The organism is Gemmatimonadales bacterium (assembly GCA_030697825.1).
In the GTDB taxonomy this organism is placed as follows: Bacteria; Gemmatimonadota; Gemmatimonadetes; order Gemmatimonadales; family JACORV01; genus JACORV01.
Genome location: JAUYOW010000316.1, coordinates 1 through 46,475, shown reverse-complemented (window position 1 = coordinate 46,475; position 46,475 = coordinate 1). Strand labels below are relative to the sequence as shown.

41 protein-coding genes, 2 tRNA genes and 1 pseudogene are annotated in these 46,475 nt (G+C 69.3%); 13 read left to right on the top strand and 31 right to left on the bottom strand.

All coding sequences use genetic code 11. The features are described from left to right. The coding region (locus Q8Q85_15650) for a hypothetical protein (protein ID MDP3775693.1) at positions 1-196 on the bottom strand (196 nt) is incomplete at its 3' end. Between the two features lie 7 nt (positions 197-203). Beyond that, complete coding sequence (locus tag Q8Q85_15645) at positions 204-1,241, bottom strand: rod shape-determining protein (protein ID MDP3775692.1); 1,038 nt, start codon at positions 1,239-1,241, stop codon at positions 204-206. Positions 1,242-1,433: 192 nt separating this feature from the next. Here Q8Q85_15645 and Q8Q85_15640 point away from each other — a divergent pair, with 192 nt between their 5' ends. The 3 genes from Q8Q85_15640 (at position 1,434) to Q8Q85_15630 (ending at position 3,496) form a co-directional block, all read left to right on the top strand. Beyond that, positions 1,434-2,030 carry a hypothetical protein gene (locus Q8Q85_15640; GenBank protein MDP3775691.1) on the top strand — a complete coding sequence of 199 codons (597 nt, stop codon included), beginning with the start codon at positions 1,434-1,436 and terminating at the stop codon, positions 2,028-2,030. Positions 2,031-2,127: 97 nt separating this feature from the next. Continuing rightward, entirely contained in the window at positions 2,128-2,331 is a 204-nt protein-coding gene (locus Q8Q85_15635) for a 4Fe-4S binding protein (protein MDP3775690.1), read from the top strand. Then, positions 2,324-3,496, top strand: coding sequence for an NAD(P)/FAD-dependent oxidoreductase (locus tag Q8Q85_15630; GenBank protein ID MDP3775689.1), 1,173 nt, complete (start codon positions 2,324-2,326; stop codon positions 3,494-3,496). The genes Q8Q85_15635 and Q8Q85_15630 overlap by 8 nt, the downstream gene beginning before the upstream one ends. Here the strand turns inward: Q8Q85_15630 and Q8Q85_15625 are convergent. Further along, positions 3,493-3,963: a MarR family transcriptional regulator gene (locus Q8Q85_15625; protein MDP3775688.1), complete on the bottom strand. Its 471-nt coding sequence runs from the start codon at positions 3,961-3,963 to the stop codon at positions 3,493-3,495. The two genes, Q8Q85_15630 and Q8Q85_15625, sit on opposite strands and share 4 nt — an antisense overlap. Before the next feature lie 64 nt (positions 3,964-4,027). On the opposite strand from Q8Q85_15625, the gene Q8Q85_15620 reads away from it, so the two are divergent. Next, entirely contained in the window at positions 4,028-4,429 is a 402-nt protein-coding gene (locus Q8Q85_15620; protein ID MDP3775687.1) for a VOC family protein, read from the top strand. A 12-nt stretch (positions 4,430-4,441) separates the two neighbouring features. Here the strand turns inward: Q8Q85_15620 and ettA are convergent, their stop codons facing one another. Both ettA and Q8Q85_15610 read right to left on the bottom strand, forming a co-directional pair. After that, a complete protein-coding gene (ettA, locus tag Q8Q85_15615; GenBank protein MDP3775686.1) occupies positions 4,442-6,121 on the bottom strand; it encodes an energy-dependent translational throttle protein EttA in 1,680 nt (559 codons plus the stop codon). A 109-nt stretch (positions 6,122-6,230) separates the two neighbouring features. Continuing rightward, positions 6,231-7,859, bottom strand: coding sequence for an amidase (locus Q8Q85_15610; GenBank protein MDP3775685.1), 1,629 nt, complete (start codon positions 7,857-7,859; stop codon positions 6,231-6,233). A 113-nt stretch (positions 7,860-7,972) separates the two neighbouring features. Between Q8Q85_15610 and Q8Q85_15605 the strand changes: the two genes are divergently transcribed. After that, the gene (locus Q8Q85_15605) at positions 7,973-9,331 is read left to right on the top strand and encodes a tryptophanase (GenBank protein ID MDP3775684.1); all 1,359 of its coding nucleotides are present in this window, start codon (positions 7,973-7,975) and stop codon (positions 9,329-9,331) included. Positions 9,332-9,378: 47 nt separating this feature from the next. Here the strand turns inward: Q8Q85_15605 and Q8Q85_15600 are convergent, their stop codons facing one another. The 5 genes from Q8Q85_15600 to rpsO form a co-directional block, all read right to left on the bottom strand. Then, entirely contained in the window at positions 9,379-10,182 is an 804-nt protein-coding gene (locus Q8Q85_15600) for a polysaccharide deacetylase family protein (GenBank protein MDP3775683.1), read from the bottom strand. 31 nt (positions 10,183-10,213) lie between these two features. Continuing rightward, complete coding sequence (gene ald / locus Q8Q85_15595) at positions 10,214-11,326, bottom strand: alanine dehydrogenase (protein ID MDP3775682.1); 1,113 nt, start codon at positions 11,324-11,326, stop codon at positions 10,214-10,216. Between the two features lie 176 nt (positions 11,327-11,502). Beyond that, on the bottom strand, positions 11,503-12,756 hold the full coding sequence (locus Q8Q85_15590) for a pitrilysin family protein (GenBank protein ID MDP3775681.1): 1,254 nt from the start codon (positions 12,754-12,756) through the stop codon (positions 11,503-11,505). Then, complete coding sequence (locus Q8Q85_15585) at positions 12,756-14,837, bottom strand: polyribonucleotide nucleotidyltransferase (protein ID MDP3775680.1); 2,082 nt, start codon at positions 14,835-14,837, stop codon at positions 12,756-12,758. Before Q8Q85_15585 ends, Q8Q85_15590 begins: the two co-directional genes overlap by 1 nt. An 82-nt stretch (positions 14,838-14,919) precedes the next feature. Then, complete coding sequence (gene rpsO, locus Q8Q85_15580) at positions 14,920-15,180, bottom strand: 30S ribosomal protein S15 (GenBank protein MDP3775679.1); 261 nt, start codon at positions 15,178-15,180, stop codon at positions 14,920-14,922. A gap of 105 nt (positions 15,181-15,285) precedes the next feature. Here rpsO and Q8Q85_15575 point away from each other — a divergent pair, with 105 nt between their 5' ends. Next, on the top strand, positions 15,286-16,194 hold the full coding sequence (locus Q8Q85_15575) for a serine/threonine-protein kinase (GenBank protein MDP3775678.1): 909 nt from the start codon (positions 15,286-15,288) through the stop codon (positions 16,192-16,194). Between the two features lie 13 nt (positions 16,195-16,207). On the opposite strand, the gene rseP is transcribed toward Q8Q85_15575, so the two are convergent. The 11 genes and pseudogenes from rseP to Q8Q85_15520 all read right to left on the bottom strand — a co-directional run bounded on the left by rseP (position 16,208) and on the right by Q8Q85_15520 (position 24,786). Further along, positions 16,208-17,587, bottom strand: coding sequence for an RIP metalloprotease RseP (gene rseP, locus Q8Q85_15570; GenBank protein ID MDP3775677.1), 1,380 nt, complete (start codon positions 17,585-17,587; stop codon positions 16,208-16,210). Continuing rightward, entirely contained in the window at positions 17,581-18,702 is a 1,122-nt protein-coding gene (gene dxr, locus Q8Q85_15565; protein ID MDP3775676.1) for a 1-deoxy-D-xylulose-5-phosphate reductoisomerase, read from the bottom strand. The genes rseP and dxr overlap by 7 nt, the downstream gene beginning before the upstream one ends. Next, complete coding sequence (locus Q8Q85_15560) at positions 18,699-19,580, bottom strand: phosphatidate cytidylyltransferase (GenBank protein ID MDP3775675.1); 882 nt, start codon at positions 19,578-19,580, stop codon at positions 18,699-18,701. The genes dxr and Q8Q85_15560 overlap by 4 nt, the downstream gene beginning before the upstream one ends. A 2-nt stretch (positions 19,581-19,582) precedes the next feature. Next, a complete protein-coding gene (locus Q8Q85_15555) occupies positions 19,583-20,329 on the bottom strand; it encodes an isoprenyl transferase (protein ID MDP3775674.1) in 747 nt (248 codons plus the stop codon). Further along, on the bottom strand, positions 20,326-20,886 hold the full coding sequence (gene frr / locus Q8Q85_15550) for a ribosome recycling factor (protein MDP3775673.1): 561 nt from the start codon (positions 20,884-20,886) through the stop codon (positions 20,326-20,328). Before frr ends, Q8Q85_15555 begins: the two co-directional genes overlap by 4 nt. Then, the gene (gene pyrH / locus Q8Q85_15545; protein ID MDP3775672.1) at positions 20,883-21,593 is read right to left on the bottom strand and encodes a UMP kinase; all 711 of its coding nucleotides are present in this window, start codon (positions 21,591-21,593) and stop codon (positions 20,883-20,885) included. Before pyrH ends, frr begins: the two co-directional genes overlap by 4 nt. After that, the gene (gene tsf / locus Q8Q85_15540) at positions 21,590-22,201 is read right to left on the bottom strand and encodes a translation elongation factor Ts (GenBank protein ID MDP3775671.1); all 612 of its coding nucleotides are present in this window, start codon (positions 22,199-22,201) and stop codon (positions 21,590-21,592) included. The genes pyrH and tsf overlap by 4 nt, the downstream gene beginning before the upstream one ends. A 333-nt stretch (positions 22,202-22,534) precedes the next feature. Continuing rightward, a pseudogene (rpsB, locus tag Q8Q85_15535) lies at positions 22,535-23,245 on the bottom strand (30S ribosomal protein S2). A gap of 111 nt (positions 23,246-23,356) precedes the next feature. Next, positions 23,357-23,740, bottom strand: coding sequence for a 30S ribosomal protein S9 (gene rpsI, locus Q8Q85_15530; protein MDP3775670.1), 384 nt, complete (start codon positions 23,738-23,740; stop codon positions 23,357-23,359). A 14-nt stretch (positions 23,741-23,754) separates the two neighbouring features. Then, positions 23,755-24,204 (bottom strand): 50S ribosomal protein L13, encoded by a 450-nt coding sequence (rplM, locus tag Q8Q85_15525; protein ID MDP3775669.1) that lies wholly within the window; start codon positions 24,202-24,204, stop codon positions 23,755-23,757. Positions 24,205-24,279: 75 nt separating this feature from the next. Next, complete coding sequence (locus Q8Q85_15520; GenBank protein MDP3775668.1) at positions 24,280-24,786, bottom strand: biotin/lipoyl-containing protein; 507 nt, start codon at positions 24,784-24,786, stop codon at positions 24,280-24,282. 297 nt (positions 24,787-25,083) lie between these two features. Here Q8Q85_15520 and Q8Q85_15515 point away from each other — a divergent pair, with 297 nt between their 5' ends. The 3 genes from Q8Q85_15515 to Q8Q85_15505 are packed head-to-tail and all read left to right on the top strand — an operon-like array spanning position 25,084 to position 28,207. Then, on the top strand, positions 25,084-25,350 hold the full coding sequence (locus tag Q8Q85_15515) for a hypothetical protein (protein MDP3775667.1): 267 nt from the start codon (positions 25,084-25,086) through the stop codon (positions 25,348-25,350). After that, a complete protein-coding gene (gene vorB, locus Q8Q85_15510) occupies positions 25,347-26,762 on the top strand; it encodes a 3-methyl-2-oxobutanoate dehydrogenase subunit VorB (protein MDP3775666.1) in 1,416 nt (471 codons plus the stop codon). Before Q8Q85_15515 ends, vorB begins: the two co-directional genes overlap by 4 nt. Further along, positions 26,759-28,207: a 2-oxoacid:acceptor oxidoreductase family protein gene (locus Q8Q85_15505; protein ID MDP3775665.1), complete on the top strand. Its 1,449-nt coding sequence runs from the start codon at positions 26,759-26,761 to the stop codon at positions 28,205-28,207. Before vorB ends, Q8Q85_15505 begins: the two co-directional genes overlap by 4 nt. A 12-nt stretch (positions 28,208-28,219) precedes the next feature. Here Q8Q85_15505 and Q8Q85_15500 read toward each other — a convergent pair whose 3' ends face one another. The 5 genes from Q8Q85_15500 to Q8Q85_15480 all read right to left on the bottom strand — a co-directional run bounded on the left by Q8Q85_15500 (position 28,220) and on the right by Q8Q85_15480 (position 35,382). Further along, the gene (locus Q8Q85_15500; protein ID MDP3775664.1) at positions 28,220-29,518 is read right to left on the bottom strand and encodes an acetyl-CoA hydrolase/transferase C-terminal domain-containing protein; all 1,299 of its coding nucleotides are present in this window, start codon (positions 29,516-29,518) and stop codon (positions 28,220-28,222) included. A gap of 5 nt (positions 29,519-29,523) precedes the next feature. Beyond that, entirely contained in the window at positions 29,524-30,642 is a 1,119-nt protein-coding gene (locus tag Q8Q85_15495; protein MDP3775663.1) for an alanine dehydrogenase, read from the bottom strand. Between the two features lie 181 nt (positions 30,643-30,823). After that, positions 30,824-32,137, bottom strand: coding sequence for a methyltransferase domain-containing protein (locus tag Q8Q85_15490; protein ID MDP3775662.1), 1,314 nt, complete (start codon positions 32,135-32,137; stop codon positions 30,824-30,826). Next, the gene (locus tag Q8Q85_15485) at positions 32,134-33,648 is read right to left on the bottom strand and encodes an acetyl-CoA carboxylase biotin carboxylase subunit (protein MDP3775661.1); all 1,515 of its coding nucleotides are present in this window, start codon (positions 33,646-33,648) and stop codon (positions 32,134-32,136) included. Before Q8Q85_15485 ends, Q8Q85_15490 begins: the two co-directional genes overlap by 4 nt. Positions 33,649-33,741: 93 nt before the next feature. After that, positions 33,742-35,382 carry an acyl-CoA carboxylase subunit beta gene (locus tag Q8Q85_15480; protein MDP3775660.1) on the bottom strand — a complete coding sequence of 547 codons (1,641 nt, stop codon included), beginning with the start codon at positions 35,380-35,382 and terminating at the stop codon, positions 33,742-33,744. Positions 35,383-35,515: 133 nt separating this feature from the next. Between Q8Q85_15480 and Q8Q85_15475 the strand changes: the two genes are divergently transcribed. After that, the gene (locus tag Q8Q85_15475) at positions 35,516-38,113 is read left to right on the top strand and encodes a TonB-dependent receptor (protein ID MDP3775659.1); all 2,598 of its coding nucleotides are present in this window, start codon (positions 35,516-35,518) and stop codon (positions 38,111-38,113) included. A gap of 63 nt (positions 38,114-38,176) precedes the next feature. Here the strand turns inward: Q8Q85_15475 and Q8Q85_15470 are convergent, their stop codons facing one another. The 3 genes from Q8Q85_15470 to aroA all read right to left on the bottom strand — a co-directional run bounded on the left by Q8Q85_15470 (position 38,177) and on the right by aroA (position 41,992). After that, positions 38,177-39,958: a 30S ribosomal protein S1 gene (locus Q8Q85_15470; protein MDP3775658.1), complete on the bottom strand. Its 1,782-nt coding sequence runs from the start codon at positions 39,956-39,958 to the stop codon at positions 38,177-38,179. 89 nt (positions 39,959-40,047) lie between these two features. Beyond that, a complete protein-coding gene (gene cmk, locus Q8Q85_15465) occupies positions 40,048-40,731 on the bottom strand; it encodes a (d)CMP kinase (protein ID MDP3775657.1) in 684 nt (227 codons plus the stop codon). After that, positions 40,724-41,992: a 3-phosphoshikimate 1-carboxyvinyltransferase gene (gene aroA / locus Q8Q85_15460; GenBank protein ID MDP3775656.1), complete on the bottom strand. Its 1,269-nt coding sequence runs from the start codon at positions 41,990-41,992 to the stop codon at positions 40,724-40,726. Before aroA ends, cmk begins: the two co-directional genes overlap by 8 nt. A gap of 107 nt (positions 41,993-42,099) precedes the next feature. Here aroA and Q8Q85_15455 point away from each other — a divergent pair, with 107 nt between their 5' ends. Both Q8Q85_15455 and Q8Q85_15450 read left to right on the top strand, forming a co-directional pair. Then, the gene (locus tag Q8Q85_15455) at positions 42,100-44,289 is read left to right on the top strand and encodes an ATPase, T2SS/T4P/T4SS family (protein ID MDP3775655.1); all 2,190 of its coding nucleotides are present in this window, start codon (positions 42,100-42,102) and stop codon (positions 44,287-44,289) included. Then, positions 44,289-44,654: a response regulator gene (locus Q8Q85_15450; GenBank protein ID MDP3775654.1), complete on the top strand. Its 366-nt coding sequence runs from the start codon at positions 44,289-44,291 to the stop codon at positions 44,652-44,654. The genes Q8Q85_15455 and Q8Q85_15450 overlap by 1 nt, the downstream gene beginning before the upstream one ends. A gap of 37 nt (positions 44,655-44,691) precedes the next feature. On the opposite strand, the gene Q8Q85_15445 is transcribed toward Q8Q85_15450, so the two are convergent. Next, positions 44,692-44,775: transfer RNA gene (locus tag Q8Q85_15445), tRNA-Leu, on the bottom strand. Between the two features lie 4 nt (positions 44,776-44,779). Then, positions 44,780-44,852, bottom strand: a tRNA-Gly gene (locus Q8Q85_15440). Between the two features lie 152 nt (positions 44,853-45,004). Between Q8Q85_15440 and Q8Q85_15435 the strand changes: the two genes are divergently transcribed. Then, a complete protein-coding gene (locus tag Q8Q85_15435) occupies positions 45,005-46,381 on the top strand; it encodes an outer membrane protein transport protein (protein ID MDP3775653.1) in 1,377 nt (458 codons plus the stop codon). The last annotated feature ends 94 nt before the right edge of the window (positions 46,382-46,475 follow it).

Sequence of the window (46,475 nt, the reverse complement as noted above, 5' to 3'; positions counted from 1 at the left end):
GCCGCCGCCCTTCGGCGGACTCCACGGCGCGATGCTGGAGCGTGAGCAGCGGGAGCAGGACGGTGCGGCGGAGCGCGCCCGCGACCGGCGCGCGCAGGCCCTCGGGGAGTGCCAGGGCCGTCAGCGAGAGCAGCAGGCAGGCCACGAAGACGGCCGCGTCGGCCCTGGTGCCGTAACGTTCCGCGCGGAAGGCCATGCTCCGCCTACGTCGTCAGGACCGTGCGGTACTTCTCGGGATCGTCGAGGATGCGCCCCGTGCCGCGGACCACGCAGGTGAGCGGGTCCTCGTCCACGTGGATGGGGAGGCTGGTCTCGTGCGACAGCAGGATGTCGAGCCCGCGGATCAGTGAGCCTCCGCCGGTCATCACGATCCCGCGGTCCACGATGTCGCTCGCCAGCTCGGGCGGCGTGATCTCGAGCGCGCGGCGCACCGCGTCCACGATCTGCTGTACCGGCTCCTGGATCGCCTCCCGGATCTCGCTCGAGTGGACGCGCACCGTCTTCGGGATGCCGGAGACGAGGTCGCGTCCCTTGACCTCCATCTCGCGCTCCTCGCCCACGGGCGCGGCGCTCCCGATCTCGATCTTTATCCGCTCCGCCGTCGGCTCGCCTATCAGCAGGTTGTAGTTCTTGCGCATGAACTGCACGATGGCCGTGTCCATCTCGTCGCCGCCGGTGCGGATCGACGCGTCGCACACGATGCCCGAGAGCGCGATGACCGCGATCTCCGTGGTGCCGCCGCCGATGTCTATCACCATGTTGCCGGTGGGTGTCTCGATGGGCAAGCCCACGCCGATCGCCGCCGCCATCGGCTCGGCCACCATGTACACTTCCTTGGCGCCGGCAGACTGCGCGCTGTCGCGCACCGCCCGCTTCTCCACCTCGGTGATCCCGCTGGGCACGCAGACGATCACCTTGGGCTTCACCGGGAAGTAGTGCTTGTTGATGATGGACGAGAGGAAGTATCGCAGCATCTTCTCGGTCACGTCGAAGTCCGCGATCACGCCGTCCCTCATCGGGCGCACCGCGGAGACGCCGTCCGGGGTGCGGCCCAGCATGCGCTTGGCCTCGAGACCGATGCCCTTGATCTTGCCGGTGGACTTCTCTATCGCGACGACGGAGGGCTCGTTGAGCACGATCCCCTCGCCCCGCACGTAGATCAACGTGTTGCAGGTGCCGAGATCAACGGCGATTTCGTTGGCGGGAAGAAACGACCCGAGCTTGAATGAGGGCCAGCGCATTCCGGCGTGCGTCTTTTCCGGTTCGGGGAGCGACCAGTGGGAGCCGCGAAGACCCCCGTAAGTTATTGATGGCACAGTAACATAGAACACCCGGAGAGGCGAAGCAAGACTCCAGATCAGCTCCTGTGGCCACCTGCGGCCTGCCGGAGACACGCGATTGTGCATCCGCACCGCCGGGCACACCTTGATTCGATGCGACAAGTCCTCCGCGCCGCGGCCTGCACCGCCACCTTGGCCCTCACGCTCTCCGGTTGCGCCACGGTCCGACAGGTCAGCGCGCTCCGGCAGGTGGACTTCGCGATCGACCGCGTGGCGGGCGTGCGCATGGCGGGCGTCAACCTCGACCGCGTCCGCGGGTACAACGACCTTGGCCCCCTCGACGCCGGCCGCCTCGCGGCAGCCGTCGCGCGCGGGCAGTTTCCGCTCGAGTTCGCGCTGCACTTGGCCGCCCTCAACCCGCCCGAGAACCGCGTGACCGCCAGGATGCTCCGCATGCGGTGGACCCTCGACCTCAACGGGCGCGAGACGGTGTCCGGCCTAATCGACACGACCTACACGTTCCCGCCCGGGGAGCCGCAAGACGTGGCGATCCCGGTCCGGCTCGACCTCTACCAGTTCTTCCGCTCCAGCGCGCGCGACGCGATCGAGCTGGCGCTGGGCTTGCTTGGGTTGGGCGGGCGTCCGACCGAGATCGTCGTGCGCGCGGTGCCGGTGATCGACACCCCCCTCGGCGCGATCCGCTATCCCAGCGCGATCACGATCGTCCGCCGCACTGTGGGCGGACCGTAACCCGCGAAGCCCTCGCCTCGCCACTGCGCTCGCTCTCCCTCCTCTCCCTCGCACCTCGCGGTTGACACTCCACATCCCGTCCGGCTATGCTGGCCGGATGCCGCTTACCACCGCCGCCCGACGCATCGCCGTCGTGGACCTCGACCTCTGCGACGAGTGCGGGCTCTGCATGCCGCTCTGCCCGCCCGAAGCGATGCACATGACGCGCAAGGGCCTCATCGTGAGCCGAACGCTGTGCACCGGGTGTGTGAAGTGCATCGCCCCCTGCCCCGTCGGCGCCCTGACGATGGTCGATGCGTAAGACCGACGTGCTGGTGGTGGGCGGCGGGCCAGCCGGCCTCGTGGCGGCGTGGGAGGCGGCCGCGAACGGCAAGGATCTCGACGTCCTGCTGATCGAGCGCGACCGGGCCATCGGCGCACCGGTGCGCTGCGCCGAGGGCGTGGGGAGCGCCGGGCTCAAGGAGTTCATGAGCCCGGACGGCGCGGACTGGGTCTCGAGGCGGATCACCAAGGTCATCTTCTGGGCTCCGGACGACACCGAAGTGCAGGTCGGCGGTGGCGACGTCGGTTACGTCCTCGACCGCACTCGCTTCGAGCCTGCGCTGGCGGACCAGGCCAAGCGCGCGGGCGCGGAGATCCAGATCCGCACCGAGGCCATGGCGATGGAGCGGCTGAATGGTGGCTGGAAGGTGCGCCTCGAGGGGCCGCGCGGCGCGGAGGACGTGCTGGCGAAGGTCGTCATCGGCGCGGACGGAGTGGAGTCGATGATCGGCCGGTGGGCGGGGCTCGACACCCGGGTCGCCTCGCGGGACATGGAGTCGTGCGCGCAGTACGTCGTCTCCAACATCGACTTCGACCCGGACGCGATCTACCTGCACTTCGCCCAGCGGTGGGCGCCGGGCGGCTACGCCTGGATCTTCTCCAAGGGGGTGGGCGTCGCGAACGTCGGGCTCGGGATGATCGCTCTCAAGGGCGACGGCCGGATGGCGCGGCAGTATCTCGATGCCTACGTCGCGAAATACTTCCCGAACGGCAACGTCACGAGCCTCACGGTGGGTGGCGTGATCGCCGGCGTCACGGTGAAGCGCTGCGCCACCGACGGCGTGCTGCTCGCCGGAGACGCGGCCCACATGATCAACCCGCTCTCGGGGGGCGGTATCGTCAACGCCATGAAGGGTGGGCGGCTGGCGGGCCGGCTCGCCGCCGCGGCCATCGTGGAGGGCGACACTTCCGCGAAGCGGCTCCAGCGGTATCACGACGACTGGATGCAGCTGCTCGGCGAAGACCACATCAAGTACTACCGCATCAAGGAAGCGCTGGGAAAGCTGGACGACGGCTTCTTCAACGGCCTGGCGCGCACCGCGAACAGGATCCCGGTCGAGAAGCGCACCCTCGGCAGGATTTTCGCGCACGCGCTGGTGAACCATCCGTCGCTGCTACCCGTCGCGGCGCGGTTCTTCGTCTAGGCGCGCGTCGCGGCCCCGGCGGGCCGCGCCAGCCGCTCGATGAGCCGGGATGCGCGGGCGATCAACCGCCTTTCGGCCTGGGTCAGCCCCGCCAGATCGCCGGCGAGGCGCGTAACCCGGCGACGGCGGCCTTCCTCCAGCAATGCCCGCCCGCGGGCCGTGGCACGCACCCTCCGCACCCGTCCATCTTCCAGGTCGGGCACCAGCTCGACGAATCCCTCGCGCTCCAGCTCCCGCACCAGCCGAGTGATGGTGGGCGGGCGCACCTGCTCGGCGGTCGCCAGGGCGCCGAGGGTGAGCGGCCCGCCGAAGACCACTACCGACAGCGCCGACAGCCGCGGCGCGCTGAGCCCGGTGACCGCGTCCTCGGCCCGGAGACGGCGCAGCAGGTGGATCGCCGCCGAGTGGAGGCGGTCGGCGGTGTCGCGGTCCTCCGCGGACCCTTGACGGGACGGTCGGCGCGTCATATGATTTACTTAGCTAAGCTAACTATGTACCGACGGGGCCGCAAGCCGGCCCGAGGAGACCGCTATGACCAGCCCGACCGCCGCGCCCGCACCAGCCCTTGGCCGCATCGGCCAGATCGCCCTGAGCGTCCAGGACCTCGACCGCGCGACGGCGTTCTACCGTGACACGCTGGGCCTCAAACACCTGTTCACCGCCCCGCCGGGGATGGCCTTCTTCGACTGCGGCGGCGTACGTCTGCTCCTCGGCAAGGAAGAGCTCGGCCACACCCCGTTCGTGTTGTACTACGAGGTCGCCGATCTGCAAACCGCCCACGCCGCCATCGCCGCGCGCGGCGCCACCGTGATCGGCGCCCCGCACCGCGTCGCGCGGCTGCCGGACCACGACCTGTGGCTCGGCGAATACCGGGACAGCGAGGGGCACGCCTTCGCGCTCATGCACGAGGTGCGCCCGCCCGCCGCCGCCTGAAGGGCCGCCAGGCTACCGGACCAGCTTCCGGTACTTGATCCGGTGCGGCTGGTCCGCCGCGGCGCCCTTCCGCTTCTTGAAGTCCGCCGCGTACTCCTGGTAGTTACCCTCGTACCACACCGCCTCTCCGTCGCCCTCGAAGGCGAGGATGTGCGTGGCGATGCGATCCAGGAACCACCGGTCGTGGCTGATCACCACCACGCAACCGGGGAACGTCACCAGCGCGTCTTCCAGCGCTCGCAGCGTGTCCACGTCGAGGTCGTTCGTGGGTTCGTCGAGGAGCAGGAGGTTGCCGCCGCTCCTGAGCAGCTTGGCGAGGTGGAGGCGGTTGCGCTCGCCGCCCGACAGCGTGGCCACCTTCTTCTGCTGGTCCGCACCCTTGAACGCGAAGCTCGCGCAATACGCCCGCGTGTTCACCGTCCGCTTGCCGAACTCGAGCTCGTCGTGCCCGCCCGAGATCTCCTGGTAGACCGTCTTCGTGCCGTCGAGCGCTTCCCTGCTCTGGTCCACGTAGGCGATCTTGACCGTCTGGCCGACCTTCAGCGTGCCGCCGTCGGGCTTCTCATCGCCCACCATCATGCGGAAGAGGGTCGTCTTGCCCGCTCCGTTGGGGCCGATGACGCCGACGATGCCGCCCCGGGGAAGACGGAAGTTGACGTTCTCGAAGAGCAGCCTGTCGCCGAATCCCTTCTTCAGCTTCTCCGCGATCACGACCTCCTCACCCAGACGCTCCGGTGTCGGGATCAGGATCTCGGCGGTGCCCTCCTGGCGCTTTTCCTCCTCGGCGGCCAGTGACTCGAAGGCCGAGATGCGTGCCTTGGCCTTGGCGTGCCGGGCGCGCGGCGCCATGCGGATCCACTCCAGCTCGCGCTGGAGGGTGCGCTGGCGCGCCGAGGCCTGCTTCTCTTCGTTGGCCAGCCGCCCCTGTTTCTGCTCGAGCCACGAGGAGTAGTTGCCCTTCCAGGGAATGCCCTCGCCTCGGTCCAGCTCGAGGATCCAGCCCGCCACGTTGTCGAGGAAGTAGCGGTCGTGGGTGACCGCGATGACGCAGCCGGGGAACTCAGCCAGGTGCCGCTCGAGCCACGCCACCGATTCCGCGTCGAGATGGTTGGTCGGCTCGTCGAGGAGCAGAAGGTCGGGCTGCGCGAGGAGCACGCGGCAGAGCGCGACCCGACGCTTCTCGCCGCCGGAGAGTGTCTTGACGTCGGCGTCGCCGGGCGGGCAACGCAGCGCATCCATCGCGACGTCGATCTTGTGGTCGAGGTCCCACGCCCCGATGTGGTCGATCCGCTCCTGGAGCGTCCCCTGCTTCTCGAGCAAGGCGTTCATCTCGTCGTCCGTCATCGGCTCGGCGAACCTGCCGCTGATGAGGTTGAACTCGTCGAGCAGGGCGCGGATGTGGGCGAGCCCTTCCTCGACGTTGCCCCGCACGTCCTTCGCGGCGTCGAGGACCGGTTCCTGTGGGAGGTGGCCGATCTTGATCCCGTCGGCGGGACGGGCCTCGCCAAGGAAGTCGTGGTCCACGCCGGCCATGATCCTGAGGAGCGAGCTCTTGCCCGCGCCGTTGCTCCCGAGGATGCCGATCTTCGCGTCGGGGAAGAACGAGAGGTAGATGTCCTTCAGGATCTGCCGGCTCGGCGGCACCACCTTGCCTACGCCGACCATCGAGTAGATGTACTGGTGGTTGGGCATCGCCAAAATATAGAGGGCACGGGGGCACAGAGGGCACGGGGGCACAGGTCCAGGGCGGTGCGCCTTTGCGCTTGTACCCCTGTGCCCCTGTGCCTTCTGTGCCTTCTGTCTACGCCTCTACCGTCGGCAGGAACCTCGGCGGCCGCCGGAGCTTCGTGGCCTGCTCGTAAGCGAACGCCAGCTTTATCAGCGTGGCCTCGCTCCACGCCCGACCGAACAACGACAGCCCGACCGGCAGGCCGAAGGCGTAGCCCATCGGCACGGTAACGTGCGGGTATCCGGCTACGGCAGCCGGCGTCGTACAGTTTCCGCCGAAGGAGTCACCGTTGACCGGATCGATGGGCCAGACCGGAGCCTGGGTCGGGCAGATGATGGCATCGAGCCGGAACCGTGTCATGGTGGCGTCGATCCCCAGCGTGCGCGAGAAGCGGCGGCACCGGGCGAGCGCGGTGCGGTACTCGAGTGTCGTCAGTGGGCCCTTGCGCTGCGCCTGCTCGAACAGCTCCTGCTGGAAGAAGGGCATCTCGCGGTCGCGGTTGCGCTCGTTGAAGGCGATGACGTCCGCGAGCGTCTGGTACGGCGCGTTAGGGCCGAGCCCGCCGAGGTAGCGGTTGAGGTCCGCCTTGAGCTCGTACAGCAGCACCGTCAGCTCGGCGGAGCCGAGATTGTCCTCGGTCGTCACGTTGGCCGGGTCCACGATCACGGCGCCGCGGTCGCGCAGCACCGCGAGCGCGTCGTCGAACAGCCGGTCGGTGGGCCGGTTGTAGCCGGTGTACCGCTTGCGCGCGACGCCGATCCGCGCGCCGCGCAGGCCGTCGGGGTCGAGCGCACGGGTGTAGTCGGCGGCCCGCCGCCCGTTCCCGCCCGTGGCCGGGTCGCGCGGGTCCTCTCCGGTGATCGCGCCGAGCAGGACGGCCGCGTCCGCGACGGTCCGCGTCATCGGACCGGGAGTGTCCTGGGTGTGGGAGATCGGGATGATCCCACTGCGGCTCCACAGTCCCACCGTCGGCTTGACGCCGACCAGCGAGCACGCCGAGCCCGGCGATGTGATCGAGCCGTCGGTCTCGGTGCCGATGGCAGCGGCGCAGAGGTTGGCCGCGGTAGCGGCGCCGGAGCCGCTGCTCGATCCCGACGGGGACCGGTCGAGCACGTATGGGTTCCGGCACTGACCCCCGCGGCCGCTCCAACCGCTGGTGGAGTGGTTGGCGCGGATGTTAGCCCACTCCGAGAGGTTGGTCTTGCCAAGGATGACCGCGCCAGCAGTCCGTAGCCGCTCCGCAATGAAGGCGTCCCGCGGTGCCACCGACTCGGCCAGCGCCAGCGACCCGGCGCTGGTGTGCATCCGGTCGGCGGTGTCGATGTTGTCCTTGATGAGGACCGGGATCCCGTGAAGCGGACCCCGCGGTCCGCGCGAGCGCCGCTCGGCGTCGAGCTGGTCGGCGATCGACATGACATCGGGATTCACCTCGAGCACGCTCCGGAGCGTCGGACCGCGTCCGTCTACGGCGTCGATGCGCGCCAGGTACTGCTCCGCGATCTGCCGCGCGGTGTACCTGCCGGACCTCATCCACTCCTGGAGCTGTGCGATGGTCACTTCCTCCAGCTCGGACGAACCCTGCGGACGGGCGTCGGCGACCACGCTATCGGGACGCTTCACGCCGGCGCCGACAAACGACAGCGCGCTACCCATCACACCGGTCTTCACGAACGCCCGCCGACTCACCTCACGTCCCGTCATCTCGCCTCCAGGTGGGAAGTTCTGCCGTACCGCAGAGCATACGCGACCGATTCGCTCGGGCAACCCGGGCGCCGGCTGGTGACGGCCGGTGCTCCCCGATACCTTGAGCCGGCATGAAGACCATCATCGAGCCGTTCCGCATCAAGGTAGTCGAGCCGTTGCGCGTCACCACGCGCGAGGAGCGCGAGACCATCCTCCAGGACGCCCGTTTCAACGTCTTCAACATCCGAGCACGCGACGTACTCATCGACCTGCTCACCGACAGCGGCACCGGTGCGATGAGCAGTCTCCAGTGGGCCGGCATGATGCAGGGCGACGAGTCCTACGCCGGCGCCGAGAGCTTCTTCCGCTTCCGCGACGCTCTTCGCGCGCTGACGGGTTTCGAGCACATCCTTCCGACGCACCAGGGCCGCGCCAGTGAGCGGATCCTCTTCGAGCTGGTGGGTGGGCCGGGCAAGGTGGTGCCGAACAACAGCCACTTCGACACTACCCGGGCGAACGTCGAGCACTCCGGCGCCGAGGCGGTGGACCTGGTGATCGAGGAGGGCAAGCAACCCACCGCCCGGCATCCGTTCAAGGGGAACATGGACACCGAGGCGCTCGTGGCACTCATCGAGCGGGTCGGTCCGGACCGGGTGCCCCTCGTCATGGTGACGGTGACGAACAACTCGGGCGGGGGCCAGCCGGTCAGCCTGGAGAACCTTCGCGCCGTGCGCGCGGTGTGCGACCGCTACGGGATCCCGTTCTTCCTCGACGCCTGCCGGTTCGCGGAGAACGCCTGGTTCATCAAGCTACGCGAGCCCGGGCAGCAGCACCGGTCGGTGCGCGAGATCGTGCGCGAGATGTTCGACCTGGCCGACGGCGCCACGATCAGCGCCAAGAAGGACGGACTGGTCAACATCGGCGGCGTGCTGCTGATCCGCGACCCTGCGCTGGCACAGCGCGCCGACGCCCTGCTCATCCTGACCGAAGGCTTCGTGACCTATGGCGGCCTGGCCGGCCGAGACCTCGAGGCGATGGCGCAGGGGTTCGAGGAGGTCGTCCACGAGGATTACCTCGCGTACCGCATCCGCTCCACGGAGTATCTGGGCGAGAAGCTGCTGGCCATCGGATACCGGATCGTCGAGCCGCCGGGCGGGCATGCCATCTACGTGGACGCCGCGCATTGCTGCCCGCACATCCCGCCGGAACGCTATCCGGGGCAGGCGCTGGTCTGCGCGCTCTACCGCCACGGAGGGATCCGATCGGTCGAGATCGGCAGTGTGATGTTCGGCGGCGGCGGCAAGGCGCCGGCGATGGAACTGGTGCGCCTCGCGATCCCGCGCCGCGTCTACACCCAGAGTCACATCGACTACGTGGCCGAGGCGTGCGCCGAAGTGTTCGACCAGCGCGAGGCTTTGGTCGGACTGCGAATAACCAACAACCCGCCGTACCTCCGCCACTTCACGGCGGAGTTCGAGGAGCTGCGCTAGCCGCGCTCGATGCCGAAGGGGTCGCCGGGCGCGCAGGGCGCGCCGGCCTAGCGGTAGCGTCTTCCCAACGCGCGCTGGATCACGGCAGTGCCCACCGCGCACCGGTTGGTGAAACGCGCGAGCCCGCGGCCGGCGCGTCCCGCCGCGCCGTCGCGCAGCACCAGCGGCACGCCGAACCGGTCCCACGCGTACACCGGCCAGCGCTCGAGCATCAGCGGATCGCCGTCCGCTCCGTTCGGGCCCCGGAATCCGAGAGTGTACCCTGCCTCGACCGCCAGCCGCCTCACCCGGGCGTCCGCCGCGCCGAACGGGTAGCTGAGCCCGGCGGGCGGCCGCCCCAGCCGGCTCGCGATCGTCTCGCGCGACCGGCCCAGCTCGTCAGCCACCGCCTGGTCCGAGAGCCAGGTGAGCCGCGCATGCGTCGCCGTGTGAGAGTGGACTTCGATGCCGCGCTCCTGCCATCCGCCCAGGTCATCCCAGGAGAGGTGCCGGAACCGCCGCCACCCGTACTGCACGTCCCAGGTGTTCTCGCCGCCCACGAAATCGCTGATGACGAAGACGAGCGCCGTGAAGCCGTGATCGGCCAGGACGGGAAAAGCGTGCTGCGCGAGAGACTCGTAGCCGTCGTCGAAGGTGATCACGACGGAGGGCCGGGAGCCGGGAGCCGGACCTTCCGAGTCGCCCCGCAGCAGCTCGGCGCTGCCGAGGGACCTGAAGCCTAGCTGAGCCAGGGTCTCCACCTGCCGGCGAAAAACTCGCGGCTCGAGCTGGGTAAACCCCAATTCGAACCGCGTGTCGATCTTGTGGTAGCTGAGGATCGGCGGCATCGCGTCGTGGACCGGGCCGCGCACCCTCAGGTCCGGCTCCCGGCTCCCGGCTCCCTCACACGAACTTCCCCACATCCGCCAGCGGCAACCCGAACGCCTCAGCCACCCCCGGATACGTCACCTCGCCCGAGGCCATGTTCACGCCCAGGAGCAGCGCGTGATCGTCCCGGCACGCCTTCTTCCATCCCAGCTCGGCCAGACGCTTGGTGTATGGGAAGGTCGCGTTGGTGAGCGCGAGCGTGGAGGTGCGCGGGACCCCGCCCGGCATGTTGGCCACGGCGTAGTGGAGGACGTGGTCCACGACGTAGGTCGGATTCTCGTGCGTCGTCGGCTTCACCGTCTCGATGCAGCCGCCCTGGTCCACCGCGACATCCACGATCACCGAACCGGGCTTCATGCGCTTCAGGTCCTCGCGACGCACCAGCTTGGGCGCCTTCCCGCCCACGATCAGCACCGCGCCGATAACCAGGTCGGCCCGCGTAATCGCGTCGAGGATACTGTGACGGTTGGAGTAGACCAGCTCGACGTTGGCCGGCATCACGTCGGACAGGTAGCGGAGCCGGTCCAGGTTGATGTCGAGCAGGGTGACGCGCGCGCCCAGGCCCGCGGCCATCTTGGCGGCGTTGAGGCCCACCACGCCTCCGCCCAGGATGACCACCTCGGCCGGCGGCACGCCCGGAACTCCGCCGAGGAGGACACCGCGGCCGCCGTGCAGCTTCTCCAGGTACTTCGCCCCCTCCTGCACCGCCATCCGCCCCGCCACCTCCGACATCGGCGTGAGGAGCGGCAGCTCACCGGAATCGGTCTGCACCGTCTCGTAGGCGATGCACACGGCCCCCGACTTCATGTGCGCCCGGGTGAGCGCTTCGTCAGCCGCGAAATGGAAATAGGTGAAGATCACCTGGTCCTTCCGCAGGTGCGGCCACTCGGCGCCTATCGGCTCCTTCACCTTGCAGATCATCTCGGCGCGTGCCCACACGTCGGCCGCCTTGGAGATCAGCTCGGCCCCGGCTGCGGTGTAGAGGTCGTCCGCGAAGCCGGAGCCCAGGCCAGCCCCCTGCTCGACGAGCACTTGGTGCCCGCGGCTGGCGAGGACTTCGACGCCCGAAGGGACGACGGCGACGCGGTACTCGTTGGTCTTGATCTCTTTGGGGACACCGATGATCATCGAGGCCTCATCAGGTTTTCTGTGGTCAGTTGTCAGTAGAGTTGCAGAGTTGCAGCGGCCGTCAGGTTGAAGGCGGCGGGCGCCAGTGAGCAACGCGGCCGCTTGTACCGACTCCTGCCCACTGTCCACCGCTGCAACTCTGCAACCCTGCAACCCTACCGTCGCCTGCCTCCCGCTTACTGTCCGACGGGACCCAGCCAGACGACCGCCAGCCTCTCCGGCGCGAAGAACTCCGCCGCCACGGCCGCGACGTCGGCTGCGGTGACTGCGTCAACCTCGGCCAGTACCGTGTCGATGGGCCGGTAGGGCTCGTCGAACAGCGCCTGGTTGGCGATACGATACATCCTGGGCAGCGGCCCTTCCAGCGCGAGCACCAGCTGCCCTTTGACCTGCTGCTTGGCCGAAGCGAGCTCGGCCGGAGTGAGTGACCCTCCCGCGAGGCGGCCGTACTCCTCCCGGATCACGTCGAGCGCGCGCTGGGCTGTAGGCGGTTGGGTACCGCAGTAGACTCCCGCCACTCCCGAGGCCTGGAAGAACGACTGGAAGGCGTACACGGTGTAGGCCAGACCCAGGTCCTCGCGCACCCGCTGGAACAGCCGGGAGCTCATCCCTCCGCCGAAGATCGTCGAGAGGAGGATCAGAGCCTGTCGCCGTGGGTCGCCGTACCGGAACGTCTCGGTGCCGAAGACCAGGTGCACCTGGGAGCTGTCGCGCTCGATGCGCCGCTCGCCGCGCCACCCCGGACCGGGATCCGGGATGTGCCGCGCCTCCGGGCCCGGGTCGAGGTCGAACCAGCCGGCCCCTTCGAGCATCCGGAGGGTCGCGTCGTGATCGACGCTTCCCGCCGCCGCGAGGAGCAGATGGCGCGGCAGGTAGCGCCCGTGGAGGCCCTTGAGGTCCGCGGCCTGGAGCCCGGCCACCGTGTCGCGCGTACCGAGGATCCGGTAGCCGTACGAGTGCGAGGGCCAGAGCGTCGCGGAGTGGATGTCGAAGACGAGATCGTCCGGCTGGTCATCGACCATCGCGATCTCCTCGATCACGACCTGACGCTCGCGGGCGAGGTCGTCCTCACGCAGCACCGGGTGCCGCACCAGGTCGGTCAGCACGTCGAAAGCGAGAGGGAGGTCTGAGTCGATGACGCGGGCCTGGTAGGTCGTGTGGTCGCGCCCAGTGTAGGCGTCGAGCGCTCCACCGCGGGACTCGAGCGCCAGCGCGATCTCCTGCGCGCTGCGCCGCTCGGTACCCTTGAAGACCATGTGCTCCAGCAGGTGCGAAACGCCCATCTTCTCTGGCGTCTCATGCGCGGAGGCGGTGCGGACCCAGATGCCGGCGGCGGCGGACCGCATCGCCGGCATCTTCTCCGTCAGGACCGTCAGCCCGTTGGGAGCGTCGGTCCGAAAGACGCCGTCGTCGAGCCGAGTGGTCCGCACTACTTCTCGATCAGCGCCTTGCGGGACAACCGCATTTTGCCGCGCTCGTCCACCTCGAGCACCTTGACCGTGATGGTATCGCCCTTCTTCACGACGTCCTCGGTCTTCTCCGTGCGCCCGTGCTGGAGCTCGGAGATGTGGACCAATCCCTCGACGCCGGGCAGGATCTCGACGAACGCTCCGAAGGCAGTCGTCGTCTTCACCTTGCCGGTATAGGTCTTGCCGATCTCGGCTTCCTGCACCAGCGCCTCAACCATCTCGCGGGCCTTGGAGCCGGCCTCGCCGCCCACCGCGCTGATGGTCACGACGCCGTCGTCGTCGATGCTGACCGACGCGCCCGACTGGGCCTCGATGTCGCGGATAGTGGCGCCCTTGGGGCCGATGATCTTCCCGATGTCCTTCGGCTTCACCTGGATCGTGATGACCCGCGGCGCCCACGGTGACATCTGGGTGCGGTGCGTCGAGAGCGTCTTGGCCATGTTCCTGAGGATGTGGAGCCGGGCCTTCCGCGCCTGCTCGAGCGCCTTGGTCATGATGTCGAGCGAGAGTCCCTTGATCTTGATGTCCATCTGGATGGACGTGATCCCGGCCTCGGTGCCCGCAACCTTGAAGTCCATGTCCCCCAGGGCGTCCTCGGTGCCGAGGATGTCCGTCAGGATCGCGATCTTGTCGCCCTCCATGACGAGTCCCATCGCCACGCCGGCGCACGGGGCCTTCATGGGGACGCCGGCATCCATCAGCGCCAGCGATGAGCCGCAAACGGTGGCCATTGACGAGGAGCCGTTGGACTCCAGGACCTCGGAGACCACGCGGATGGTATACGGGAATTCGCTGTACGGCGGGAGGAGCGGCGTGATGGCCCGCTCGGCCAGCGCGCCGTGTCCGATCTCGCGCCGGGAGGTCCCGCGCATCGGGCGCACTTCTCCGGTCGAGAACGGCGGGAAGTTGTAGTGCATCATGAACGACTTCCTGGTCTCGCGCGGCTCGTCGATGTTGTCTATGCGCTGCTCGTCGTCCACACTGCCCAGGGTAGCCACGACCAGCGCCTGCGTCTGCCCGCGCGTGAAGAGCGCCGAACCGTGGGCGCGCGGGAGCAGACCGACTTCGCACGCGATGGGGCGGACGGTCTCGGTGTCCCGCCCGTCGACCCGCTCGCCCCGCTCGAGCACCTGCTGCCGCATCGAGGTGTACTGCGCCTCCTCGAGCAGATCGCCGATCAACCGGCCCTGATCGGGGAACTCCGCCTCCAGTTGCTGCTTCACCGTCGCCGACAGGGCCGACAGCGCCTGCGCCCGCTCGGCCTTCTCCGGCAGGTTCATCGCCTCGAGCACCCGCGGGTCGGCGATCTCCTTCACCCGCTTCGCCAGCGCCGCCGGCGCCTCGAACTTCTTCCATTCCATCTTGGGCGCGCTGTGGCTCTTCAGCAGCTCCACCTGCATGCCCACCAGCTCCTGGATGCCCTTCTGCGCGACCTTCAGCGCCTCGACCATCTCGGCTTCGCTGATCTCACCAGCCCCGCCCTCCACCATCATGATCGAGTCGGCGGTGCCGCTGACCACGATGTCGATGTCGGAGAACTCGAGCTGCTGGAAGGTCGGGTCGAGGATCCACTTCCCCTCTACGCGGCCCACCCGCACCGCCGCGATCGGACCGCCGAACGGGATCTTCGACGAGGCGAGCGCGAACGATGCCGCCATCAGGCCGAGCACGTCGGCGTCGTTCTCCTGGTCCGCCGAGAGCACGTAGACGAAGACCTGCACTTCGTTCTTGAAGCCTTCAGGGAAAAGCGGGCGGATGGACCGGTCGATGATCCGCGCCGCGAGGATCTCCTCGTCGTGCGGTCGCGCCTCGCGCTTCAGGAAGCCGCCGGGGATCTTGCCCGCGGCGTAGAACTTCTCCCGGTATTCGACCAGGAGAGGGAAGAACGGCAGGTTGCTGATCGTGTCGGCGACCGACGCGGCCGCGAGGACCACTGTCTCGCCGAACTGGATCAGGGCTGAGCCGGAGGCCTGCTTGGCCAGCCGTCCGCATTCGATGCGGAGTTGGCGGCCCGCGAAGGTCCGCTCTAGACGGTGCATCATGTTGGTGGGTTCCTTGTCCTGGAAAGGCGGCGCCCAAGGCGTCGAAGGTCGAAGGTCTCCCGACCCTCGACTCCCGACCCCTCTAGTGCCGCAGGCCCAGCTCGTCGATGAGCTGGCGGTAACCGGCGAGATCCGTGCGCCGCAAGTAGTCCAACAGGCGCCTGCGCTGGCCTACCATCTTGAGCAGGCCCCGCCGACTGTGATGGTCCTTGGCGTGCGTTCGGAAGTGTTCGGTCAGTGAGTTGATGCGGGCGCTGAGCAGCGAGACCTGGACCTTGGTAGACCCGAAATCGTGCTCGTGCGTCTGGTACCTTGCGGCAGCCGCCGCCTTGTCGTAACCCATCGTCCGCCCTCTGGTGCGCCCCGTTCCATGGCCCGGGGACTATTCTGTAATTGCCCGTAGCATGGTAACTTAACCCGACCGGACTTCTCAGTAAAGGGAGCCCTCTTGCCCCAGGATCCGTCCACCCAGCCCGAACAACGAATCGGGCCGTACACGACCAGCGCCCTCATCGGTGGTGGCGGGTTCGCGTGGGTCATGGCGGCCAGGCGCGACGACCAGCCCGACCAGGTAGCGCTCAAGGTCCTGAAACCCAAGTACGCCGGCGACCTGCAGTTCACGGCCCGGTTCATGAACGAGGCGGAAGTTGCGGGCCAGCTCCGCCACCCCAACATCATCCGGATCCTGGACATCGGCCGGACCGACGACGCCGTCTTCTTCGCTATGCCCCGCCTCAAGTTCTCGCTCGCCGCGAGGCTGGACGACGGGCCGCTGCTCACCGAGGCGGACGTCGTCCGCACTGCCCGCGACATCGCTCGGGCCCTCGCCTTCGCCCACGAGACCGGGATCATCCACCGCGATATCAAGCCCCAGAACATCCTCTTCGGAGATGACGACGCGGCCGTGCTGACCGACTTCGGCATCGCACGCGCCGTCGCGGGATACGTCTCGACCACCGGCAAGCAACTCGTCATGGGCACGCCGCACTACATCGCGCCGGAACAGGCGCGCGGCCAGACGCTCGACGGGCGCGTCGACATCTATGCGCTGGGGGTCACCATGTACCGGGCCGCCACCGGCGAGCTGCCGTTCCGGTCGAGCGACTGGTACGAGCTGGCCCGCCTCCACGTCGAGGAGCCCCCGGAACCGCCCCGCAAGCGCCGCGCCGAGCTCTCGCGCGGCTTCGAGAAGATCATCCTCACCTGCCTCGAGAAGGACCGGGAGCATCGTTTCCCGAGCGCCGCCGCCCTGGCGGACGAACTGGACGCTGTCCTCGCGGCGCGCGGCCGGAAGAGCGGCACGGAGCTGGCGATCGGGGCGGTGAAGAAGCTGTTGGGGAGGAGTTCGAAGGACTGAGGCGGCCGCCGCCTCACCGCGCGACCAGCCTTGCCACGTCGTTCGCCACCGCCAACAACATGATCCCCATCAACACGAAGAAGCCGATCTGGGTGAACCGGTAGCGCTGCTCCGGTGAGAGCGGCCTGCCCCGCACCGCCTCGATCAGGAGAAAGAAGAGATGCCCGCCGTCCAGGACGGGGATCGGCAGGAGATTGAGGACCGCGAGGTTCACGGAGAACAGCGCCATGAAGTTGAGGAACGGCTCCAGCCCCAGCCGCGCGGCTTCTCCCGAGATCTGCGCCACCAGTATCGGCCCGCCGATGTCGCGCGCCGAGAACTGCAACATCACCAGCCCCTTGAGGAAGAACAGTACCAGTCCCGCCGCGCCCGCCGCCTGAGCGAAACCCTGGCCGATGGCGCCAGCCAGCCCGAACCGCCGGATAGGGCGCAGTGGCCCGACCCCGATCCTCCCCACCACGCGAGTCCCCCCTCCCTGGGCTGCCACCCGCTGCTCGACCGGAGTGACGGTGATCGCCACCTCGCGGCCCGCCCGCTCGACGACCACCGGCAGCGGCCGGCCCGCGCTGCCCTCCACGACGCGCACGAACCGCTCCCACGCCGCGATGCTGTCGCCGCCGGCGCGCACGATCCGGTCGCCGCGCTGGAAGCCTGCCCCCATCGCCGCCGATCCGCTTACGACCTCTCCGATGACGGGCTCGTGCCACGGCGTGAGCGCGCGCACCATGGCCACGCGCGACTGCTGTTCTCCGAGCGGCACGTCCACGAGTATGGGGTCGACGCGGCCTGCCACTTCGATGCTCAACGGTTGGTCGGCACTGGTGAGCAACGCGGTCTGGATGTCGTCCCACCCGGCCACGGTGTCGCCGCCGACGCGCACGATACGATCGCCGGGACGCAGGGTCGCCAGTCCCGCCGCGCCCATGGGGAGCGACCCGGTCTCGACCGCGCCCACCGTGACCGACGGGTCGACGGAGACGCCGTACCGGCCGGCCAGGACGGCGTAAACGACCACGGCGAACACCGCGTTCATGATCACGCCGGCGCTGATCACCAGCACCCGGGCCCAGAGCGGCTTGGCCTCGAACGTGCGCTCCGGCGCGACGGGCGTCGCGCCCTTGCCACCCTCCAGCTCGCCGGCGGGACCTTCGTCCTCGAGGCCCGCCATCTTCACGTATCCGCCGAACGGGACCCACGAGATGCAGTAGTGCGTCTCGCCGACGCGGAAACCGAGCCTGGTCGGTGGCCCGAGCCCCAGCGAGAACCGGTGCACGGCGATGCCCACCGCCTTGGCTGCCAGGAAGTGACCCAGCTCGTGGATGAAGATGAGCGTGCCAAGCACCACTATGGCGGCACCGATCATCACCAGCACGGTATAGAGGCTCGTCAGCACCGGATGACCTCCCCGGCGTAGCGACGCGCCCACGCGTCGGCGGCGTGCACCGCCTCCAGGCTCGACGCCTCCGCCACCTGCTGGGCGTCGAGCACCACGTCGATCACCTCCGCGATCCGTCCGAAGGGGATCAGCCCGTCGAGGAACGCCGCCACGGCCACTTCGTTCGCCGCGTTGAAGGCCGCGGGCGCCGTCCCGCCGGACTTCCCCGCCCTCACCCCCAGCGCGAAGGCCGGGAAGACCTCGGTTCGCAGCGGCTCGAAGGTGAGCGCGCCGGCCGCCACGGGGTCGAAGCGCTCCACGCCGTCGTCGGCGAGGCGCTCGGGGTGCGAGAGGGCGTACAGGATCGGCAGCTCCATGTTCGGGAAACCAAGCTGCGCCAGCACGGAACCGTCCACGAACTCCGCGAACGAGTGGATGATCGACTGCGGGTGCACGACCACCTCGATCCGCTCGAACGGCAGGTCGAAGAGGAAGTGCGCCTCGATGACCTCCAGCGCCTTGTTGGCGAGGGTGGCGCTGTCCACCGTGATCTTCCTGCCCATGCGCCAGGTCGGGTGGTTGAGCGCCTCGGCCACCGTCGCCCGCCGCACCCGTTCGGCGTCCCAGGCGTGGAACGGCCCGCCGGAAGCGGTGAGGATGATTCGATGGAGCGCGCTCGACTGGCCCGTGACACATTGGAGGATGGCCGAGTGCTCGGAGTCCACGGGCACGATCTCTCCGCCGCCTTCCCGCGCGGCGCAGCGTACCAGCTCGCCGGCCATCACCAGCGTTTCCTTGTTGGCGAGCGCCACGCGCTTGCCGGCGCGCAGCGCCGCGAGCGTGGCCTCGAGCCCCGCCGCGCCGACGATGCCGTTGAGCACGATGTCCACGTCGGGGCGGGTCGCGGCCTCGATGAGACACTCGCGTCCCGCGGACCATCCGTTGCTCGGGTCCCCGCTGACCAGCCCGACGAACGCGGGACGGAACGCGGCCTGCTGCGCCTCCAGCTGCTCCTTCTGTCCGAACGCCGTCAACGCGGTGACCCGGAACCGGTCGCGATGGCGCCCCAGCACCTTGAGGGCGCTGGTGCCGATGGAGCCGGTGGAGCCCAGGACCGCGACGCCGGTAGTCATGCCGCCAACCCGAAGAAGATCGAATACAGCGCGGCGGTCACCGGGAGCACGAAGTACAGCGCATCGAACCGGTCGAGCACTCCGCCGTGGCCGGGGATGAGCGCGGAGCTATCCTTGACGCCGATCTCGCGCTTGAAGACCGACTCGGCGAGGTCACCCGCCTGGCCGGCGGCGCTGATGAAGAACCCGGCCACGAGAACGCTGAGCAACGGCAGTCCCTGGCCGACCGGCCGCAGCACCCAGGTGGAGTACCCGGCGGCGGCGAGGAGCGTGCCTGCCAGGCCGCACGCCGCTCCCGACCACGTCTTGTTGGGGGACAGGACCGGCGCCAGCTTCGGCCCGCCGAACGCCGTGCCGCCCGCGTACGCCGCCGTGTCCCCCACCCAGGTGAGCACCAGCGGGAAGAATAGGAGCGCCGTACCCGCCCACGGCTCGTCGCCGGGACCGTAGCCGAGCCAGTGCCGGAGCGCGATGGCGAACGACGGCAGCCCGCCGGCGTAGACCGCCCCGAACACCGTCACCGCCACCGCCGCCAGCGGCCGCCCGGCGGGGCCTCGGCGCCAGGCCGCTATCCCCACGAGGGTGATAAGCCACAGCGCGCCCGAGTACAGCAAGGACTGCGGCCACCCGTAGGCATAGGGCGCCCGCACCCACACGACCGTGCCGAGCGGGATCGCGGCGGCGCCGAACATGCCCATGCGGCGGAGCGGGTCGATCCCCTGCGCCGCGGCGAAGTCGTAGAGCTCGCGCACGCCCAGCACCGCGACCAGCGCGATCAGACCGGCGAGGTACCAGCCCCCTAGATACGCGATCCCGACCGCGGCGGGTATGGCCACGACGGAGAACGCAAGGCGTCTGGTGAGGTTGCCGGCGGCCATGGTTACGCCGTGACGCGACCGAATCGGCGCTCGCGACCCTGGAAGTCGATGACCGCTTCGATGAGGTGCCGGCGGGTAAAGTCCGGCCAGAGGACGGGCGTGATGTACAGCTCGGTGTACGCGAGCTGCCAGAGCAGGAAGTTCGAGATACGCTGCTCGCCGGAAGTGCGGATCAGGAGGTCGGGATCGGGCAGCCCCGCGGTGTAGAGACGCAGGCCCAGCGCTTCCTCGTCCACGTCCTCGAGTGCCAGGCGGCCCTGGAGCACATCCTCGGCGAGGCGGCGCGCGGCCCGCGCGATCTCGGCCCGGCTCGAGTAGGAGATGGCGAGGTTCAGCAGGAGCTTGGTGCCGCCACGCGTGCCGTCGATGAGCCGGTCCACGGCGTCGCGGCCGGCCGTGGTGAGCCGCGCCAGGTCGCCGATGATATGAACCTCGACGCCGTTGGCGCGCAGCTCCGCCGTCTCGCGGGAGATGTACTCCTCCAGGAGCCCCATCAGCGCGCCGATCTCCATCGGCGGACGGTTCCAGTTCTCCTCGGAAAATGCGAACAGCGTGAGCACCTCGACCCCGGCCTCGATCGCGCCCTCGACCGCCTCGCGCACCGCCTTCATCCCTTCGCGGTGACCGAGGGTGCGGGGCAGACGCCGTTCCTTCGCCCAGCGGCCGTTGCCGTCCATGATGACGGCCACGTGCCGCGGGACCCTCCCGCCCTCCTTCAGGCGCGCGAGCAGGTCGGCGGGCGTACTCACACCTCCATGATCTCCACTTCCTTGTGCTTCACCATCTCGTCGACCGTCTTGATGTGGTCGTCGGTCACCTTCTGAAGGTCCTTGTCGGCGTGCCGCTTGTCATCCTCGGAGACGCGCTCGATCTTCTTGAGCGCCTCCTTGGCCTGTTGCCGCGCGTGCCGCACCGCGACCCGCCCCTCCTCCGCCAGCTTGTGCACCACCTTCACCAGCTCCTTGCGCCGCTCCTCGGTGAGCGCCGGAATCGGGATCCGGATGATCCCGCCCTGCGAGCTGGGGTTGAGTCCGAGGTCCGCCTCGCGGATGGCCTTCTCGATCGCCGGGATCAGCGACTTGTCCCACGGGGTCACCGTAAGGAGCCTCGCCTCCGGAGCCCCCACCGACCCCACCTGGTTGAGCGGCGTCTCGTTCCCGTAAGCCGGGACCCGCACCAGGTCGAGCAGGGTGGTCGTCGCCTTGCCGGTGCGGATGGTGGAGAACTCACGCCGCGTGTTCTCCATCGCCTTGTCCATCGCGGTCTTCGCCTGCTTCACGATGTCGCCGAGAGTGCCAGCCGTCATCGCACGGCCGTGCCGATGCGGTCGCCGCGCAGGATCCGCGCGATCGCGCCGGGCTGGCTGATGTTGAACACCTGGATGGGGAGGTTGTTGTCCTTGCAGAGGCCGAAGGCGTTCGCGTCCATCACGCCGAGACCGCGCACCATCGCGTCGTGGAACGATATCTCGGGAATGAATTCGGCGTTCTGGTCCTGCTTCGGGTCCGCCGAGTATACGCCGTCCACGTTGGTCGCCTTGAGGAGGAGGGTGGCCTCGATCTCCAGCGCCCGCAGCACCGCCGCGGTGTCGGTCGAGAAGTAAGGGTTGCCGGTGCCGCCAGCGAAGATCACGACGAGCCCCTTCTCGATGTGCCGGAGCGCCCGCCGCCGGATGTACGGCTCGGCGAGGGCCTCCATGCGGATCGCCGTCATCACCCGCGTGTCCACGCCCTTGCGCTCCAGGATGTCCTGGAGGGCCAGCGCGTTGATGATCGTGGCCAGCATCCCCATGTAGTCGGCGGAGACGCGGTCCATCCCCTGCCGGCTCGCGGTGCTCCCGCGGATGATGTTGCCCCCGCCGATCACGATGCCGAGGTCGGCGCCGAGCTCGCGCACCGCCTTGATCTCGTCGGCCAGCCGCTCGACGACCCCGAAGTCGAGGTTGACCCCGGTGTCGCCGGCCAGCGCCTCGCCTGAGAGCTTGAGCAGCGCGCGCCGGTAGGTGAGCGTCACACCGCCTCGCCGATCTGGAAGCGCACGAACCTGCGGACCACGACGTTCTCGCCGGTCTTGCTCGAGACGGCCTTCACCAGCTCGCCCACCGTCTGCTTGTCGTCCTTCACGAACGGCTGCTCCAGGAGCACCGACTCCTGAAAGAACTTCTTGAGCTTGCCCTCGACGATCTTGGAGCGGATGGCCTCGGGCTTGCCCTCCCGCGCCACCTGCTCGGTGTAGATGCGGCGCTCGCGCTCGACGATCTCGGCGGGCACGTCGGCGGCCGCGACCGCTATGGGCGCGGTGGAGGCGACGTGCATCGCCAGGTCCCGGCACAGGACGCGGAAGTCATCGGTGCGGGCCACGAAATCCGTCTCGCAGTTCACTTCGATGAGCACGCCCACCTTGCCGTTGTGGTGGAGGTAGCACTCGACGAGACCTTGCTTCACCTCGCGGTCGGCGCGCTGGTCGGCCTTCGCCACGCCGCGGACGCGCAGCCACTCGACGGCCTTGGCCAGGTCGCCGCCGGTCTCCTCCAGCGCCCTCTTGCATTCCATCATGCCGGCCCCGGTCTGCCTGCGGAGCTCGGCCACCTCTTTCGCGGTGATCGCCATAGTGTTGGACATCGTCTCGTGCGTCGTGGTTGATGTGGACTGCCGGGAGCCGGGAGCCGTCCCTTCGGGTGCACCCCGAGTACGGCTCCCGCCTCACAAAACCGCCGCCGGCCCTACCGGGCACAGGCGGCGGCGTGCGCGCGGTCCCGAACGGACCGCCTAAGGCGCGACTTCGCCCACCGCCGCCGCGGACTCGGCCGCCGGCGCGGCCTCTTCGGTCTTGAGCCGCGCGACGATCGCTTCCGGCTTCGCCCGGCGCTTGCGCCGGGTGCGGCGGCGCCGCTTCTCGGCGTCGCTGTCGGCGCCTTCCACGGGGCTGCCGTCGGTCGAGTACGTGGAGTAGTCCGTCTCCTCCGCCTCTTCGCGCTGCGGCCGCGCCGCCCGCGCCTCGATGATCGCGTCCGCCAGCGCCCCGGTGATCAGGGAGACCGAGCGGATGGCATCGTCGTTGCCGGCGATAGGAACGCTGATGACGTCGGGGTCCGCGTTCGTGTCCACGATCGCGACGATCGGGATGCCGAGCTTGTTGGCCTCGGCCACCGCGATCCGTTCCTTCTTCGCGTCAACCACGAAAAGAGCGCCGGGAAGTCGGTTCATGTTCTTCAAGCCTGAGAGGTTCCGCTCCAGCTTCACCCGCTCGCGCTCGAGGAGTAGCCGCTCCTTCTTGGTGAGGAACTCGAAGGTGCCCTCCTCCTGCCCCTGCTCGAGCTCCTTCAGCCGCCGGATCTGCTTCTTGATCGTCTGGAAGTTGGTGAGCGTGCCGCCCAGCCACCGCTCGGTGACGTAGAACGCGCTGCAACGCTCCGCCTCGGACTTGAGGATGGCTTTGAGCTGCTTCTTGGTGCAGACGAAGAGGACGCCGTCGCCTTTCAACACGGTCTCGCGCATCACGTCCTGCGCGAGCCGGAGCTGCTTCAGCGTCTTCTCCAGGTCGATGATGTAGATGCCGTTGCGTTCCGCGAAGATGAACCGGCGCATCTTCGGGTTCCACCGGCGGGTCTGATGCCCGAAGTGGACCCCCGCTTCCAGCAACTCCTGAATCTGGGGAAATGCCATCTGCGTCTTCGTCTCCCTGGGGTTGTGCGTCCACCGCTTTCATCTCCCGCCCGCATCCGCTCCAGCGGACACCCCGAACGGGATCCAGCGGTGTGAGTGATTGTCCTGGTTCTACCGCTTGCTGAACTGGAACCGCTTGCGGGCGCCTGGCTGGCCGGGCTTCTTGCGCTCGACCGCGCGGGCGTCCCGCGTGAGCAAGCCACCGGTCCTGAGCTTCTTGCGGTGCTGCTCGTCCACCAGCAGCAGGGCACGCGCGATGCCGAGGCGCAGCGCGCCCGCCTGCCCCGTCACGCCGCCGCCGCTGCAGGTCGCCTTCACGTCGAAGGCGCCGAGCGTGTCGGTCGCGGTGAACGGCTGCTGGATCAGCTGGACCAGCGAAGGACGGGGGAAGAAGTCACCGAGCGTACGGCCGTTGACCTCCCACTTGCCGGAGCCGGGCTTCAGGTACACGCGGGCCACGCTGGTCTTGCGCCGGCCGACGGCGTGGAACCGCATCGGAACGTCTGGGATCATGCCTTCCTCTTGGACTTCGGGGCGAACACCGCGAGCGGCGCTGGCCGCTGGGCGACGTGCGGGTGATCGGCACCGGCGTAAACCCGCAGCTTGAGACGCAGAACCTGCCGGGAGAGCGAGGACTTGGGCAGCATGCCGAAAACCGCCCTCTGGACGACGCGCTCGGGCCTCACGTTCCGGATGGGCGTGATCTTGTCGTGGCCCATGTAGCCTGAATGGCTGAAGTAGCCCTTCTGATCGGCCTTGCGGCCGGTGAGCCGGACCTTGGCCGCGTTCACCACGATGACGCTGTCGCCGGTGTCGAGGTGCGGGCTGAAGGTAGGCTTGTGCTTGCCGCGGATGACCTGTGCCACCCTTGACGCGAGTCGGCCGAGGGGGACGTTGGTGGCGTCCACCACGAACCAATGGTGCTCGATGTCCTTCGGCGTAACTGAGAACGTTTCCATCTGCCGGTGCGCTTCCGCTCCAAAAAAGGCGTAAGTGACGATAGCCTATAAAACTACGTAGCAGTCCAGGCAAGGTCAACCGGAGGGCTCGAGCTCCACGAGGACCGCGCCTTTCTCCACCCCGGTTCCCGGCTCGACGAGGACGCGGCGCACCACCCCCGGAGCCGCTGCCTTGAGCTCGTTCTCCATCTTCATCGCCTCGATGACCACCAGCCCGGCGCCCGCCTCCACGCGGTCGCCCTCGCGGACCAGCACCCGCACCACCAGTCCCGGCATCGGGGCCTTGACGGCACCCGCCACGGCGGACGCCGCGCCGCGGCCCGTCAGTGCCCGGAGCGCGCGCGCGTCCAGCGCTTCGATGTCGAAGCGGTCGGCGCCGATGAGCACGCGCCAATGCCCCGTCTCGTCACCCTGGATGGGCACGAACGCGCGGGATCGCCCGTCGCGCACTAGGTGCCGGACCGGGGAGGCTCCGGGATCGTCCAGACGCGCCTCGGCGCGCCGGCCGTCCACCCGCACGCCGTCGCCATCCACCTCGATCGTGAACTGGCGGCCCGCGATGTCCACCCGGTAGACCGTCACCGTCGGGCGCCCGGTTTGGTTCCCATGCCCCTAAGCTACCGCAACCGTCGAGCCGCGCCTATTCGGAGGCAATACCGACTCATTCCCACCCTAACGGCGGGACACGCTGAGTCCCTCATCGGCCGCGGCCCGCCAGCGTCACCGGACGGCGATGATTCCCGACTGCTTCACGCCGGAATACCGAAGGCCTTTCGCCAGCGCAGCTTAGGGCCGCCCGCCGCGACCCGCCGACGCGCGCATGGCGCCTGAAGGCCGCCCGGCCCCAAACGGCACGCTGGTTGCGACCGCTAGGGATGGGTGAGCCTCCCGCGCGCGACCGCCCGGCCGCGCCGCGGGCCGCGCGCCCGCGAGTCGGGGGATCCCATGACGGTCGAGGAGCCAAAGCCGATATCGGTCTGGTCGATGCGCGGCGTCGCGCTGTGCGCCGAAGCACAGGCCGACGGCGTGCCGTGCACGGAGCTGGGACGCGACTGCGAGACCTGCGCGCGGGCGATCCGCGATTTCTCGCCGGATGATCTCGCGATCATCCGCGAGACGATCCTGCGCCAGGGGCGCCGGCCATGACCGCGACCGCCGCGACCCGGAAGGCCGCCAAGCCGCAGCCGTTCCTCCTGCCGGAGTACTGCAAGGGCTGCGGACGCTGCATCAGCGCCTGTCCCAAGGACTGCCTCACGGCCGGGACGGAGATCAACCCCGCCACCGGCCTGGTGCCCGTCCTCCTCGACCTCACCCGCTGCAACGGCTGCGGCCTTTGCTTCGACGCCTGCCCCGAGCCGTTCGGGCTTCAGCCCCAGGTGGGCGAGCGGACCGACTTCGAGCTCCGGGATCCGGCCAAGCTGTTCGGGGAGCGCGGCGCGGGCGCACCGGTGCCCGAGCCGATCCCGGACGAGGTCGTGCCGCTCGGCGAGACCGAGCCGCAGCTGATCAAGGGCAACTACGCCTCCGCCATCGGGGCGCTCATCGCGGGGTGCCGGCACGTATTCGGCTACCCGATCACGCCGTCCACCGAAGGCGCGGAGCTGATGGCGAAAGTGCTGCCCCAGCTCGACGGCGTGTTCCTCCAGGCCGTCAGCGAAGTGGCGACGGTGAACATGATGTACGGTTGCGGCGGCGCGGGCCTCCGCGCCATGACGTTCACCAGCTCGCCGGGCTTCAGCCTGATGCTCGAGGGGATCTCGTACATGATCGGCTCCGAGGTCCCGGGCGTGTTCGTGAACGTGATGCGCGGCGGGCCGGGGCTCGGCAACATCGCACCCGAGCAGTCCGACATCAAACTGGCGTGCCGGGGCCTCGGCCACGGCAACACGCACGCCATCGTCCTCGCGCCGGCCACCCCGCAGGAGATGCTCGACCTCACGATGCTGGCCTTCGAGCTCTCGTTCGTCTACCGGAACCCCGTCGTGGTCCTCGGCGACGGCTACCTCGGCCAGATCACCGGGAAGGTGCGCCTGCCGCGCACCATGGTGAAGCCGGGCCTCCCCGCATGGGCCGTCTGGGGCGACCTCGCGCACCGCGGCAACCTGATCAACTCCATCTACCTCTCGGAGCCCGACCTCGAGGCGCGCAACCAGCACCTCGACCGGAAGTACGCGCGGATGAGCGCGGCCGAGCAGCGCGCCGACCGGTACCAGTGCGAAGACGCCGAGACGCTGCTCGTGGCCTGCACCACGCCCTCGCAGATGGCGAAGGGCGCGGTGCGGGAGCTGCGAGAGCGCGGCGTCAAGGCGGGACTCTTCCGGCCGATCACGCTGTGGCCCTTCCCGATCGACCAGCTGCTGCCGCTCCTCGACCATGCGCACCGGATCGTGGTCGTCGAAGCGAGCAGCGGCCAGCTGGAGGACGAGCTCCGCCTCGCGCTCTCCCACGCGCGGGTGCTCGGGCCGATGCCCATCGAGCATATCCGGCGTCAGGGCGGCATGCTCCCGCAACAGCAGGAGATCGTGGAACGCGTCCTGGCGGAGGAGGTCCTCGCATGAGCACGGTCTTCTACCGCCGCTTCGAGCGGCACGAGCACGCCGAAGGGCTGAAGGCCCACGCGACCCACTACTGCCCCGGCTGCGGCCACGGACTGGCGCACAAGTACCTGGCGGACGCGATCGAGGATCTCGGCATCCAGGACCGCACCGTCGCGGTCTCGCCGGTGGGGTGCGCGGTCTTCCTGTATTACTACTTCGATGTGGGCAACACGCAGGCGGCGCACGGTCGCGCGCCGGCCGTCGCGGTCGGCCACAAGCTCGCCAACCCCGACTCGATCGTGATCAGCTACCAGGGCGACGGCGATCTCGCCTCCATCGGGCTCGCCGAGATCGTGAGCACGGCGCAGCTGGGGATCCCGATCACGGTGATCTTCATCAACAACGCGATCTACGGGATGACCGGCGGCCAGATGGCGCCGACCTCGCTGATGGGCCAACGGACGACCACGTCGCCCGACGGCCGCGTCAGGGCGATGGGCCTGCCGATGCGCATGGCCGAGCTGATCGCCGGGCTCGACGGCCCGGTCTACGTCGAGCGCGTCGCGCTGTACGACAACAAGCAGCGCGTGCGGGCCAAGAAGGCCATCCGCAAGGCGGTGGACCTGCAGGTGCGGAACAAGGGCTTCGCGTTCGTCGAGGTGCTCGCGGAGTGCCCGACGCACCTCGGTTTGGACCCGGAGCAGACGGAGGCGTGGGTGCGGGACCAGATGGTCCCCGTGTTCCCGCTCGGTGTGAAGAAGGACCTCACCGACGCCGCCACGGTACCGCCGCCGGCCCGGCCGAGCTTCGTGCCGGAGCAGCTCGTCGCGGCGGTCGCGTCGTCCGCGGAGCCGGCGCCGCGGCACGCCGCCGGCTTCCCGGCACACCTCGCGCGCCACGACATCGCGTTGAAGTTGGCCGGCGCGGGCGGCGACGGCGCGCAGACGGCGGCGCTGCTGATCACGCGGGCGGCGATCAACGAGGGCTTCGACTCGACGCACATCCCGAGCTACGGGCCCGAGTCCCGCGGCGGCACGTCGTACGCCGACGTGCACGTCGCCGACGGCGAGGTGCTCTCGCCGGCCGCGCCGGACCCGCACATCCTCATCGCGTTCAACGCGCCGAGCCTGGCCAAGTTCGGGCCCCTGGTCCGGCCCGGGGGGACCATCGTTTACGACCGCTCGGTGATCGCGGAGGTGCCGCCGCTGGCCGAGGGCGTGCACGCCCACGGCGTGCCGTTCACGCAGATCGCGCGCGACCTCGGCAAGGCGGTCGTCAAGAACGTGGTCGCGCTGGGCGCGCTGCAGGAGGCCACCGGCATCTTCCCCGCCGGGAGCTTCCTCACCGCGATGCGCCAGGAGCTGCGCGAGAAGTGCGCGCTCATCCCGCTCAACGAGGAGGCGTTCGCGCGGGGCCAGCGAGCGGTGCGCGAGACCGCGGCGGAAGGGACCTTCGCGGCCCGGTAAGCCCGCGGCAGGCTAGAGCAGGTTCCGCTTCCGGGCCGCGGCGAGGAGCTGGTCGCGGAATCCGGGATGGGCGATCGCGATCAGCGCCCGCGCGCGCTCCCGCAGGCTCAGCCCGAACAGCGACGCCACGCCGTACTCGGTGACCACGTAGTGCACGTCGGCGCGCGTCGTGACCACACCCGCGCCCTCCGCGAGCGTGTCCACGATCCGGGAGAGCGTGTCGTTCTTCGCCGTGGACGGCAGGGCGATGATCGGCCTCCCGCCGTTGGAGCGCGCCGCGCCCCGGATGAAGTCCACCTGCCCCCCGAACCCCGAGTAGATGCTGGTACCGATGGAGTCGCTGTTGACCTGTCCCGTCAGGTCCACGGACAGAGCCGAGTTGATCGCGACCATGTTGTCGTGCCGCGCGATGATGAACGGGTCGTTGACGTAGTCCGACGGGTGGAACTCGACGAAGGGATTGTTGTCGAGGAAGGCGAATGTCTTCCGCGAGCCCAGCACGAACGACGAGACGATCTTGCCGGGATGGAGCGTCTTCCGTTCGCCGGTTATGACTCCGCTCTCGAAGAGTTCCACGACCCCGTCGGAGAACATCTCGGTGTGGATGCCGAGGTGGCGCTTCTCCTTGAGGAACAGGAGCACCGCGTCCGGGATCTCGCCGATCCCCATCTGCAGGGTGTCGCCGTCCTCGATCATCCCCGCGACGTGCTCGCCGATGGCCCGTGCCACCGGGCCGACCCGGCCCGCCTGCGGCAGCTCGACCACCGGGCGGTCTATCTCGACGACGTGGGTGAGCTTGGACACGTGGATGAACGCGTCGCCCAGCGAGCGGGGCATCTGCTTGTTCACCAGCGCCACCACCTGGCCGGCATGCTCTGCCGCCGCCTTGGTGCATTCGACACTGACCCCGTATGAGCAGAAGCCGTGCTCGTCGGGCCGCGACAAGTGCACCAGCGCCACGTCCACGCGCAGGATGCCCGCCCTGATGAGCCTGGGGATCTCGGAAAGGAACACCGGCACGTAGTCGGCGCGCCCGGCGTTCACCGCCTCACGCGCGTTCGGCCCGGTGAACATGGCGCGATGGCGGAAGGAGCCGGCGTACCTGGGGTCCACGTGGTCCGCGCTCCCAAAGGTGAGCAGGTGCGATACCTCGACGTCCCTGAGCTCCGGGGCGCGGCCGACCATGGCGCGCGTCAATTCCTCCGGGTTGGCGCAACCGCCGTGGATCCAGACGTGGGCGCCCGGCCAGATGCAGCGCAGCGCCTCTTCGGCCGAAGTGATGCGCGCGCGGTACATCTCGTTCCACCGCATCGTGCCTAACGCTCCGGGACGGAAAAGGGCTGGAACGGCAGCCCGAACAGCTGGGAGAGCGACTCCTTCACGCACCGCCCGCCGTGCAGGTACGCTCCGCGCCGCAACGCCCGGTCCCCGGCCAGCGCGGCGTCGGCGCCCTTCTCGGCCAGCTCCATGACCCACGGCCCGACCGTGTTCGTCAGCGCCAGCGTGGCCGACCTGGCGACGATGGCGGGGAGATTCGGGACGCAGAAGTGGAGGATCCCGTCCACCTCGTAGGTCGGGTTCGGGAAGTAGGTGGGCCGAGAGGTCTCGAGGCACCCGCCCATGTCGATCGCGAAGTCCATGATGACGCTGCGAGGCTTCATCCTCTTCAGCATGGCGCGGGTGATCACGACCGGGGCGCGGTCGCCGTGCACTGCGGGCGCCGCGATGACGAGATCGGCGAACGAGAGCGCCCGTTCGATGTTGTGAGGCGACGCCACCATCGTCGGCATCCGTCCCGGAAGCCGGTCCACCGCCTCCCGGAGCTTCTCGGTGCTGACGTCCAGCAGCAGGACCTCGGCGCCCAGGCCGGCGGCCGCGCGCGCTGCAGCCTGGCCCAGCACCCCCGCGCCGAGTATCACCAGCTGGGCGGGAGGCACACCGGGCGCGCCGGTCAGCAGGATCCCCTTCCCTCCGAACTCGTTGAGGAGCAGTCCCGCCCCGACGATCACCGCCAGCGCTCCCGCTATCTCCGACATGCTGGTCAGCGCCGGCGCCCGGCCGTCATCGTCCTCGATCGCCTCCAGCCCGATCGCCGTGATCTGACGGTCCATCAGGACGCGGAGGCTTTCGGCGTGCAGGGCCGGCAGCATCCAGAACGCCAGCACCGTCTGCCCCGGCTGGAGCAGCAGGTAGTCGGCGGGAGCGGGTGCCTGGACGCCTAACAGCAGCCCGGAGCGGTGGAATACCTCGTCGCGGGCGTACACCACCGTCGCGCCCGCCGACTGGTAGTCGCCGTCCCCGTGGCCCGCTTCGCCGCCCGCGCCCGTCTCCACGTACACCCGGTGCCCGCGCTCGACCAGGGTCTTGACCCCCGACGGGGCGAGCGCCACCCGGTGCTCCCGCGCGAGCGATTCCTTCGGAATGCCGATGTCCAAGGTCAGGATCCTCCCGCCGGCCTTCGAAGCAGCCGGCGCAGGCGCCGCATGCCGTACCGGCCGTTCACAGTGCAAGGCGCTTGCCGCTTCCGGGGGCGCGCTACGGCCTCACGATGTCCCAATGGGTGACCATCACGCCGGCGGAGAGTCGGACAACTTTGCACCTCGCGGATTCCCGCTCCTAGCGGTCGAGAACCACCGCCGTCTCGATGTGGCTGGTCTCGGGGAACATGTCGAACGCCTGCACCGATGCGATCCGGTCGCGGGTCGCGCCGAGGCGCTCGAGGTCCCGGGCGAGCGTCGCGGGATCGCAGGAGACGTAGACCAGGCGTCGCGGCGGAGCCGACGCCAGCAGCCGGGTGACCGGCTCCGAGAGTCCAGCGCGCGGCGGGTTCACGATGACGGCGTCCGCCGGCAGCAGCTTCTCCAGGCGCTCCTCCACCCTCGCGGCTAGACAGCGGACCGTCAGCCCTTTCGCCCGGGCCCGATCGCGCGCCCTCTCGACCGCCCGGCGGTCCAGCTCCACCATGACGACCTCGCAGCCGCCCTCGGCGAGCGGCAGCGCCGTGTCGCCGGCGCCGGCGTAGAGGTCCAGCACGCGCCAACGGTCCGGCGTGCCGGCCGGAGGCGCGGCGGCCCTCACGACGGCCTCGCGCAAGAGCGCCGCCACCTCCGCGTTGACCTGCTCGAACGAGACAGCGCCGGCATCCGCGTCGGGTCCCGACATCCGCCTCACCGCTCCGCCCGCCGGCTGCCACCAGATGGTCGCCGCAAGGCCCGCCGCGGCCGCGGCGCGCGCCATCGGCTCGGAGGTGGTCCAGGCGTCGTCGCCGCCGGCCACGACCACGTGCAGGCCTCCGTCGGGCGCGACGCGGAGCTTGAGCCTGACGTCGTTCCCGGCCGGCAGCGACGCGCGATACGGCTCGACCGCCCGCCACAGCGCGTTGAGCTCGTCACGGGCGATAGCGCAGTGCTCGAGCGGGAAGACTCGGCCGCTGTCGGTGGCGTCGTGGAAGCCGACGGTCGGCGCGCCGCCGGTGGGACGCACCGTTAGGGTCACCGTCGTCCGATAGCGAAGCGAACGCGGGCTCGGCACCAGCTCCGGATCCGGGACGTCCAGCCCGCCGATGCGCCGGAGCGCGTCGCCGACGATGCGGCGCTTCGCCGCCGCCTGCGCCTCGGCCGACAGGTGCTGCCACTGGCACCCGCCGCAGTGGTCGCGGGTGAAGTGCGCGCAGGGCGGTTCGACCCGATCGGGACCGGCGGAGAGGATCGCCGCGATCTCGGCGCGGGCATGGCGTTTCCGGCGTCGCACCTCGTGAAGGAGCAATCGGTCTCCGGGCGCGGCGCGGGGCACGAACGCCGTGATCCCGTCGGCGAGATGGCCCACGCCGTCCCCTCCCGCAGCGAGCGATTCGATGAGGATCTCCTCCGCCGCCGCGGCCGCCGGCTGCGCCGGGCCGAGCGTGCCGGCGGCGCCCGGCTCCGCCGTCACCGCAGCCCTTCACGACGCGCCTCGCGCAGCCACGAGCTCGCCGGGTCGCCGGCGTCCGGCTCCCCCGGCCGGCCATCGGGCGGCCGCCGGCCTCCGTGCCGTTCTTCCTCGAGCAGCGCCGCCGCGATGGCCGCAGCCTCCAGGAGGTCCGGATCCGGCGGACGCGCCATCAGCCCGCGGCCCACCCGCTCCCAGTACTCGATGTCGATGTCGCCGGCGCAGAACCCCGGTTCGACCATCACCCTCTGGTGAAACTCGCGGGACGTCGGCACGCCCACGATGACGAGATCGTCGAGCGCGCGCCGCATGCGCTTGATCGCGCGCTCCCGCGACTCGCCCCAGACCACCAGCTTGCCGAGGAGCGAGTCGTAGTGCAGCGGCACTTCGCTGCCCGGTTCGATCCAGCCGTCCCAACGCACGCCGGGTCCCGCCGGCACGCGCATATGACCCACCGTCCCGCCCGCCGGCATGAAGTCGGCGAACGGGTCTTCGCAGGTGATGCGGCACTCCATCGCCCAGCCACGGGGCGCGAGCGCGCGCTCCGGCAGGCTGATATGATGCCCCTGCGCGATCTTCAGCTGCAGGCGCACCAGGTAGACGCCGAAGATCAGCTCGGTGACCGGATGCTCCACCTGGAGACGGGTGTTCATCTCCAGGAAGAAGAAGTCGCCGTTAGGCATCAGCAGGAACTCCACCGTGCCGGCGCTGACGTATCCCACCGCCAGCGCGGCGCGCACCGCCGCCTCACCCATCTGGCGTCGGATCGCCGCGGTGACGGCGGGCGACGGCGCCTCTTCGATCAGCTTCTGGTGGCGCCGCTGGATGCTGCACTCGCGCTCACCGAGGTTGATGGTGCGGCCGTGCTGGTCGGCGAGGACCTGGACCTCCACGTGGCGCGGCCGCTCCAGGAGCCGCTCGAGGTAGATGCGCCCGTCGCCGAACGCCTTGGTGGCCTCGTTCCGCGCGGCCTCGAACGCACCCTCCATCTCCCTCGAGTCCCGCACCACGCGCATCCCGCGGCCGCCCCCGCCCGCCGCGGCCTTGAGGAGGATCGGGTAGCCTATGGTGGCGGCGGACTTCGTGGCTTGCTCCACGGTGCGGATCGCCTCCACCGTGCCGGGCACCACCGGTACGCCGACCTCGCGCATGCGCTTGCGCGCGACCGTCTTGTCGCCCATCGCGGCGATGGCCGAGGCGGGCGGCCCGATGAACGTGAGTCCGGCGGCCGTCACCGCCTTCGCGAAGTCCGCCCGCTCGGAAAGGAAGCCGTAGCCTGGATGCACCGAGTCCGCGCCGGTTTGTTTCGCGGCGTCGAGGAGCTTCTGGATGTCGAGGTAGGACTCGGCGGGCGCGGCACCACCGATGGCGGCTGACGCGTCCGCCGCGCGCACGTGCGTAGAAAGCCGGTCCACGTCAGAATACACCGCGACCGCCTCGATCCCCTCGTCGTGGCAGCCGCGGATGATGCGCAGCGCGATCTCCCCGCGGTTGGCGACGAGGACGCGTTTCATGAGCGTGAGCCGGGAGCCGGGAGCCGTACCGGCGGGCGCGCGACGCGGCTGCGGCGCACGTCCGAAGGTCCGACTCCCGGCTCCCGGCTCCCGTTACAGGGGGATGTTCCCATGCTTCTTCGGCGGATTGCGGTCCCGCTTGGTCCGCAGCATCTCAAGCGCGTCGATCAGCCGGGCCCGCGTGTCGCGCGGATCTATCACGTCGTCCACATACCCCCGCCCCGCCGCGATGTACGGATGCGCGAACTTCTCGGTGTACTCTCCCAGCCGCTCGGCGGCGGCGGCTTCCGGGTCCGGGCTCGTCTCGATCTCCTTCTTGAACAGGATCTCCACCGCGCCCTTGGGCCCCATCACCGCGATCTCCGCGGTCGGCCACGCGAGGTTCACGTCTCCGCGGATGTGCTTGCTGCTCATGACGTCGTACGCGCCGCCGTACGCCTTGCGGGTGATCACCGTGATCTTCGGGACCGTCGCCTCGCAGTACGCATAGAGCAGTTTCGCGCCGTGCTTGATGATGCCGCCGTGCTCCTGGGCGGTTCCGGGCAGGAAGCCGGGCACGTCCACGAAAGTTACGATCGGGATGTTGAACGCGTCGCAGAAGCGCACGAAGCGCGCCGCCTTGAGCGAGGCGCCGATGTCGAGCACGCCGGCGAGCGCCGCCGGCTGGTTTCCGACGATACCCACCGCGCGCCCTCCCAGATGCGCGAAGCCGCAGATGATGTTCGCGGCGTACTCGCGGTGGATCTCGAAGAAACCGCCGCCGTCCACCACGCGCTTCAGCACGTCGTGCATGTCGTACGGCTTCGACGGCTCGTCGGGGACTATGGCGAGCAACGACTCGTCGCGCCGTTCGTCGGCCTGCTTCGTCGGGACGCTGGGCGGGCTCTCAAGGTTGTTGGAAGGCAGGTAGTCGAGCAGCGCGCGCACCGCCGCGAGGCACTCCGGCTCGCTCGGCGCCACGACGTGCGCGACCCCCGAGGTCCCGGCGTGCACGTCCGCGCCGCCCAGCTGCTCGGCCGTCACGTCCTCGTGCGTGACCGTCTTCACGACGTTGGGGCCGGTCACGAACATGAAGCTGGTGCCGCGCACCATGAAGACGAAGTCGGTGATGGCCGGGCTATACACCGCGCCGCCCGCGCACGGGCCGAGGATGACCGAGATCTGCGGCACCACGCCGGAGGCCAGCGTATTGCGCAGGAAGATCTCGGCATAGCCGCCCAGCGAGGCGACGCCCTCCTGGATGCGCGCGCCGCCCGAATCGTTGAGCCCGATCACCGGCGCGCCGTTCCGCATCGCGAGATCCATCACCTTGCAGATCTTCTCGGCGTGAGCCTCGGAGAGCGACCCGCCGAAGACGGTGAAGTCCTGCGAGAATACGTAGACGATCCGGCCGTTCACCTTGCCGTAGCCCGTAACCACGCCGTCGCCGAGAATCTTCTGCTCGTCCAGGCCGAAGTCGTGCGAGCGGTGGGTGACGAAGCGGTCGAGCTCGACGAACGTCCCCTCATCGAGGAGGATGTCGAGCCGCTCCCGCGCGGTGAGCTTGCCCTTGCCATGCTGGGAGGCGACCCGATCGGGGCCGCCGCCAGCGACGGCCTCGGCCGCGAGGGCCTCCAGGCGTTTGAGCTTGTTCTGCATCGTCACGTCCGGCCGCCTTGTGCGCAGCTTCCGCGGGGCACCCACCTGGCGCCCCGCCCGCGCGAACGATAATACCGGGACGCGACCGGCGGCCATCGGCGCCTCCCACTCCGGGTACCCCTCTGTCCAGAATCGGGGCGGCGTTGCATCTTGGAGCGCCATCCAGGCTGCCAGCGGCGGCCAAGGATCAGCTTCCGTTCACAACCCATCCTATTTGGAGGAACGGCGTATGCTTCGACGCGCAGGTGTGCAGGTCCTGGTCGCGCTGGTGGCCGTCCTCGTCAGCATGACCGCGCTTCCCGCCCCGGCCGCGGCTCTGGAAGCCACCGGCAGCGTCCGCGGCGTCGTGCGACGAGCTGACGACCAGCGACCGATCCGCGGGATCACGGTCGCCGTCCGTTCGACCGGACTCCAGACCGTGACCGATGCCGAAGGGCGGTTCGCCATCTCCCGCGTGCCCGCCGGAAGCCAGGTCCTAGTGTTCCGGCTGTTCGGCTTCCAGCCGCGGGAGCTGGCGGTCGAGGTGACGGGGGGCCGGACGGTCACCGCCGACGCCAGCCTCGACCTCCAGCCGGTGACGATCAGCGAGATCGTCGTCGTGGCGGCCTCCCGCACGGCGGAGCGGATCGTCGAGGCGCCCGCGGCTGTCGCGGTGGTCGAGCCGGCCGTCGCGCGCGAGCTGTCGACCACGGCGCAGATGCCCTTGGCCCTCGCGACCGTGCCGGGCGTGGACGTCGTCCAGAGCGGCATGAACGACTTCAACGTGAACGCCCGGGGCTTCAACTCTTCGCTCAACCGCCGGATCCTCGTGCTCCAGGACGGCCGGGATCTCTCCATCGCGTTCCTCGGGGCGCAGGAGTGGAACGCCATGGCCATCCCGCTGGATGAAATCGGCCGCATCGAGATGGTGCGCGGCCCCGGGTCCGCGCTGTACGGCGCGAACGCGTTCGCGGGGGTCCTGAACATCATCACGCCGGCGCCTCGGGAGGTCGTTGGCACCCGCGTGACGCTGGCCGCGGGCGAGTTGAGCACCTTTCGCGCGGACGTCCGGCACGCCGGCGTCGCGGCCGACGGGCGCCTTGGCTATCGCGTGAACCTCGGCCTCACGCAGAGCGACACGTGGAGCCGCTCGCGCACCGCGAGCGACTCGCTCGACCTGCGGCGCGAGTACGGCGACACCACCTTCAACCGGTCGCGGGAAGTCCGCCCGCTCAACGGCCAGGAGCTCGATCCCGCGAACCTGCTCACGGGGGAGCGCGATCCGCTGCGGAATCAGTACGGCTCCGCGCGCCTGGATTACTACGGTGCGGGCGGCGCGGTCACGACCATTGAAGCCGGTACCGCGCGGGTGGAAAACGAGTCGTTCGTCACAGGGATCGGGCGGGTCCAGGTCACCAAGGCCGATCGCCCGTGGGCGCGGGTCAACGTGGCCACGAACCGGTTCAGCGTGATGGGCTGGTACTCCGGTCGGAACACGGTCGATTCGCAGTACTCGCTCGTATCCGGGATTCCCCTGTTGGAACACTCCAGCATCTATCACGTGGAGGGCCAGTTCAACCAGTCGCTCTTCGGCGACCGGGGCCGCCTCGTGGCCGGGGCGTCGTACCGGAGCTCCGCGGTCGATACCGATTCGACGCTGATGCTCGCCGCCGACGACGATCGTACGGACAACACCTCTTCGGCGTTCGGCCAGATCGAGGTGCGCCTGAACTCGTGGGTGCGCGCCGTGGTTGCCGCCCGCTACGACGACGGCAGCATTTTCGAGCCCCAGTTCTCGCCCAAGGGCGCGCTCGTCTTCGCGCCGCACGCGGACCACTCGATCCGGCTCACCGTCAACCGCGCCTTCCAGACGCCCAACTACTCGGAGTTCTTCCTGCGGGTGCCGGCGGGAGCGCCGACGGCCGGCCCGCGCCGCCTCCAGACCAGCCTCAACGCCTATCTGGCGGCAGTGGCCGCGTCCCTCCCTCCCTCCGTGACCGCCGGGCTCAACCTCACCCCGCTGCCCTGGAATTTCGACTCGCTCACGCTGGTGCAGGCGCGGGGCAATCGCAACCTCGAGGTTGAGACGGTGACAGGGTGGGAGATCGGGTACAAGGGGAACGTCGGGCGCCGCAGCTTCGTGACGCTCGACCTCTACCGGAACGACATGCGCAACTTCGTGACCGACCTGCTCCCGGGCGTCAATCCGGAGTATCCGTTCTACAGCCTCAATGAGGACCGCGAGGTCGTCGCTTTGCTCGACACGCTGGACGCACGCCTGGCCCGCATCGGTCTGCCGACGACGCACCCGCTGCGTAGGCCGGTCCCCCTGTTGCGGGGGGGCTTCAACCAGCTGAACGCCGCAGCCGGGCCGCTGCTGGCCACCCTGCCTGACGGGCGCCGGGCTTTGATCGTGTCGTACACCAACGCCGGCCGCGTCGTCGAGCAGGGGCTGGAGCTCGGTGCGTCCGTGCACGTCACGGACCGGATCCGCTTCGACGGCTCGTACAGCCTGTTCGACTTCGAGGTGCGCGAGCAGCGGTTGGGCGACCAGCTCGTGCCGAACACGCCCAAGTGGAAGGTCACGCTCGGGCTCCGCTACGCCGATGACCGCGCCGACCTCGGCGTCACGGCGCGCTTCGTGGAAGGGATGGACTGGGCGGCCGGCATCTTCTCCGGGTACGTCCCGGCGAGCCAGACGATCACCCTCGCCGGCAGCTATCGCCTCACGCGGCAGCTGCGCCTGCACGGCGTCGCGACGAATCTCAGCGACCAGCGGCGCTACCACCTCTTCGGCGGCTCGGTCAACGGCCGCCGGGCCATCGTGGGGATCACGGCCGACTTCTAGACCGATCCGCCAGGGTCCATAACACGGCGGCGCCGCGGGGTTCTCCCCACGGCGCCGCGGCGGTCACGCCCCGGGCGTCGTCTCCGGCGTCGTCTCCGGCGTCGTCTCCGGCGCAGGGCTCTCCGGGTCCGGCTCGATGTACGGCTTCGGGATCTCCCGGAGCGGCTCGTCGGGGAAGCTCAGCGCCGCGAGCACGATCCGGTGGTGGATGGGATCCACCTCGAGGACCTTCAGCTCGACGACCTGGCCTTCCTTCACGCCGTCCGCCGGGTTCTGGATGTCCGGGATGCCCAGCTGGCTCATCGGGACGAATCCTTCGATGTCGTTGCCGCAATCCACGACCACGCCCTTGTCCATCATGCGCACCACGTGGCCCTTGAGCTCGCGACCCACCGGATAGGTCTCGCCGATGCGCAACCACGGATCCTCCTCGGCCTGCTTGAGACCGAGCGAGATGCGCTTGTTGTCGGCGTCTATGTTGAGGATCACCACGTCCACCGTGTCACCCTTCTTCACGACCTCCGAGGGGTGCTGGACGCGCTTGGTCCACGACATGTCGGAGATGTGGATGAGGCCGTCGATGCCCGGCTCGATCTCCACGAAAGCGCCGAAGCTGGTGAGGTTCCGCACCTTCCCGGTGATGCGCGTGCCGACCGGGTACTTGAGCGGCAACACCATCCAAGGGTCCTGCTCGGTCTGCTTCATGCCAAGCGAGATCTTCTCCTCGCCCTCGTCCACCTTGAGCACGACCGCTTCGATGGTCTCGCCGATGGAGACGATCTTGGACGGGTGCCGCACGTTGCGGGTCCACGACATCTCGGAGATGTGGACCAGGCCTTCGATCCCCGGCTCCAGCTCGATGAACGCGCCGTAGTTGGTGATGCTGACGACCTTTCCCTGCACCCGCGTGCCGACCGGGTACTTGGCGGCGACGTCGGTCCAAGGGTAGGTCTGGAGCTGCTTGAGGCCGAGCGAGATCCGCTCGCGCTCCCAGTCGATATCGAGGATCTTGACCTCGATCTCCTGGCCGAACTTGACCATCTCGGACGGGTGCGAGACGCGGCCGTACGACATGTCGGTGATGTGGAGCAGGCCGTCCACCCCGCCCAGGTCGATGAAGGCGCCGAAGTCGGTGATGTTCTTGACCACGCCCTTGCGCACCTGACCGACTTCCAGCTCCTTCATCAGGCGTTCGCGCTTGGTCGCCCGCTCCGCCTCGAGGATGACCCGGCGGGAGACGACGATGTTCCGGCGGCGCTTGTTGAGCTTGATGATCTTGAACTGGTAGGACTGGCCCAGCAGCTCGTCTATGTTGGGCACGCGGCGGAGCGCGATCTGCGAACCGGGCAGGAACGCGTCCACGCCCATCAGGTCCACGACCACCCCGCCCTTGATCTTCTTCTGGAGCATTCCCTCGACCGGCTCATCGCTCTCGTAGGCGACGCGGATGCGCTCCCAGACGCGCATGAAGTCGGCCTTCTTCTTCGACAGGATGACCGCGCCTTCGTTGTCCTCGAGGCTCTCGAGGAACACCTCGACCTCGTCGCCTTCCTTGAGGGACTTGGCGTCCTTGAACTCCTCGATCGCCACGGCGCCTTCGGACTTGAAGCCCACGTCGAGGATGACGGCGTTGTCGGTGACCCGCAAAACCCTCGACATCACGATTTCGCCCTCTTCGATATGCTGAAGAGTACCCTCGTACATCTCCATCATCGTCTGGTACTGCTCGGGCGAATAGCTCTCGTCGAAGAGATCGGGCCTGACGTTCAGCTTGGTGGGCGTTGGGGGGGTGACGGACGGCGTCCCCTCGAGCGTCTCGGGGGCGTCCTGGTTCTGGGTGAGCATACTACTCGGGGCCTCAGTGCGCCTCTCCGGGCGCGGGACAGAGGAATCGAACTACCGGCAAAAGGGCCGGGGCGGGCAAGCCGTTAACGCTAGCCGCCGGCCGCCTTCCGCACAAGGTCCACGACCAGCCGAACCTGTTCGTCGAAACCGAGTTGGGTGGTGTCTATGAGCACCGCGTCAGAGGCTTGCGCCAGGGGCGCCACGTCCCGCGACCGGTCGTGCTCGTCCCGGGCTAGCAAGGCACCCGCCTCGGCTTTCAGGGTGACCGGATCCGGCACCCTTCCCCGGTCGGCCAGGCGCCGGCGCGCGCGCTCCTCGGGGGCGGCCACGAGGAACACCTTCACCTCGGCGTCCGGGAAGACGACGGTCCCGATGTCACGGCCGTCCATCACCACCCCGCCCTCGGCCGCGGCGGCGTGGAGCAGGTCATTCACGAAGGCGCGGACCGGGCTCATGGCCGCGACCCGCGAGACCTCACGCGTAACCGCCTCCGAGCGTATGGCGTCCCCCAGAGGCAGACCGCCCACGGTGACCTCCAGGACACCGGCGGCAGCGGCCACCGAGACCGGCAGGCGCCGCGCCTCAGCGACGATCGCTTCCGCTTCCCACCGGGGCGCCGGGCCCAGGCGCTCCAGCGCAACCAGGGTCAGGGCGCGGTAGAGTGCCCCCGAGTCGAGGTGAGTGAAGCCCAGCGCCTTCGCGACCGCGCGGGCCGTGGTGCTCTTCCCGCTCGCCGCCGGACCGTCGATGGCCACGACGGGACGTTTACGCATGGTGGAGCACGGCCCCGAGATCGCGGAAGAAGTTGGGATAGGAGATCGCGACGCAGCGCTCGTCGTCCAGCGCGACCCGCGCGCCCGGCACCTTGCCCAGGACCGCGAACGCCATGGCGAGACGATGGTCGCCTGCCGTGACGACGGGACCGATCGGAGGCGCATCCGTGCCCTCGACCCAGAGCGTGTCGCCTTCGGTGTAGGCGCGCACTCCGAGCGCCGTGAGGTTGCCCGCCACGAGCGCCAGCCTGTCACTCTCCTTCACGCGCAGCTCGCCCACGCCGCGGAAGACCGAAGTCCCTTCGGCGCGCGCCGCTAGGCAGGCCAGCAGCGGGACTTCGTCCACCAGGCTCGGGATCTCATCGGCCTCGACCTCGACCGCCTTCAGCGTCGCGGGCTGCGCGCGCAGCGTGGCGGCGGGCTCGCCCAGGCTGATCCAGCGCTCCTCCTGCACGACGGTCGCTCCCATCCGCTCGAGGACCCGCAGGAAACCCGCGCGGGTCGGGTTCACCCCCACGCCCCGGACCGTCAGATCGCCCGAATCCGCGAGGACGCCGGCGGCCAGCAGATACGCCGCAGAGGAGATGTCGCCCGGGATCTCGCCGCCGAAGGCCGGGAGGGCGTCGACGGGCTGCAGCGTGACCGACGTCCCTTCGATCGTCACCGACACGCCTAGCAGCTGGAGCAGGCGCTCGGTGTGGTCGCGCGAAACCACCGGCTCGCTCACGGTGACGCTGACCTTGCCCGCGAGGCCCGCGAAGAGGAGTGCGGTCTTGACTTGGGCGCTGGCAATGGGGCTCTGGTGACGGTAGGAACGGAGCGCGCCACCGCGCACGGTGAGTGGAAGGCGCCCGCCTTCAGACGCCGAGATGCCGGCGCCCATGGCGGCGAGCGGCTCGGCGACGCGGCCCATGGGGCGGCGGCGGAGGCTGCGGTCGCCGGTCAGAGTCGCTTCCAGTGGATTCCCGGCGAGCAGGCCGAGGAGGAGACGCGCGGTCGTGCCGGAGTTGCGGCAGTCGAGCACCGCGCTTGGCTGGTGGAATGGCCGGAGCCCGCCGCCATCCACCCTGACGGTGCGGTGGTCGGCGAGCGGCCCTACCCGCACGCCGAGCGCCCGCAGACATGCGGCGGTGGCGCGGGTGTCGCCGGCCGCCAGCGCGCCCTGGAACGCGCACCGCCCGGCGGTGAGGGCCGCCAGGAAGAGCGCGCGATGAGTGATGGACTTGTCCCCCGGGACAACGGCCTCGCCGCGCGCGATCATCGTGATACGGTCTTCTGAGGCGCCACGCGCTGAATCTACTCGCGTTGACTAGCGAGACAAACTGCGGCTACTTATAGCCGATGACCACACCGCGACGAACGCAATCCATGCCCGCGCCGGTGCGTTTCCCGCGCGATGCGTGGGGCCTGGCTGCGCTCGAGCGCGAGGGGCTGCTGAAGCACGACCAGGCCGAAGCGATCCGCGCCGAAGCGCCGGAATGGGTGGCGGCAGTCGTCATCGAGCGGAACCTGGCTGACGCGAACCAGGTCGGAGTGCTGCTGGCTCGCGCGGCGCACGTGCCCGTCGCCAAGCTCGACAAGGTCGAGCCCGCCGCCGTTCAGTTCGTCCCCGAGAACGTGGCGCGACAGTACGCGGCCCTTCCCCTCTCCGCCACGAACCGGGTGATCCGCATCGCCACTGCCAACCCGCTCGACCTCGACGCCGAGCAGGCGCTCGGTTTCGTGGCCGGACGGCAGGTGGAGTTCCTCTACAGCCTCCCCGGGCTACTGGCGCGCCGCGTCGACGAGATCTACCGCCCCGAGCGTTCCATCGAGCGCCTGGTGGGCGGGCTCGGTCCCCAGGCCACCGTCGAGTCGGTGGAGGACGACAGGGTCGAGGCGGCCGCGGCGGATGCGGTGGACGCACCCACGGCGCGGCTGGTGGACGCGACGATCGCCGACGCCGTTCGCGAGCGAGCCAGCGACATTCACTTCGAGCCCGGCGAGCAGGGGCTGGTCATCCGGTACTGCGTGGACGGCGTGATGCGCGAAGTGATGCGGGTGCCGCGGAGCGCCGCCGGCTCGGTCGCGCGGCGCATGAAGGTGCTCGCCAAGCTGGACATCTCCGACCCACTGCACCCGCACGACGGGCGCGCCCTGGCGCGGGTGGACGGCAAGCAGTGGGACATGCGCGTGTCGAGCATCCCCGTCGCGCGGCACGGCGAGAAGATCGTGGTGCGGCTCCTCGACCCGGCGTCCGCCACGCTCAAGCTCGACGCGATGGGCCTCTGGCCGGACGAGCGCGCCACCATCGAGAAGCTGCTCTCCTACCGGGAAGGGATCGTCCTCGTCACCGGCCCGACCGGGAGCGGCAAGACGAGCACGCTGTACGCGGCGCTGGACAAGCTGCACACCGGGGACATCAAGATCGTGACCGTCGAGGACCCCGTCGAGTACCGCCTGGAGGGCGTCAACCAGATCCAGGTCAACGAGAAGCAGGGGTTCACCTTCGCGACCGCGCTGCGCTCGGTGCTGCGGCAGGACCCGGATGTCGTTCTCCTGGGCGAGATACGCGACCTGGAAACGGCGCAAACGGCTTGGCAGGCGGCGCTGTCCGGCCACTTCGTGCTCTCGACGCTCCACACCGACGACGCCGCGGCGTCCGTCATGCGGCTGCGCGACATCGGCATCGAGGGATTCAAGATCGCCGCGGCGCTCAAGGGCGTGCTCGCCCAGCGGCTGCTGCGGCGCCTGTGTCCCAAGTGCGCCGAGCCCTCGGACACTGCCACGCTGCCCGAGCGGTGGCGGCCACCGACGGGGTTCGATCAGCCCGTGGCGATCCGGAAGCCGAAGGGGTGCGCGCAGTGCGGTTTCTCCGGCTACCGAGGCCGGATGGCAATCGAGGAGATACTGACGATCGACGGCGCCGTGGCCGAGCTGATCGCGACGGGCGCGCTATCGGAGCAGATCGTCGAGTCCGGCCGCCGATACGGGATGAAGACGCTCTGGGAATCAGCGCTGCGACGGGTCTGGTCCGGGGAGACGGGGTACGACGAAGCGGTGCGGGTGATCGGCGAGCCGGTGCTGAAGCCGGTCGCCGCGCCTACCGCGCCGCCCGCGCCGTCGCCGCTGGCCCACGTTGCGGCCGCCGCTCCGCCGCCCCCATCGGAGCCCGTCGAAACGCCGCCGGCGCCCGGGCCGCCGCTCGTGCTCATCGCCGACGACGACGTCTACATCCGCAACCTGGAGAGGGCCATTCTGGAGTCGCAGGGTTTCGACGTGGCCGAAGCCGTGGACGGCGCGGACGCGCTGGAGCAGGCGCAGCGGCTCCAGCCGGCGATCCTGCTCCTCGACATGGACATGCCGCGGCTCAACGGGTACGGCGTGCTCGAGGCGTTGCGACAGCGGCTCGCCGGACGGGCCGTGCCGGTCATCGTCGTCACGGCGCACGATGACCCGGAGACGGAAACACGTTGCATCGAGTTGGGCGCCGAGGACTATGTTACCAAGCCGATCCAGCCGGCATCGCTGATCGCGCGCATCCGCGCCGTTCTGAGGCGCGTGGGAGCCCGTTCCTAGTGGCCAAGATCCTGATAGTCGAGGACAATCCCGACAACATGAAGCTCTTCAAGGCGGTGCTCGCCGTTCGGGGGCACACCGTCGTGGGCCTAACCGGTGGGGAGCAGCTCGTCGAGACCTTCCGCGCCGAGAAACCGGAGCTGGTGTTGCTGGACATCCAGCTTCCGGGCGAGGACGGGTTCCAACTCATGGAGAAGCTGCGGGGGTCGGGGGACGCGATGCCTCCGATCGTGGCGCTCACGGCTCACGCGATGTCGGGCGACCGGGAGAAGGCGCTCAAGGCGGGCTTCGACGGCTATCTGACCAAGCCGATAGACGTGATGAGCTTCGGGACGAGCGTGGAAGCGTATATCGGCAAGAAGTGAGAGACGTGAGAAGTGGGTAGGGCAACTGGTAAAGCGATACCCGGGGCGGGAATCGAACCCGCAAGGGGTCGCCCCCCGGGGATTTTAAGTCCCCTGCGTCTGCCAGTTTCGCCACCCGGGCCGAAAGCGGGAAACGGGACTCGAACCCGCGACCCCAACCTTGGCAAGGTTGTGCTCTACCAACTGAGCTATTCCCGCGAATCCCATCGGGAACCTAGGGTTCGCCGCCGGCGCACGCAAGCAGCGTAAGACATTGACAAACCGCCGCATCGGTCGTAGCCTCCCCTGCGGCTCCGGAACATCGGAACGACTCCGCTTCTCGCTCAATAAAACCGCCTGTCGGAGGAACCATGCGGCGACACGCCGTACTGAGCGCGGCTGCATTCGTGGCCGCGGTCACCGCCACTGCAACCCGCGCCAACGCGCAGGGCTTCGGGGTTTACGAACACGACGCCTGCATGATGGCGCGGGCCGGAACCGGCGTCGCGTCGCCGTGCAACGCGAGCGCCGTCTTCTTCAACCCAGCCGGGATCGTGGGCGGCGGCAATCGCTGGAACGCCCAGGTCGGCGTCACGATGATCTCGCCCCGCGGCGCCTTCACCGACAGCGCCACCGGCGTGACGACGCCGTCGACCGACAACAACATCCCGGTCCCCACACTCTTCGTCACCCGGCAGCTCAACTCTCGCTGGGCGGTGGGCTTGGGAGTCAACGCCCCGTACGGCCTGATCTCCGAATGGCCCAACACCTTCGCGGGGCGGTTCCTCGCGTATCGCGCGGAGCTCAAGGCGATCTACTTCTCGCCGACGGTCGCTTTCTCGATCAGCCCGCGGGTGCAGATCGGCGCGGGCGTGGACTACGTTCACGCGACGGTCAACGTGAAGCAGCGGGTCGACCTTTCGTCGCAGGTGGCCACGGGCACGACGACGTTCGCGCTGCTGGGCATCCCGGTCGGCACCGACTTCGCCGACGTGGAGATCGACGGCAGCGGCAACGAATTCGGTGCCCACTTCGGCTTCCTGGCGAAGCCGTGGGACTGGGTGAGCGTGGGCGCGCGAGTCCTTACGCGCGTGACGGTGGACATCGAAGGCACGGCGAACTTCACCCGCTATCCGACCGGCATCATCCTGCCGCCCGGTAACCCGCTCGGCGCGCCGGGCGGGACGCCGCTGGATTCCGTCGTCACCTCCGCGTTCTCCGGCAAGCTGTTCTCCGGCCAGGGGGCGAACACGACGGTCCCGCTGCCCGAGCAGATCGTCGTGGGCGTAGCGCTCCGACCGATGAGCGGGGTCACGCTGCTCGCCGACTACCAGTACGTGAACTGGCGGGCGTTCCAGATCCTGCCGTTCGACCTGGATTCGGCCGGCCGGCGCACGCTGAAAGAGGACTACCGCGCGACCAGCGGGTGGCGCGGCGGCATCGAGCTCGCGCCGACCAGCAAGATCACCGTCCGGGGCGGCATGCTTTGGCACGAGGCCGCGGCGCCGGCGCAGACGGTGACGCCGCTGCTTCCCGAGGGCGCCCGCGTGGAGGGCACGGCCGGTATCGGCCTCCAGCTCTCGCCGCGGTTGCGCTTCGACGTCGCGTACCAGTACATCCGGCAGCAGGATCGTCGGGGCCGGGTAGTCGATGCATCTGAGGGATCGGTGCCCACCGTGGCGCTCAACTCGGGGTTGTACACGTCCACCGCGAAACTCTACGGCGCCAGTCTGGCGTTCGCGTTCTAACCATGGAGCCGCGCCATATGCACGCACGTCGAATCTCCCTCGTCGCCGCGGCGACGCTCCTCCTGGCCGCCTGCTGGGGCGACCTGGTCACCAA

Bases quoted from the DNA above. Each gene is read 5' to 3' on its own strand.
- Q8Q85_15645 (MDP3775692.1), bottom strand. From the start codon at position 1,241: ATGCGCTGGCCCTCATTCAAGCTCGGGTCGTTTCTTCCCGCCAACGAA.
- Q8Q85_15640 (MDP3775691.1), top strand. From the start codon at position 1,434: ATGCGACAAGTCCTCCGCGCCGCGGCCTGCACCGCCACCTTGGCCCTC.
- Q8Q85_15635 (MDP3775690.1), top strand. From the start codon at position 2,128: ATGCCGCTTACCACCGCCGCCCGACGCATCGCCGTCGTGGACCTCGAC.
- Q8Q85_15630 (MDP3775689.1), top strand. From the start codon at position 2,324: ATGCGTAAGACCGACGTGCTGGTGGTGGGCGGCGGGCCAGCCGGCCTC.
- Q8Q85_15625 (MDP3775688.1), bottom strand. From the start codon at position 3,963: ATGACGCGCCGACCGTCCCGTCAAGGGTCCGCGGAGGACCGCGACACC.
- Q8Q85_15620 (MDP3775687.1), top strand. From the start codon at position 4,028: ATGACCAGCCCGACCGCCGCGCCCGCACCAGCCCTTGGCCGCATCGGC.
- ettA (MDP3775686.1), bottom strand. From the start codon at position 6,121: ATGCCCAACCACCAGTACATCTACTCGATGGTCGGCGTAGGCAAGGTG.
- Q8Q85_15610 (MDP3775685.1), bottom strand. From the start codon at position 7,859: ATGACGGGACGTGAGGTGAGTCGGCGGGCGTTCGTGAAGACCGGTGTG.
- Q8Q85_15605 (MDP3775684.1), top strand. From the start codon at position 7,973: ATGAAGACCATCATCGAGCCGTTCCGCATCAAGGTAGTCGAGCCGTTG.
- ald (MDP3775682.1), bottom strand. From the start codon at position 11,326: ATGATCATCGGTGTCCCCAAAGAGATCAAGACCAACGAGTACCGCGTC.
- Q8Q85_15585 (MDP3775680.1), bottom strand. From the start codon at position 14,837: ATGATGCACCGTCTAGAGCGGACCTTCGCGGGCCGCCAACTCCGCATC.
- rpsO (MDP3775679.1), bottom strand. From the start codon at position 15,180: ATGGGTTACGACAAGGCGGCGGCTGCCGCAAGGTACCAGACGCACGAG.
- dxr (MDP3775676.1), bottom strand. From the start codon at position 18,702: ATGACTACCGGCGTCGCGGTCCTGGGCTCCACCGGCTCCATCGGCACC.
- Q8Q85_15560 (MDP3775675.1), bottom strand. From the start codon at position 19,580: ATGGCCGCCGGCAACCTCACCAGACGCCTTGCGTTCTCCGTCGTGGCC.
- frr (MDP3775673.1), bottom strand. From the start codon at position 20,886: ATGACGGCTGGCACTCTCGGCGACATCGTGAAGCAGGCGAAGACCGCG.
- tsf (MDP3775671.1), bottom strand. From the start codon at position 22,201: ATGTCCAACACTATGGCGATCACCGCGAAAGAGGTGGCCGAGCTCCGC.
- rpsI (MDP3775670.1), bottom strand. From the start codon at position 23,740: ATGCGGTTCCACGCCGTCGGCCGGCGCAAGACCAGCGTGGCCCGCGTG.
- rplM (MDP3775669.1), bottom strand. From the start codon at position 24,204: ATGGAAACGTTCTCAGTTACGCCGAAGGACATCGAGCACCATTGGTTC.
- vorB (MDP3775666.1), top strand. From the start codon at position 25,347: ATGACCGCGACCGCCGCGACCCGGAAGGCCGCCAAGCCGCAGCCGTTC.
- Q8Q85_15505 (MDP3775665.1), top strand. From the start codon at position 26,759: ATGAGCACGGTCTTCTACCGCCGCTTCGAGCGGCACGAGCACGCCGAA.
- Q8Q85_15500 (MDP3775664.1), bottom strand. From the start codon at position 29,518: ATGCGGTGGAACGAGATGTACCGCGCGCGCATCACTTCGGCCGAAGAG.
- Q8Q85_15485 (MDP3775661.1), bottom strand. From the start codon at position 33,648: ATGAAACGCGTCCTCGTCGCCAACCGCGGGGAGATCGCGCTGCGCATC.
- Q8Q85_15480 (MDP3775660.1), bottom strand. From the start codon at position 35,382: ATGGCCGCCGGTCGCGTCCCGGTATTATCGTTCGCGCGGGCGGGGCGC.
- Q8Q85_15475 (MDP3775659.1), top strand. From the start codon at position 35,516: ATGCTTCGACGCGCAGGTGTGCAGGTCCTGGTCGCGCTGGTGGCCGTC.
- Q8Q85_15470 (MDP3775658.1), bottom strand. From the start codon at position 39,958: ATGCTCACCCAGAACCAGGACGCCCCCGAGACGCTCGAGGGGACGCCG.
- cmk (MDP3775657.1), bottom strand. From the start codon at position 40,731: ATGCGTAAACGTCCCGTCGTGGCCATCGACGGTCCGGCGGCGAGCGGG.
- aroA (MDP3775656.1), bottom strand. From the start codon at position 41,992: ATGATCGCGCGCGGCGAGGCCGTTGTCCCGGGGGACAAGTCCATCACT.
- Q8Q85_15455 (MDP3775655.1), top strand. From the start codon at position 42,100: ATGCCCGCGCCGGTGCGTTTCCCGCGCGATGCGTGGGGCCTGGCTGCG.
- Q8Q85_15435 (MDP3775653.1), top strand. From the start codon at position 45,005: ATGCGGCGACACGCCGTACTGAGCGCGGCTGCATTCGTGGCCGCGGTC.